Origin of the sequence: Hymenobacter perfusus (assembly GCF_003944765.1) — a bacterium.
In the GTDB taxonomy this organism is placed as follows: domain Bacteria; phylum Bacteroidota; class Bacteroidia; order Cytophagales; family Hymenobacteraceae; genus Hymenobacter; species Hymenobacter perfusus.
In genome coordinates this window covers 1,034,912-1,091,032 of sequence record NZ_RWIU01000001.1, presented here as the reverse complement: position 1 = coordinate 1,091,032, position 56,121 = coordinate 1,034,912, and the positions used below count along the sequence as shown (strand labels likewise).

Annotated in this window: 56 protein-coding genes (2 of these 56 only partly in view); 28 read left to right on the top strand and 28 right to left on the bottom strand. The window is 61.0% G+C overall.

All coding sequences use genetic code 11. The features are described from left to right. Positions 1-55: the 5' end (the start) of a WG repeat-containing protein gene (locus tag EI293_RS04710; protein ID WP_125435971.1), read on the bottom strand. Its footprint begins 740 nt before the window's first position; the window shows 55 of its 795 coding nt (coding positions 1-55); it begins with the start codon at positions 53-55; the stop codon falls past the left edge of the window. A gap of 227 nt (positions 56-282) precedes the next feature. On the opposite strand from EI293_RS04710, the gene EI293_RS04705 reads away from it, so the two are divergent. Next, positions 283-1,098 (top strand): phytanoyl-CoA dioxygenase family protein, encoded by an 816-nt coding sequence (locus tag EI293_RS04705; protein WP_125435970.1) that lies wholly within the window; start codon positions 283-285, stop codon positions 1,096-1,098. An 81-nt stretch (positions 1,099-1,179) separates the two neighbouring features. After that, complete coding sequence (locus tag EI293_RS04700) at positions 1,180-1,962, top strand: SDR family NAD(P)-dependent oxidoreductase (RefSeq protein ID WP_125435969.1); 783 nt, start codon at positions 1,180-1,182, stop codon at positions 1,960-1,962. 223 nt (positions 1,963-2,185) lie between these two features. On the opposite strand, the gene EI293_RS22040 is transcribed toward EI293_RS04700, so the two are convergent. After that, positions 2,186-2,842: a phosphatase PAP2-related protein gene (locus EI293_RS22040; RefSeq protein ID WP_170170242.1), complete on the bottom strand. Its 657-nt coding sequence runs from the start codon at positions 2,840-2,842 to the stop codon at positions 2,186-2,188. 240 nt (positions 2,843-3,082) lie between these two features. On the opposite strand from EI293_RS22040, the gene EI293_RS04690 reads away from it, so the two are divergent. Both EI293_RS04690 and EI293_RS04685 read left to right on the top strand, forming a co-directional pair. Further along, positions 3,083-4,399 (top strand): amidohydrolase, encoded by a 1,317-nt coding sequence (locus tag EI293_RS04690; RefSeq protein WP_125435968.1) that lies wholly within the window; start codon positions 3,083-3,085, stop codon positions 4,397-4,399. A 153-nt stretch (positions 4,400-4,552) separates the two neighbouring features. Then, positions 4,553-5,449 (top strand): ATP-grasp domain-containing protein, encoded by an 897-nt coding sequence (locus tag EI293_RS04685; protein WP_246010526.1) that lies wholly within the window; start codon positions 4,553-4,555, stop codon positions 5,447-5,449. Positions 5,450-5,534: 85 nt separating this feature from the next. Here EI293_RS04685 and EI293_RS04680 read toward each other — a convergent pair whose 3' ends face one another. Beyond that, positions 5,535-6,323 carry an SDR family oxidoreductase gene (locus tag EI293_RS04680; protein ID WP_125435967.1) on the bottom strand — a complete coding sequence of 263 codons (789 nt, stop codon included), beginning with the start codon at positions 6,321-6,323 and terminating at the stop codon, positions 5,535-5,537. A gap of 298 nt (positions 6,324-6,621) precedes the next feature. On the opposite strand from EI293_RS04680, the gene EI293_RS04675 reads away from it, so the two are divergent. Beyond that, on the top strand, positions 6,622-9,096 hold the full coding sequence (locus EI293_RS04675; RefSeq protein WP_125435966.1) for a M4 family metallopeptidase: 2,475 nt from the start codon (positions 6,622-6,624) through the stop codon (positions 9,094-9,096). Between the two features lie 153 nt (positions 9,097-9,249). On the opposite strand, the gene EI293_RS04670 is transcribed toward EI293_RS04675, so the two are convergent. Both EI293_RS04670 and EI293_RS04665 read right to left on the bottom strand, forming a co-directional pair. Continuing rightward, on the bottom strand, positions 9,250-10,008 hold the full coding sequence (locus tag EI293_RS04670; RefSeq protein WP_170170241.1) for an outer membrane beta-barrel protein: 759 nt from the start codon (positions 10,006-10,008) through the stop codon (positions 9,250-9,252). An 80-nt stretch (positions 10,009-10,088) separates the two neighbouring features. After that, positions 10,089-10,802 carry a tetratricopeptide repeat protein gene (locus EI293_RS04665; RefSeq protein ID WP_125435964.1) on the bottom strand — a complete coding sequence of 238 codons (714 nt, stop codon included), beginning with the start codon at positions 10,800-10,802 and terminating at the stop codon, positions 10,089-10,091. Between the two features lie 177 nt (positions 10,803-10,979). Here EI293_RS04665 and EI293_RS04660 point away from each other — a divergent pair, with 177 nt between their 5' ends. Next, the gene (locus tag EI293_RS04660; RefSeq protein ID WP_125435963.1) at positions 10,980-11,867 is read left to right on the top strand and encodes an alpha/beta hydrolase; all 888 of its coding nucleotides are present in this window, start codon (positions 10,980-10,982) and stop codon (positions 11,865-11,867) included. Positions 11,868-11,913: 46 nt separating this feature from the next. Here the strand turns inward: EI293_RS04660 and EI293_RS04655 are convergent, their stop codons facing one another. Further along, positions 11,914-12,411: a methylated-DNA--[protein]-cysteine S-methyltransferase gene (locus tag EI293_RS04655; protein ID WP_125435962.1), complete on the bottom strand. Its 498-nt coding sequence runs from the start codon at positions 12,409-12,411 to the stop codon at positions 11,914-11,916. Between the two features lie 269 nt (positions 12,412-12,680). Between EI293_RS04655 and EI293_RS04650 the strand changes: the two genes are divergently transcribed. Continuing rightward, a complete protein-coding gene (locus tag EI293_RS04650) occupies positions 12,681-14,300 on the top strand; it encodes an RICIN domain-containing protein (RefSeq protein ID WP_125435961.1) in 1,620 nt (539 codons plus the stop codon). Between the two features lie 85 nt (positions 14,301-14,385). Here the strand turns inward: EI293_RS04650 and EI293_RS04645 are convergent, their stop codons facing one another. The 3 genes from EI293_RS04645 to EI293_RS04635 form a co-directional block, all read right to left on the bottom strand. Beyond that, positions 14,386-15,093, bottom strand: a complete 708-nt coding sequence (locus EI293_RS04645; protein ID WP_125435960.1) for a phospholipase D-like domain-containing protein — start codon at positions 15,091-15,093, stop codon at positions 14,386-14,388. A 9-nt stretch (positions 15,094-15,102) separates the two neighbouring features. Beyond that, positions 15,103-16,311: a glycoside hydrolase family 1 protein gene (locus tag EI293_RS04640; protein WP_125435959.1), complete on the bottom strand. Its 1,209-nt coding sequence runs from the start codon at positions 16,309-16,311 to the stop codon at positions 15,103-15,105. Between the two features lie 119 nt (positions 16,312-16,430). Further along, a complete protein-coding gene (locus EI293_RS04635) occupies positions 16,431-17,387 on the bottom strand; it encodes a cation diffusion facilitator family transporter (RefSeq protein ID WP_125435958.1) in 957 nt (318 codons plus the stop codon). 152 nt (positions 17,388-17,539) lie between these two features. Between EI293_RS04635 and EI293_RS04630 the strand changes: the two genes are divergently transcribed. Both EI293_RS04630 and EI293_RS04625 read left to right on the top strand, forming a co-directional pair. Continuing rightward, a complete protein-coding gene (locus tag EI293_RS04630; protein WP_125435957.1) occupies positions 17,540-18,919 on the top strand; it encodes an APC family permease in 1,380 nt (459 codons plus the stop codon). A 118-nt stretch (positions 18,920-19,037) separates the two neighbouring features. Next, complete coding sequence (locus EI293_RS04625; RefSeq protein WP_170170240.1) at positions 19,038-19,703, top strand: phosphatase PAP2 family protein; 666 nt, start codon at positions 19,038-19,040, stop codon at positions 19,701-19,703. Between the two features lie 19 nt (positions 19,704-19,722). On the opposite strand, the gene EI293_RS04620 is transcribed toward EI293_RS04625, so the two are convergent. The 6 genes from EI293_RS04620 to EI293_RS04595 all read right to left on the bottom strand — a co-directional run bounded on the left by EI293_RS04620 (position 19,723) and on the right by EI293_RS04595 (position 24,456). Beyond that, the gene (locus tag EI293_RS04620) at positions 19,723-20,247 is read right to left on the bottom strand and encodes a GNAT family N-acetyltransferase (protein ID WP_125435955.1); all 525 of its coding nucleotides are present in this window, start codon (positions 20,245-20,247) and stop codon (positions 19,723-19,725) included. 213 nt (positions 20,248-20,460) lie between these two features. Continuing rightward, positions 20,461-21,453 (bottom strand): porphobilinogen synthase, encoded by a 993-nt coding sequence (gene hemB / locus EI293_RS04615; RefSeq protein WP_125435954.1) that lies wholly within the window; start codon positions 21,451-21,453, stop codon positions 20,461-20,463. 92 nt (positions 21,454-21,545) lie between these two features. Continuing rightward, positions 21,546-22,067, bottom strand: a complete 522-nt coding sequence (locus tag EI293_RS04610) for a hypothetical protein (protein ID WP_125435953.1) — start codon at positions 22,065-22,067, stop codon at positions 21,546-21,548. A 177-nt stretch (positions 22,068-22,244) separates the two neighbouring features. Continuing rightward, a complete protein-coding gene (locus EI293_RS04605; protein WP_125435952.1) occupies positions 22,245-22,463 on the bottom strand; it encodes a hypothetical protein in 219 nt (72 codons plus the stop codon). 218 nt (positions 22,464-22,681) lie between these two features. Next, positions 22,682-23,947 (bottom strand): ornithine--oxo-acid transaminase, encoded by a 1,266-nt coding sequence (gene rocD, locus EI293_RS04600; RefSeq protein WP_125436260.1) that lies wholly within the window; start codon positions 23,945-23,947, stop codon positions 22,682-22,684. 68 nt (positions 23,948-24,015) lie between these two features. Continuing rightward, a complete protein-coding gene (locus EI293_RS04595; protein ID WP_125435951.1) occupies positions 24,016-24,456 on the bottom strand; it encodes a hypothetical protein in 441 nt (146 codons plus the stop codon). A 109-nt stretch (positions 24,457-24,565) separates the two neighbouring features. Between EI293_RS04595 and EI293_RS22475 the strand changes: the two genes are divergently transcribed. From EI293_RS22475 to EI293_RS04545, 10 genes are all read left to right on the top strand, one after another. Then, positions 24,566-24,796, top strand: a complete 231-nt coding sequence (locus EI293_RS22475; protein ID WP_394343389.1) for a DUF5522 domain-containing protein — start codon at positions 24,566-24,568, stop codon at positions 24,794-24,796. Positions 24,797-24,898: 102 nt separating this feature from the next. Continuing rightward, on the top strand, positions 24,899-25,138 hold the full coding sequence (gene rpmB / locus EI293_RS04585) for a 50S ribosomal protein L28 (RefSeq protein ID WP_044003635.1): 240 nt from the start codon (positions 24,899-24,901) through the stop codon (positions 25,136-25,138). 188 nt (positions 25,139-25,326) lie between these two features. Further along, positions 25,327-26,973, top strand: coding sequence for an aminopeptidase P family protein (locus EI293_RS04580; protein WP_125435949.1), 1,647 nt, complete (start codon positions 25,327-25,329; stop codon positions 26,971-26,973). Positions 26,974-27,201: 228 nt separating this feature from the next. Next, positions 27,202-27,384 carry a 50S ribosomal protein L33 gene (gene rpmG / locus EI293_RS04575; RefSeq protein WP_022825071.1) on the top strand — a complete coding sequence of 61 codons (183 nt, stop codon included), beginning with the start codon at positions 27,202-27,204 and terminating at the stop codon, positions 27,382-27,384. 7 nt (positions 27,385-27,391) lie between these two features. Further along, entirely contained in the window at positions 27,392-27,553 is a 162-nt protein-coding gene (locus tag EI293_RS04570) for a DUF4295 domain-containing protein (protein ID WP_125435948.1), read from the top strand. Between the two features lie 177 nt (positions 27,554-27,730). After that, positions 27,731-28,708 (top strand): signal recognition particle-docking protein FtsY, encoded by a 978-nt coding sequence (ftsY, locus tag EI293_RS04565; protein ID WP_125435947.1) that lies wholly within the window; start codon positions 27,731-27,733, stop codon positions 28,706-28,708. A 290-nt stretch (positions 28,709-28,998) separates the two neighbouring features. Then, the gene (gene rimO / locus EI293_RS04560; protein ID WP_125435946.1) at positions 28,999-30,312 is read left to right on the top strand and encodes a 30S ribosomal protein S12 methylthiotransferase RimO; all 1,314 of its coding nucleotides are present in this window, start codon (positions 28,999-29,001) and stop codon (positions 30,310-30,312) included. A gap of 270 nt (positions 30,313-30,582) precedes the next feature. After that, on the top strand, positions 30,583-32,175 hold the full coding sequence (bshC, locus tag EI293_RS04555) for a bacillithiol biosynthesis cysteine-adding enzyme BshC (protein ID WP_125435945.1): 1,593 nt from the start codon (positions 30,583-30,585) through the stop codon (positions 32,173-32,175). 147 nt (positions 32,176-32,322) lie between these two features. Next, a complete protein-coding gene (locus EI293_RS04550) occupies positions 32,323-33,165 on the top strand; it encodes a carboxypeptidase-like regulatory domain-containing protein (protein ID WP_170170239.1) in 843 nt (280 codons plus the stop codon). Between the two features lie 96 nt (positions 33,166-33,261). Further along, entirely contained in the window at positions 33,262-33,834 is a 573-nt protein-coding gene (locus EI293_RS04545; RefSeq protein WP_125435943.1) for a 5-formyltetrahydrofolate cyclo-ligase, read from the top strand. On the opposite strand, the gene EI293_RS04540 is transcribed toward EI293_RS04545, so the two are convergent. Further along, on the bottom strand, positions 33,831-34,289 hold the full coding sequence (locus EI293_RS04540; RefSeq protein ID WP_125435942.1) for a hypothetical protein: 459 nt from the start codon (positions 34,287-34,289) through the stop codon (positions 33,831-33,833). The genes EI293_RS04545 and EI293_RS04540 overlap by 4 nt on opposite strands. 141 nt (positions 34,290-34,430) lie before the next feature. On the opposite strand from EI293_RS04540, the gene EI293_RS04535 reads away from it, so the two are divergent. Beyond that, positions 34,431-34,937: an ExbD/TolR family protein gene (locus tag EI293_RS04535; protein WP_125435941.1), complete on the top strand. Its 507-nt coding sequence runs from the start codon at positions 34,431-34,433 to the stop codon at positions 34,935-34,937. A gap of 321 nt (positions 34,938-35,258) precedes the next feature. Here the strand turns inward: EI293_RS04535 and EI293_RS04530 are convergent, their stop codons facing one another. From EI293_RS04530 to mnmD, 4 genes are all read right to left on the bottom strand, one after another. Next, entirely contained in the window at positions 35,259-35,822 is a 564-nt protein-coding gene (locus tag EI293_RS04530; protein ID WP_125435940.1) for a GDYXXLXY domain-containing protein, read from the bottom strand. Beyond that, entirely contained in the window at positions 35,819-37,036 is a 1,218-nt protein-coding gene (locus tag EI293_RS04525) for a DUF2157 domain-containing protein (protein ID WP_125435939.1), read from the bottom strand. The genes EI293_RS04530 and EI293_RS04525 overlap by 4 nt, the downstream gene beginning before the upstream one ends. 81 nt (positions 37,037-37,117) lie before the next feature. After that, a complete protein-coding gene (locus EI293_RS04520; RefSeq protein WP_125435938.1) occupies positions 37,118-37,708 on the bottom strand; it encodes a hypothetical protein in 591 nt (196 codons plus the stop codon). A gap of 57 nt (positions 37,709-37,765) precedes the next feature. Then, positions 37,766-38,503: a tRNA (5-methylaminomethyl-2-thiouridine)(34)-methyltransferase MnmD gene (mnmD, locus tag EI293_RS04515; protein WP_246010525.1), complete on the bottom strand. Its 738-nt coding sequence runs from the start codon at positions 38,501-38,503 to the stop codon at positions 37,766-37,768. 93 nt (positions 38,504-38,596) lie between these two features. Here mnmD and EI293_RS04510 point away from each other — a divergent pair, with 93 nt between their 5' ends. Then, positions 38,597-39,028, top strand: a complete 432-nt coding sequence (locus tag EI293_RS04510; RefSeq protein ID WP_125435937.1) for a thioesterase family protein — start codon at positions 38,597-38,599, stop codon at positions 39,026-39,028. Positions 39,029-39,134: 106 nt separating this feature from the next. Beyond that, on the top strand, positions 39,135-40,208 hold the full coding sequence (gene rlmN, locus EI293_RS04505) for a 23S rRNA (adenine(2503)-C(2))-methyltransferase RlmN (protein ID WP_170170266.1): 1,074 nt from the start codon (positions 39,135-39,137) through the stop codon (positions 40,206-40,208). A 77-nt stretch (positions 40,209-40,285) separates the two neighbouring features. On the opposite strand, the gene EI293_RS04500 is transcribed toward rlmN, so the two are convergent. Together EI293_RS04500 and EI293_RS04495 are read right to left on the bottom strand one after the other, a co-directional pair. Then, on the bottom strand, positions 40,286-40,990 hold the full coding sequence (locus EI293_RS04500; RefSeq protein WP_125435935.1) for a hypothetical protein: 705 nt from the start codon (positions 40,988-40,990) through the stop codon (positions 40,286-40,288). 133 nt (positions 40,991-41,123) lie between these two features. Next, a complete protein-coding gene (locus tag EI293_RS04495; protein ID WP_125435934.1) occupies positions 41,124-42,092 on the bottom strand; it encodes a YihY/virulence factor BrkB family protein in 969 nt (322 codons plus the stop codon). Positions 42,093-42,251: 159 nt separating this feature from the next. On the opposite strand from EI293_RS04495, the gene EI293_RS04490 reads away from it, so the two are divergent. Then, on the top strand, positions 42,252-43,046 hold the full coding sequence (locus EI293_RS04490; RefSeq protein ID WP_125435933.1) for a DUF6503 family protein: 795 nt from the start codon (positions 42,252-42,254) through the stop codon (positions 43,044-43,046). Between the two features lie 102 nt (positions 43,047-43,148). Here EI293_RS04490 and EI293_RS04485 read toward each other — a convergent pair whose 3' ends face one another. The 3 genes from EI293_RS04485 to EI293_RS04475 all read right to left on the bottom strand — a co-directional run bounded on the left by EI293_RS04485 (position 43,149) and on the right by EI293_RS04475 (position 46,720). After that, entirely contained in the window at positions 43,149-43,880 is a 732-nt protein-coding gene (locus EI293_RS04485; protein WP_125435932.1) for a DUF3891 family protein, read from the bottom strand. Positions 43,881-44,035: 155 nt separating this feature from the next. Further along, a complete protein-coding gene (locus EI293_RS04480; RefSeq protein WP_125435931.1) occupies positions 44,036-45,562 on the bottom strand; it encodes an ArnT family glycosyltransferase in 1,527 nt (508 codons plus the stop codon). 168 nt (positions 45,563-45,730) lie between these two features. Next, positions 45,731-46,720: an NAD-dependent epimerase/dehydratase family protein gene (locus tag EI293_RS04475; RefSeq protein ID WP_125435930.1), complete on the bottom strand. Its 990-nt coding sequence runs from the start codon at positions 46,718-46,720 to the stop codon at positions 45,731-45,733. A 464-nt stretch (positions 46,721-47,184) separates the two neighbouring features. Here EI293_RS04475 and EI293_RS04470 point away from each other — a divergent pair, with 464 nt between their 5' ends. Together EI293_RS04470 and kbl are read left to right on the top strand one after the other, a co-directional pair. Then, positions 47,185-48,279, top strand: coding sequence for a patatin-like phospholipase family protein (locus tag EI293_RS04470; protein WP_170170238.1), 1,095 nt, complete (start codon positions 47,185-47,187; stop codon positions 48,277-48,279). Between the two features lie 259 nt (positions 48,280-48,538). Beyond that, positions 48,539-49,735 carry a glycine C-acetyltransferase gene (gene kbl, locus EI293_RS04465; protein ID WP_125435928.1) on the top strand — a complete coding sequence of 399 codons (1,197 nt, stop codon included), beginning with the start codon at positions 48,539-48,541 and terminating at the stop codon, positions 49,733-49,735. A gap of 177 nt (positions 49,736-49,912) precedes the next feature. On the opposite strand, the gene EI293_RS04460 is transcribed toward kbl, so the two are convergent. From EI293_RS04460 to folP, 3 genes are all read right to left on the bottom strand, one after another. Beyond that, a complete protein-coding gene (locus tag EI293_RS04460) occupies positions 49,913-50,929 on the bottom strand; it encodes a hypothetical protein (RefSeq protein ID WP_125435927.1) in 1,017 nt (338 codons plus the stop codon). A 390-nt stretch (positions 50,930-51,319) separates the two neighbouring features. Continuing rightward, entirely contained in the window at positions 51,320-52,162 is an 843-nt protein-coding gene (gene cdaA, locus EI293_RS04455) for a diadenylate cyclase CdaA (protein WP_125435926.1), read from the bottom strand. Further along, positions 52,159-53,040, bottom strand: coding sequence for a dihydropteroate synthase (gene folP / locus EI293_RS04450; RefSeq protein ID WP_125435925.1), 882 nt, complete (start codon positions 53,038-53,040; stop codon positions 52,159-52,161). Before folP ends, cdaA begins: the two co-directional genes overlap by 4 nt. Positions 53,041-53,138: 98 nt before the next feature. Between folP and EI293_RS04445 the strand changes: the two genes are divergently transcribed. The 3 genes from EI293_RS04445 to EI293_RS04435 all read left to right on the top strand — a co-directional run. Beyond that, positions 53,139-53,696 carry a DUF1599 domain-containing protein gene (locus tag EI293_RS04445; RefSeq protein ID WP_125435924.1) on the top strand — a complete coding sequence of 186 codons (558 nt, stop codon included), beginning with the start codon at positions 53,139-53,141 and terminating at the stop codon, positions 53,694-53,696. A 186-nt stretch (positions 53,697-53,882) separates the two neighbouring features. Further along, entirely contained in the window at positions 53,883-54,989 is a 1,107-nt protein-coding gene (locus EI293_RS04440; RefSeq protein ID WP_125435923.1) for a BT_3928 family protein, read from the top strand. 99 nt (positions 54,990-55,088) lie between these two features. Next, positions 55,089-56,121, top strand: the 5' portion of a protein-coding gene (locus tag EI293_RS04435; RefSeq protein ID WP_125435922.1) for an ABC transporter permease. Its footprint extends 26 nt past the window's final position; 1,033 of the gene's 1,059 nt are visible here — the first part of the coding sequence; the start codon lies at positions 55,089-55,091; its stop codon lies off the right edge, out of view.

Here is a 56,121-nt window from a genome sequence, read left to right as displayed (position 1 = left end):
CGGGCGCAGCTACCACGCTCAGCAGCAGCAGCACCGGAAGCAGAAGTCGTTTCATGCGCGACGAGGGTTGGGAGAGCACCAGCTATACCCGGCGAAGGTACGCAACCCCGGCAAAACCAAACGCCCGCTTTGCGGTTTGGTTCACTCGTTCTTCACCGGCCGCCGCCCATCTTGCGGACCGGAGCCGGGCTAACCCGGGTTGGCAATTCATGCCAATCGGCCGGTTTGGCGTCGTATCTTTGCCCCTGCCTCATCAGGCGCGTTATCTGACCGCCTCTGCTTATGTCCCCTCAACAACATTATCCGCGCTTTACGCTGGGCGAAAGCCTGACTCCGGAACAGCTGGATTTCTTTCAACGCTATGGTTTTCTGCATTTCCGGGGCTTCGTTTCGCCGGATACCGTAGCCGATCTGCTGCGCGCCTCCGAAGACGTGCAGCGTCGCTGGCTGGCTGAAGACGTGAAGAAAGTCAACGGTGTCCCCATCAAATACGGCCGCGACGTGGACGGCTCGCCCATTGTGCAGCGGTTTGCCTTTGCTTCCCACCACAGCCCGGTGCTGCACGAGTTCTTGCAGGATCCGCGTTTTCGGGCGCTGTTTCCGCTGCTGGAAGCCCCGGGCGGCCGGGTGGGCGAAAACGAGAAGGACGGCCTCGTGATTAACCACTATGTGAACGTGCCGGGCTCGGAGTTCTCGCAGATGGGCTGGCACACCGACTCGCTGCGGGACGTGTTCTACGGCAAGAAAATCGGGCCGATGCTGAACGTGGGCGTCCACCTCGATGGCACGCCCGCCACCAACGGCGGCCTGCGCGTGATTCCCGGCACCCACCGCCAAAGCCTGCGCGACATCCTCTTCCGCAAGAAATACTACAAAGACGTAGGCCCCGACGACCACGAAATAGCCGTGGAAACCGAGCCCGGCGACCTGACCGTGCACGACGGCCGGATGTGGCACCGCGTGGCCCAGTCGCCGCTGGTAGGGGAGGTTTCGCGCCGCCGCGTGATGTACGTGCCCATCATTGCCGGCAAGTACGAGCCCAAGCACGAAAACAGCCCCACCCCGTTCTATCTGCGGTTTTTACACTTGGTTAAATAGTGAAATTGTGAAGGGGGAAGTTGTGAAAGTTCTGCCTTCACAACTTCCCCCTTCACAATTTTACCCTTCACAACGTCACCCTTGAAAACAGCACTTATCACCGGCGCCTCGCGCGGAATTGGGCGGGCAATGGCCCTGGAGCTGGCCCGGCGCGGCTACGATGTGCTGCTCACGGCCCGCTCGGAAGACCAGCTGGAGCAGGCTGCCACCGAGGTGCGGCAGCTAGGCCGGAAGGCGCGGGTGCTGCCGCTGGACTTAGCCGCGCCCGGCGCGGCCATTCAGCTCACCGCCTGGGCCACGGCCCAAACTACGGAGCTGGCCGTGCTGGTAAACAACGCGGGTTACGGTCTGTGGGGCCGGTTTGAAGAGCTACCGCTGGAGCAGCAGCAGAACATGCTCCGGCTGAACATGCACCTGCCCGTGGAGCTGACGTACGCGTTGCTCCCGGTGCTGCGCCGCCAGCCGAAAGCGTACATTCTGAACGTGGCCAGCACCGCCGCTTACCAGGCCGTGCCCACGCTCACGCTCTACGCGGCCAGCAAGGCGTTTCTGCTCAGCTTCAGCCGCGGCCTGCGCTATGAGCTGCGCGAAACGGGCGTCTCCGTCACCTGCCTCAGCCCCGGCGCCACCACCACCGATTTCGCCGACCGTGCCGGTATGAATGCCGATTTGCAGGCCACCGCCAACAAGGTGTCGATGACACCGGAGCAAGTAGCCCAGGCCGGCATTGCGGCCCTGCTGGCCGGCGAGTCCGAACTCATTCCCGGAGCCCTGAATAAGGTGTCAGCCGCCCTCACCAGCTTCGTGCCCAAAAGCCTGACGGAACGTATTGCCGCCGGCATCTACGAGAAGCATCTGAAGTAGTGAGGCAGGGTGACAAGAGAAATCAGAACGTCATTCTGAGCGTGGCGAAGCACAGTCGAGGAATCTCGCGTGCTGATGTTGCAATGCTAATCCAATGACCATCACTCCGTAGCCCAGGGTTTAAACCCTGGGCTATTGAGGCAACGTCAGCACGGGAGATGCTTCGACTGCGCCTCAGCCGGACGTTCTTTTTCCAACCACGTCAGTACGCGAGATTCCTCGACTACGGCTGCGTCTTCGCTCGGAATGACGTTCTCTCCACGGCCGCCCCACTAGCCCACCACGCCAACCCCACAAACAGCGGAGCGGCCAGCACATCGTACGTGTAGTGCGCGTGCTGCACCAGCACCAGCGCGCCGATGGCTACGGCACCTGCCAGTAGGACCTGCCGCCGCCAGCCGGCCGGCACGGCCAGGGCCAGCAACAGCAGCGTGGCCGTGTGGCCCGAAAAAAACAGGTCCTTGGTGATGGGAGCGGGGGCGGCGTAAATGAGTTGATCCACCAGCGGGTCGCGCAGGAGCACCAAGCCCGGCGGCGGCTCCAGCGGCAGCAGCAGCAGCGTGAGGCAGCGCAGCCCATGCAGCCCCAGGTAAGCCCACAGCGCCCGCAGCAGCCGCGCCGGCCGGGATAGCAGCGTCAGCACCCCCAGCCCGATACCCAGGTAAATGACGGCAAACGTAGCCCCCGAAACATCGTGGGCCGGCAGCCAGGCCAGTAGCGGGTCGGGCAGCACGCGGCCGGGACGGGCCTGCACCCAGGCAAAGTAGCGCGGCAACTGACTGGCCAGCAGCAGCAGCAGTGCCACTACCACTATCAGCCGTCTGCGGAAAGCGGAATGCCGCCACGCGGCCGGCCAGGTCAGGGAATCAACAGGTAACATAATAGGGCAGTCCTTCGAATGATGTTCGCTCCGGTTCGGCAGGCTGCCGCCTGTCGGGCCGGGGAGGAGGTCGCAAAGAAGCATCGGAAATTCGGGCGGGGCGCAACTTTCTGGCGGTAATGCGGGCTGTCAGCGGCTTGGAATTTCCATTCTGCCGGGTTCAGACTTACATTGCCCGGCCGGGGCGGCCCCAAGCTTCCAGCGCCGCCGGGCATTCCGCTACGTCTTGAACGCTTCCTTATGAACCACCGCTACCTATCGGCCCTGGCCGTTACTTTACTGAGTGCTGCCCCCGCTTTCGCCCAGACCAAACCCGCCTTTCCGGCCGAGCGCATTGCCAAACTGGCGGCTCAGCAGGAAGCCCAGGTAATTGCCTGGCGGCGTGATTTGCATGAGCACCCGGAGCTGGGCAACCAGGAAACCCGCACCGCCGCGCTGGTGGCCGAGCATCTGCGCAAGCTGGGCCTGGAGGTGCAGACCGGCGTGGCCCGCACCGGCGTGGTGGCATTGCTGAAAGGCGGCAAGCCCGGCCCCGTGGTGGCCCTGCGCGCCGATATGGACGGCCTGCCCGTGACGGAAAGCAACGCCCTGCCCTTCGCCTCCAAAGTCCGCACCCAGTACAACGGCCAGGAAGTGGGCGTGATGCACGCCTGTGGCCACGACACCCACGTAGCCATGCTGCTGGGCGCGGCCGAAGTACTGGTGAAAATGCGCCAGGAGCTGCCCGGCACCGTGAAGTTTATCTTCCAGCCCGCCGAGGAAGGCTCCCTGCCCGGCCAGGAAGGCGGCGCCCGTCTGATGGTGAAGGAAGGCGTACTCGATAAGCCCAAGGTGGACGCCATTTTCGGGGTGCACATTCAGGCTCAGACGGAGGTCGGCCAGCTCAGCTACCGGCCCGGGGGCGAAATGGCGTCGTCTGATGTGTTCAACATCAAGGTAAAGGGCAAATCGGCGCACGGGGCGTACCCGTGGCTGGCCGTGGACCCGGTAGTAACCGCCGCCCAGATTGTGCTGGGCCTGCAAACCATCGTCAGCCGCCAGGCCGAGCTGACGGAGGATGCGGTGGTGCTGACGGTGGGCATGGTGCACGGCGGGGTGCGCAACAACATCATCCCCGAGCAGGTGGAGCTGACCGGCACCATCCGCTGCCTCAACAAGGAAATGCAGCAGAAAGTGTGGGCCGCCGTGCGCCGCACCGCCACGGGCATTGCCGAAAGCGCCGGGGCTACCGCCGAAGTCGACATTGTAAACTACGCCCCCATCACCTACAACGACCCGCGCCTGACCGAGCAGATGGTACCCAGCCTGCAGCGCGCCGCCGGTCCGGCCAACGTGCGGGTGCAGAAAGCCGTGACCGGGGCCGAGGACTTTGCCTTCTACCAAGGGAAAGTGCCCGGCGTATTCGTGTTCGTGGGCGGCATGCCGAAGGGGAAAAACCCCGCCGAAACCGCCCCGCACCACACCGCCGGCTTCTTCATCGACGAAAGCGGCCTGACCTTGGGCGTGCGCACCCTCGTCACGCTGGCCACCGATTACCTGGCCGCCACCAAAAAGTAGCGCGCGGATTATGCGGATTCATCGGATTGCACGGATTTGGGATGTTTCACTTCAGGCCCCGCCAATGGCCACGAAGCGCAACCCGGAAGGTTCTTTGCCGTCTAGTAGCCCATGCGCGTGTTCTGCGAATCCGCCCCGAATCCGCGTAGTCCGATGAATTCGTTTAAATCCGTGATGAATATTGCCCTGGTTACCTGCGAAAGTCTGGCTCAGTACGCCGCGCCCAACGTGGATGATGAAGACAGCCTGCTCACCCGCTACCTGCGCGCGCAGGGCCACACCGTGGAGCCCCGCATCTGGAGCAACCCGGCCGTTGACTGGTTGCGCTACGACGTCGTGCTGGTGAAGTCGCCCTGGGATTATTTTGACCGGGTAACGGAGTTTTACGAGTGGCTGGACCGCATGCAGCAGCTGGGCGTGCGCATGCTCAACCCCGCCACCACCATCCGCTGGAACGCCGACAAGAAATACCTCTTGGAAATGGAACAGGCCGGCGTACGCATTGTGCCCACGCGCCTGTTGCCGCGCGGTCAGGCCGTGGAGGCAGCGGCCCTCCTTGCCGAAATGGGGCAGGAGCAGCTGGTGATTAAGCCGGCCGTGAGCGGCGGGGCCAAAAATACCTTCGTGCTCACCCGCCAAGACACGGCCGTGCGCCAGCCCTTGCTCACCGAGCTGTTGCAGCACGAGGACTTTCTGGCCCAGCCGTTTCAAGCCCGCATTCAGGAAGAAGGCGAGTGGTCATTACTCTATTACGGCGGCGAATACAGCCATTGCGTGCTGAAAACGCCTAAATCGGGCGACTTCCGGGTGCAGCACTACCTGGGCGGCGGCATCGAGCCCCGGCAGGCTCCCGCCCACCTGCGCCGCGCCGCCGACGACATTGTGCGCCGCTTTGCCGCCGGCTGCCTCTACGCCCGCGTAGATGGCCTCAACCAGGACGGTGAACTGCTGCTGATGGAGTTGGAGCTCATCGAGCCCTTCCTCTACCTGGCCTCCGACGACCAGGCCCTATCTCGCTACGAAACCGCTCTGCGGGCAATGGTGAAATAGTGAGATAGTGAAATGGTGAGTTGACGTTCTACTTGCGCCACTTGCGCGGATTGAACGTCAACTCACCATTTCACTATCTCACCTTTTAGAACCCATTTACCGTGAAACCGCCGTCCACGCTCAAGGTCTGGCCGGTGATGTAGGCGGCGGCGGGCAGACACAAAAATGCCACGGCCGCCGCTACTTCCGCCGGCTCCCCGATGCGCCGCAGCGGCGTCCGGCTGAGCACTTCCGCCAGGAAGACCTCGTTCTGAAGCACCGTGGCGGCCAGAGGCGTGCGGATGTACCACGGCGCCACGCAGTTTACCCGAATACCCTGCCCGGCCCATTCCACCGCCAGATTACGCGTAAGCTGTACCATAGCCGCCTTCGTCATGCCGTAGATGGAGCCGGTGCGCACGTGCACTAAGCCGGCTACCGAGGAGATATTCACGATGCTGCTGCTGCCGGCCGCCGCCAGCAAGGGCTGCACGCTCCGGCTCAGCTCCCAGGCCGAATCGAGGTTGGTAGCCAGCAGGTAGCGGTATTCCTCCGAAGTATATTCCACGGTGGGCTTCCGAATATTGGTGCCCACGTTATTGACCAGAATATGCAGCTGCGGCCAGCGCGCTGCTATTTCCGCCGTCACCTTCGCCCGGCCCTCCGGGGTGCTCAGGTCGGCGGTTAGGGCGTGGGCGGGCAGGCCCTGCTGCTGCCACTGCGCCACTTGCTGCTCCAGTTCCGGGGCCGTGCGGGCTACGGCTATTACCGTTGCGCCCAGGTGCAGCAATTCCTCGGCTACGGCCGCTCCAATTCCTTTGGAAGCCCCTGTTACTAAGGCCGTCTGGCCCTGAAGCGTCCAGCGTTTTTGATACTCAGAAGGTGAAGATTGCATGAAGTGCGTCTTGGAATGTTTAAAATTTTGTGGTTGCTGAGTAGACATTGGGTGAGGGTCGGGAGAGTATTCAGATTAAAAATAGCTTAATGAATTGATTGACAGATAATTCGATATACGGATCGAAACTCATGTATTTTTATAAATGTTGTATAGTAAAGCGGCTTTAACTGATAAATTTATCAATGAATAGCCTATTTGATTAAAAATAAATTAAATTAGATTTCATAAAGTCGCTTAGCTGGTTGAAAAGCTGCTCGCGCTACGGTCCAATTTCACTCCCCCACAACCACACTGTATGATCAACAAGTACTCCGCAGCCACGCTGTTGCTGCTCGGTGGCCTTACCTCCACGGCCCTCGCCCAGGATTTCTCCCGGGTTCAGACCAAAGACCTCAACGATAACGGGACCCCATACCTGGTGAAGTTCCGCGCGGCCGGCACTGCCTACAAGCTCAGCGAAGCCCGCACGGTGCTGAAGGAGCAACTGGAACTGACCTCCGACGACCAGATGGTGCAAGCCAAAACGGAAGCCGACCAGTTGGGTTTCGTGCACGAGAAATACCAACAGTACTACAAAGGCATCAAAGTAGAGCACGCCACCTACTCGGTACACGCCCGTCAGGGCAACGTGGAAAGCATCAGCGGCCAGTTTGAGCGGGTACGCGGTCTTAATATCACACCTTCCCTGGACGCCAAGGCGGCCTTGGAGCGGGCCGTGGCTTTTGTGGGCGCCAAAACCTACATGTGGCAGGACGCCCAGGAGGAGGCCGGCCTGAAGCAGCAGGAAAACAACCCCGCCGCCACCTACAAGCCCCAGGGCGAGCTGGTGGTAATGCGCAACGAGCGGAGCACGCGCCAGCTGGGTAAGCCCACGCTGGCCTGGAAGTTCAACGTGTACGCCAAAGCCCCCCTGAGCCGCGCCTATATCTACGTGGATGCCCATTCGGGCGAAATCGTAGGGCAGGATAACATCATCAAGCACGCCGGCGCTACGGCCACGTTTGCCACGGCCTACAACGGCACCCGCTCGTTTGCCACCGAAACCACCACCGGTGGCTACCGGCTGCGGGAGTACACCCGCGGCCTGGGCATTGAAACTTATAACTGCAAGAAGGGCAACAGCTACACCTCGGCTACCGACTTCATCGACGCCGACAACAACTGGACGGCCGCGGAATACAACAATGCCAACTTCGATAACATAGCCGGCGACGCCCACTTTGGTGCTCAGGCCACCTACGATTACTGGAAGCTGGTACACAACCGCAACTCCTTCGACAACGCCGGGGCCAAAATCAAGAGCTACGTGCATTTTGATGACGTGCCCGGCGGTGCCGGCTACGAAAACGCCTACTGGAACGGCTCGGTGATGACCTACGGCGACGGGGCCAGCACATTCAAGCCCCTCACGGCCATGGACGTGTGCGGCCACGAAATCGGCCATGCCGTGTGCGAGAAAACCGCTAACCTGACGTATCAGAACGAATCGGGGGCTATGAATGAAGGCTTCTCCGACATCTGGGGGGCCTGCGTGGAAGCCCGTGCCGTGAGCACTTACGGCCTTACCGGCAAAAGCACCTGGCTTATCGGCGAGGAAATCATGAAAGCCGGTGGGGCACTGCGCTCCATGAGCAACCCCAACGCCTACGGCCAGCCCGATACCTACAAAGGCACCAACTGGCGCGCCACCACTACTTCGCCTACCCAGGCCAACGACTACGGCGGAGTACACACCAACTCGGGCGTGCTCAACTTCTGGTTCTACCTGCTGAGCCAGGGCGGATCGGGTACCAACGACATCGGTAGCGCCTACTCGGTAACAGGCTCGGGCATTGATGCGGCGGCCAAAATTGCCTACCGCACCGAAAGCGTGTACCTGACGGCTTCTTCCACCTATGCTAACGCTCGTACGGCCTCCATTTCGGCGGCTACCGACCTCTACGGAGCCGGTTCGGCGCAGGTAACGGCCGTTACCAACGCCTGGTATGCCGTAGGCGTGGGTGCTGCGGCCGGTGGTGGCACTACGCCTCCTCCTACCACAGTAACTTATTGCGCTTCGAAAGGCACCAGCACCGCCTACGAGTGGATCGACTACGTGAAGCTGGGCACCATTGCCCGCACCTCGGCTGCTGACGCCGGTTACTACAACGGCACGGCTACTTCTACCTCCATTGCCGCCGGTTCTTCGCAAACCATCAGTTTCTCGGCCGGCTTCGCCTCCACGGCCTACACCGAGTACTGGGACATCTACATCGACTACAACCAGGACGGTGACTTCCTGGACGCAGGCGAAACCATCGTGACGGGCTCATCGGCCAGTGCTGGTACGCTTACGGGCACCTTCACGGTACCCACCACGGCCAAGTCGGGAGCTACCCGCCTGCGCGTGGTGCTGAGCGACGCTTCGGCTACTGCCAGCTGCAACAGCTACAGCTACGGCGAAACTGAAGACTACACCGTCAACATCACGGGCGGCGCGGCCTTGGCTCCGGCCGGTGTGGCCAGCCTCACGGGCGGCTCCTCGCTCAGCAACTCGATTGAGAAAGCTATTACGGTGTTCCCAAACCCTGCGGCTGATGTGCTGAACATTGCTTTGGCCAGCAAGGCTCCGGTGGTATCGGCTACGGTAACTGATCTGCGCGGTGCCCGCGTGAGCAACGCCCGCTTCGAGAACGGCCAGCTCCACGTTGCCGGCCTCGCCAAAGGCATCTACCTGCTGACCGTGAGCGACGGCCAGAAATCCTTCCACGAGAAGTTCGTGAAAGAATAGTCGGACCTGTTGCCGAAACCATACCAAAAGGGCCCGCCAACTGGCGGGCCCTTTTGTGTTTTTCCGTTGGTGTAGGAAGGTCTGATCTTGGTTAACCTGTTTACAAAAAAAGCCTGCCGGTTGGCAGGCTTTTTCGGTCAGAATACGGCGGTATTATCGGCCCCAAGGCGCATATTCCAGCTTCAGCTCCAGTTGGCCGAAGCCATCGTTCAGGGAAGATGCTGAGCGCCCCGAAACAGTACTGATGTCGTCGAGTTGGTCGGTGGTAGTGAAGGAGTAGGTGCCTTCCAGCGAGGCGCCGAGCTTGGGCGTGAGGCGCACTGTGAAGCCCACACCTACGGGCAACGTAAGGGCCAGGGCCGGGTAATCATTCCGCTCCGCCGACAGGTAATTGGTGCTGGCATTTCCGTTGGGCCGCTCAGTGCCCCGAAAGGCCTTGGGGCTGTACAGTACCAGTCCGCCGCCCGCTTTCAGGTAGGGTTTGATGATGGATGCCGGCTTACGTGGCGCGGCGTAGGCACCTTCATCGTGCAGCGGTTCCCAGCGTACGAAGGCAATACCCGCCACATTATGGCCCTGAAACGCCAGGCCCCGATCCAGCAGATAGTCCTTCGCCCCCAGCCGGATGTAGGAAACCTCGCCGCCCACCTGCCAGTGCGGATGCGTCTGATACTGAATGCCACCCGTGAAGCTGGGCCCGATGAACTGGTCGCCGAGGCTGCTGGTCAGGTCGCCGTTGTAGTAGCCTACGCCGCCACCCACCGTAAACCGCACCGGCCCTCGGTAAAAGGCCCGGGCCTGGCCGTCGTAGTGGCGGCGGCGGCGTTCGGGGCCGGCATCCTGCGCCTGCGCAGAATGGGCCGCGGCCACGGAAAGCAATAGGAAGGCAGGCAGGAGAGGACGAAAATTCACGCAGTAGAAGCAATAGGTGGTGAAGCCCCGACATACGCGGCCGCGCCTCAGGGTGTTGCCCGGCAGATCGGGAGTCCGCCTTATTTGAAGGTTCCCTGCGGATCCGGCAGCTTGGCTTTCAGGTCACTGATCAGCTCGAAATCGAGAGAAGCCAGGTTGCTGGTCTGGCCTTTATGCACGGCTTCCCAAGCTTGCGGATATTTCTCCTGGTAGTAATAGGCGCGGGCCAACTGCTGCCAGCCGGCGGCGTTGGTGGCATCCTGGGCGGTGGCTTTTTCCAGCAGCTCGGTGCCCGTAGTCAGGTCTTTTTTCTTCTTGGTTTGCTGGTACCGGATCAGATAGGTAGCGCCCAGGTCGCTGAGCAGGGCCGAGTTGGCAGGCGTCAGCGTCAGACCCTTGGTCAGCAGGTCAATGGACTGGTCCGGGGTAGCGGCACTGCTGGCCACGATGCCCAGGCCGTGGTAGGCGTCGGCGTTGTTAGAGTCGAGTACCCAGGCCAAGTTGAAGCGGTAGGCTGCCGTATCAGTCTGGCTTTCCGACAGGTATTCGTAGCCTTTGGTGCTGAAGAAGCGGCTGGCTTCGGCCCGCGAGGCAAAGCTGTTGCTCAGCTTGGTGACGAAGGGAGCCCCGAGCAACTCCTCCGCCTGGGTCGGGGTGAGACCTCCGAACAGTGGTTGCAGCCGCCGGGTAGCCAGGGGTATTTCGGTGGCGGTATTCTTGGCTTTGCGCTGGGCCTGGGCCGGAGCCGCGCCCCACAGGAGTAGGGCCGCCGCCAGCAGAAAAGTGGATTTCATACAATCGTAACGAACAAAGAGGGCAAAAATTGACAGGGTGTCAATTGTCAAAGATAAAAAGGCTGCCGCAACCTGCCTGCTGGCCGGCCATTGCAGAGGCCCTAACCCGCCAAATGCCGCAATCCATTAGTAAAATGGGGCCGTACCTTCCGTTTTCTCGCCTTCTTTCTCTCCCTGATGCGTTTTTTGTTCTGGCGGCTACTGCCCGCGCTGCTGATCGGCCTGTTGCTGCTGGCAGGTGCTACCGAGTACGCTGTAGCCCGTCCCAGCCGCCGTACGGCCGATATCCGGTACGTACCCGCCACCGATTCTGCCTACCACCCCAAGCGGCACCAGCTGGATGTATACGCCCCGAAAGAAGCCGCTCCGGCTTTGCGGCCGGTGGTGGTTTTCATTCACGGCGGCAACTGGGATAGTGGCAGCAAAGAGTTTTATTCCTTCATCGGTCGCCGTTTGGCCAAGCAGGGCGTGGTGGCCGTTATCCTCAACTACCGCTTGGCGCCGCAGGTGCAGGTGCCGCAAATGGCCGATGACTGCGCCCGGGCCGTTATCTGGACCACCGAGCACATTCGGGAGTTTGGCGGCGACCCGCAGCGGATATTCGTGATGGGCCACTCAGCCGGGGGCGGGCTGGCGGCGCTGCTGGCGGCCGATGATGCCCTGTTTCAGCGCCGCGGCCTGGCCCGGAATCCGGTGCGCGGTGCTGTGCTCGACGACCCTGCCGGACTGGATATGTACGACTACCTGCGACGGATGCAGTACCCCAACGATGCGCAGTATCTGGTGCCTTTCGGCAAAGATCCGGCCGGCTGGCAGCAGACTTCTGCCCTGTATCACCTCACGGCGCATACTCCGCCCATGGTAATGCTTATTGGGGGTGAAACGTACCCGTCCATCAGCAGCAGTAGTGCCCGGTTCCGGCAGCGGCTGACAGCGTTGGGCCACTCGCCGCGCTACACCGTGCTGCCCGGCAAAAAGCACATTCCGATGGTGCTGCAGCTGTACTGGCAACACAACATCGTGTACCAGCAATTGCTGGTTCTGGTGGGCCAACGAGCCGAATAACAGCTTAACGGTGGTGCCAGCCCACAACCCGGCGCGCTAAAACGAGCTAGAAAAGGCTGGTCTGCAAACTGGGCCGCTCGAAATCTAGTAGCCACCGCTTGCGCGAGAGGCCCCCCGCGTAGCCGGTCAGCTGCCCGTTGGCCCCGATAATGCGGTGGCAGGGCCAGATGATAGCCAGCGGATTCTGCCCGTTGGCCGCACCCACGGCCCGCACCGCGCCCGGGTTATCAAGCTGCCGGGCAATATCAAGATAGGAAGCCGTGCGGCCGTAGGCTACCGCCGGCAGCGTGGCCCACACCAGCTGCTGGAAACCCGTACCCGTTACCACATCGGTAGTCACTGAAAATTCCCGCAGCTCCCGCTCGAAATAGGCCTGCAGTTGCCGGTACGCTTCCTGCAGGCAGCCCGGCACCTGATGCGCGGGCGTCGCCGTTACGACCGGGACCGGCGTGCTCATAAACTGCACGGCCCGTAACCCATCGTCGGTGCCCCGCAGGGCCAGCAGACCCAGGGGAGAGGCTAGAAAGGCACTGGCTTCGGTCATGGCAGTAAGGAGACGGGGAGGGAACCCAAAAATATGAAATAAGGGCAGGAGAAGCCGGCAGGAAGGCGTAAATTTGTAGTATTCAGTGCTCCGGGGGCTTGCCTCCGGAAGCTGAAGTGTACCAAACACGCTGAAAAAAAGGCGTATATTGGTCAGAGTGGAATCAGGAAAATATAACTCTGAGTCTACTTTTTTGTGCGGTTCTCATTTGCCTGCTACGGGCTCTGTTTTCATCACTCAAAGCCTTTCATACTGTGCGATATTTACTTTTGTGCTCCGTTCTGGGGCTGAGCCTGACCGGCGAGTTGCAAGCCACCGGGGTTTCGGCGGCAGCCACGGAGCTGTTTCCGGCGCGACCCGTAGCCAGCTTGCCGGTGCAGGGCTGGGGAATGGGCCTCACGGCTTCCTACTTCAATAATGGCTCGCTGGCCGGGGCGCCCGTACTGAAGCGGCAGGATGCCGTGGTGGATTTCCGCTGGGGCGCGGCGGCACCCGCGCCGGAACTGCCCGTCGATAACTTTTCGGTGCGCTGGGAAGGCCTGCTGGCCGCGCCCGGCACCGGCCGCTACCGCTTCGTGGCGGCCACAACCGATGAAGTGCGCCTGTGGGTAAACGGCAAAAAAGTGCTCGACACCTGGGACGGCCGCAAGCCCACCAACGTGGACGACCCCACGGTGACGCTGGCGGCCGGCGAGAAAGTTACCATCAAGCTGGAGTATAACGATGCCGAGGGTAACGCCGGTATTCAGCTGCAGTGGGCCGGCCCCGGCCAGTCGCCGCAGCTTATTCCCACGGGCAACCTCTACCCGCTGGGCTCCCCGCTCACGCGCGACCCCGCCGGCCCGCCACCGGTAGCCAAGGCCAAAGCCGTTCCGACGCCCACGGCGGCTGGTATAGCTGCTAAATCGGCCGCCACTACGGCTGCCAAGCCCGCTGCCGCCGCTAAGCCAGTGGCCAAGCCGGCGGCAGTGCCGGCCAAACCTGCGCCTAAAGCGGTGGCGCAGGCCGCGCCCAAAGCTGCCGAGAAAGTAGTGAAGGCTCCCAAGCCCCCGAAGCCGGTTAAAGAAGCTGAGCCCGAACCCACACCCCCCGCCGATTTATCGGGTTTGTATACCCTCTCGGTGCGCTCTACGGGCCAGCCGTTGAAGGTAGAGCAGAGCCGCCCCGCTACCCGCGCCGAGCAACTGGCCGCCGAGGCTGCCGGCCAGAAGGATGTTGCTCCCCAATGGCGCATCGAGCCGGCCGGAGAAGGGTTGTACCGATTGGTACTACCTGGTAGCAATAAGGTGCTGGAGGTATTGGGCAGCTCCACCTCCAACGGTGCTCCGCTCAGCGTGTGGACCTACTACAGCGGGTACAATCAGCGGTGGAAAATTGAGGAAGCCGACAAAGGATACTACAAGCTCACGCCGCACCACGTCCGTAAAAAGGTGCTGACTTATGGCGACACGCTGGACGGCGGCCTGCAGCAGCAGCGCTACACCGGCGAGCCGAACCAGCAGTGGAAGCTGGTTGCAGTAAAGGAAGTTGAAGAAAAAATGCCGGCCGCTGCGGCTAACGCTCCCAGCGTGGGCGACAACAAGATGAGCGTGTACCCTAACCCATCCAACGGGGTGCTCCAGATGGCCTACACGCTGCCGGAAGCCAAGCCATTGGGCTGGGTGCTCTATAACCAGAACGGCGTGGCCGTGCGCGTGTCCGACTACCGTAAGCAGCCCGCCGGGGCCCATCACCAGACACTGGATTTCACGGCTCTGCCAGCCGGCGACTATTACCTCAGCCTCACGGTAGGCATCACCAATACCCGCCAGCTGATTTCCATCCGCCGGCCGGGGCCTGATGCGCCGGCTCCCTCGCCTTCAGTAGGTACTACTACCCCCGGTAAGTAACCGCTACGGCTGAAAAAGACTACGGCCCGGCCGGCACCTGCTCAGCAGGCGTCGGCCGGGCCGCTACGTTGGGAGCCGTGTGAATCTAGCCTGCGAAAGGCCGCAACTGCTCCCAAAGCTGGGCAAACTCGCCGGCGTACCGCTGCACAATGGCCGGATCGGGGGTGATGAGCAGGTTTTCGAGGTTGTACTCAGCGGCTGAGCGGGTCCAGTTGTAGCTGCCGGTCAGGACGGCGCGGTTATCGGCCACGGCAAACTTGTGGTGCATGTGGTTGCTGGATTGGTCAGTGCGCACGGGCACGCCGGCCGCGTGCAGCTGCTCTACGTCAGAGCCCCGGTCCAGGAGCTTCTCGTCATCGGTGAGCAGGCGTACCCGCACGCCCCGGCGGTGCGCGGTCAGTAAGGCGTCGGTCAGGCGGTCATCGGCCACGGTGAACACGCACACATCCAGCGTGCGGGTAGCCTGCCCGATGAAGCGCCGGATGGCGGCCACGCACTCCTCGCCAGGGCTGAAAAATACTTCGGCCGGATGGACTGCCGCCGGGGTTGCCGGTGCGGCGGGCAGCAAAGCACTGGCCGCTTCCAGCCACTCGATGACGGCTTTGTCCTTGAAGGTGTTGAACCGCTCCTTGGCCAGCTCAAACAGCTGGTGCCGCAGCTCCTCCACGTTGCCGTGCCGGCGGTGGAAAGCCGTCAGCTGCTCGCGGAGGTGGCGGGCTTCCGTGGGCGAGAGGTTGCCATCGGCAAATGCCTGGCGAAACTGGTGCAGCAACTCAGCGGCGGAGGACGACATAAAACGGCATCAGGAGGTGTAGAGAAGCAGGTCGACGGGCTGGGGCAGCAAGCCAGCTACGAGCTGTTGCGCCTCGGCCAGGGCCTCGGCTGAGGGCGCATGCAGCAGGCGGGTGAGGCCGGGCGCGGTGTCGGTGTCGGTGTCGTCGGCATCCCAAAGGCCGGCGCGGTGCCAGGGCGTGAGGTGGTCCCAGTCGGGCCGGTCAATGATGGGGTAGAGGCACACGCCCAGCAGCGGTACGCCCGCCTGCAACGTCCGCGCGGCTTCGTGGGCTATCATGCGCAGCCAATGGGGGCGGTCCTGGCCCGGGTGGCTGGTTTCGGTGAGGACCACGGGCCGGCCGTAGCGGCGGTAGGCGCGTTCCAGCAGCGCACTCAGCGGCCGGAAACGCGGGTCCTGGAAGTCGTTGGCCCAGGGTAGCGTCTGGTGCGGCTCCTGCTGCCACTGGTTGTCGTAATAATAATTGAAACCCAGCAGGTCCAGAAACTCAGGCCGGCCGCCCAACTCGGGGCACAGCCGGCCGCATAGCATATCCACGCTCTGGAACTGGTTGAGGTCGAATTCCCGGGCGCGGCGCACTTCGGCGGGGCCGGCTCCCGGCCGGGGTACAATGTTAATGAGCGGTTCGGTGGTCAGAATCCGGATGCCGGGGTCGGCTTCGCGCAGAGCGGCTACGCCTTCGATGTAGGCCCGCATCAGGCCGCGTTTTACTTCCCAGCCCTGACCCACGCAGTAGGGCGAGGTGCCGCGCACGTCGCCGCCCAGCCAACTCATGAAGCTCACCTCGTTGATGGGCGTCACGATGAGCACGTCATCGGGGCGCTGGCTGCGGTAGAACTCCACGAAGGCCCGGCACAGGTGGGCGAAGCGGCGGGCAAACATCGGGTGCAGGGGCGTCAGGTCGTCGGGGTAGCCGAAGTGGCACAGGTCCCAGACCTGTTGCACGCCGTGGCGGCGGCCCGCCTCCAGCAGCGTCTGCACGGTGCTCCAGTCGTAGTGGTAGGGAGTGCGCTCCACCTGGCTCCAGCGGATGCCTTCCCGCGCCGTGCCTAAGCCAACGTGCTGAATGGCCTGGTAATCCTCGTCCAGCAGTTGCAAATGGCCCGTCAGCGTCAGGAAGTCAACGCGGTTACCGAACGTATTCTGCTGGTCAGTACACTCGAATCCCGCCATCCAAAAGGACTGAAAAGGCGAGGAAGATAGGAAATCGTGCAGCATAGGCGTTGTGGGTTTTTGGTTGCCGGTTGTGGTTTTTGGTGTCGGGTACCAGGCTACTGGCGGCCATTTCGCCGGAAGCAACTGGCCGCTAGAAACCACAACCAACCAAACAGAAACAACTATATCTGGGGAGAAGGGGAATCGGTGGGGGAGGGGTGGCGCTGTTTGCCGGTGAGGCCTTTGGCTTCGATGAAAATGCGCTTAAACTCCGGGTGCTTGGCCCGGATAACGTTCTGCAACTGATCTACGGCCGTCTCTACCTCGTGAGCCGAGAGGTGGTCGTGAAACTCCACGTCGAGGGCCAGCACTACGTCCGTCGGGCCCATATACATGGTAAGCGGCCGGCGTACGGCTTCCACGCCGCGCTGGGCGCGGGCCAGCGCTTCGAGGCTGTCGAGAATTTCGTCGTCGACGCCTTCGCCTACCAGCAGGCCCTTGGTTTTGTAGATCAGGAAGATGGCCACCGACACCAGCAAAATGCCGATGCAGATGGATGCCCCGCCGTCAAAATATGGGTTGTTGAGCGCGTGCCCGAAGTACACGCCGGCCAACGCAATGGTCAAACCCAGCAGCGCGGCCAGATCTTCCATCAGGATGGCGAATACCGAGGGGTCCTTGCTGCGGCTCAGCGTGGCCCAGAACCCGGCGTCGCCGCGGTCCTTGTTGAATTCACGGAACGCCAGGAAGCAGGAAATGCCCTCGAACAGCATCGAAAGGCCCAGCACCCAGTAGTTCCAGGTGGGGTCGGTGATGGGAGCGGGGTGCTTGAGGTGCTCGATACCCTCGTAGAACGACATGCCGCCGCCCACCGAAAACACCAGCACGGCCACAATCAACGCCCAGAAATACAGCTCCTTGCTGCGCCCAAACGGGTGGCGGGCGTCGGCCGGTTTCTCCGACTGCTTCACGCCGTAGAGAATCAGCAGGCCGTTGCCGCTGTCGACCAACGAGTGAATTCCCTCGGACAGCATGGCTGAGCTACCCGTGAAGAAGGCCGCCACAAACTTGCTGATAGCAATGGCGACGTTGGCCCCGATGGCCCCGTAAATGGCAATTTTAGATGAACCAGCAGACATACGTAGGAGTGCGTGTGCCTGCTGGTACGCGCCGGGTTAGGTTGAGGTTGGAAATGCCGGGCCTTGTCGCGCCGCCGTCATCCGAAGGGCGTAGAATACGGGCCGTTGAACATTCCGGGTTTCTGCGACTTTTACAGCTTCTCTCCTCCCGTATGCCCGACCTCGACTCCCCTGTTGCCCCGTCTGAAGCCACTGCCCCGTTGCGCCGCCGCCTGGGGCTGGTGCAGGCCACGGCCCTGAACATGATTGACATGGTGGGCATCGGGCCCTTCGTGACGCTGCCGCTGGTGATGGGCTTCATGGGGCCGAACTTCCTGCTGGCCTGGCTGGTAGGCGCGGGCCTGAGCGTGGTGGATGGCCTGATCTGGAGCGAACTGGGCGCGGCCTACCCCGAGGCCGGCGGCTCCTACCGCTTCCTCAAGCTGGCCTACGGCGAGCAGAAGTGGGGCCGGCTGTTCTCGTTTCTCTACGTGTGGCAGACGCTGGTGCAGGCCCCGCTGGTGGTGGCCTCGGGCGCCATCGGCTTCGCGCAGTATTTCGGCTATTTGGTGCCACTGACGGAGTGGTGGCAGCCCAAACTGGTATCGGGCGTGGTGGTTTTGCTGCTGATTGCGCTGCTCTACCGCCGCATCGAGGACATCGGCAAGCTGGGCGTGATGCTCTGGATGGGCGTGCTGGGCCTCATGGGCTGGCTGATTTTCGGGGGCGTTACGCACGCTACGGTGCCGGTGGCGTGGCTGCCCGAGGGCGGCCTCTCGGCGCTGCCGGGCGTGCTGCTCTCGGCCGCCATGGGGCAGGCCACCGTCAAGACCATCTACAGCTACCTCGGCTACTACAACGTGTGCCACCTGGGCGGCGAAATCAAGGAGCCCCAGCGCGTGATTCCGCGCAGCATCTTCCTGAGCATCCTCGGCATCATGGCGCTGTACCTGCTGCTGAACTGGAGCGTGGGCTCCGTGATTCCGTGGCAGGAGGCCCAGCACTCCGAGTTCATCGTGAGCAGCTTCGTGGAGAAGATCTACGGGCCGCTGGCGGCGCAGGTGGCCACGGCGCTGGTGCTGTGGGTGGCGTTTGCCTCCTTGTTTGCGGTGCTGCTGGGCTACTCGCGCATCCCCTACGCGGCGGCCGCCGACGGCGAGTTTCTGCACATCTTCGCCAAAACCCACCCCACCAAGCACTTCCCGCACGTCTCGCTGCTGATTCTGGGCGGTGTGGGCTTCGTGTTCAGTTTGCTGTTCCGGCTAGGCGAGGTCATTTCGGCTATCCTGGCCATGCGGATTCTGGTGCAGTTCGTGGGCCAGGCCGTGGGCCTCGTGCTGCTGCGCCGCCGCAACGGCACGGCGCATTTACCGTTCCGGATGCCGTTGTACCCACTGCCGGTGGTGCTGGCGGTGGCCGTGTGGCTGTGGGTGTTCTGGAGCACCGGGCCGCAGTTCATGCTTTCCGGGCTGGCCGTTACCGGGGCCGGGGTGGGGGCGTTTCTGCTCTGGAGCCGCCGGCTGGGTCGGTGGCCGTTTCAGGAAAAGCATTAGGCGTGCATTAATGGCAGATTAAATTTTGATTAATTATTAAAATTTATATATTTATTTGAATTTTATCCTTGAATACAGCGCCATGATACCCGCCATTGATCAGCGTATTTTAGAAGGCATGAATGAATTCATGCACAAGTCGCCGGCCTTCGATGAAATGGTGGCCTTTTTGAGTTACAACAGTCTTTGCAAAGGTGCTGTGTTTACCATGGTGCTGTGGTGGCGCTGGTTTCAGTGCCGTGATACCGCTCTCGGCAATGGGTGCCGACAGGTAGTGCTGGGCGTCCTGGCGGGCTGTCTGCTAGGCATCGGAGTAACCCGGGTGCTAACGCACGTTTTTCCGGAGCGCCCACGGCCCTTGCACAATAAGGAGCTGCATCTGATAGCAGTGGAAAAAGACCTGCTATCTGACTCTGCCGATACCAGTTCGTTTCCCAGCGACCATGCTACCGTATTTTTTGCGCTATCCACGGGCTTCTTCTTTCTCTCGCGGCGACTAGGAATTGCTGCTACAGTCTACGTTATCGTCTTTATCTGCCTGCCCCGGCTATACCTGGGGCTGCATTACCCTACCGACTTGCTGGCGGGCGCGGTAGTGGGCGTCGCCACCGCCCTGGCCGCCAACCTGCCAGCCGTACGCCAGATATTCTATGCGCCTCTCGTCCGATGGCAATACGTGCATCCCAGCCCATTCTACGTGGGTTTGTTTTTGATGAGCTACCAGCTAGACGAAATGTTCGGCGGGGTCAGGCATCTTCTCAGCTTTCTGGCTTCCCGGTTCTAGTGCTGAGAACGGCAGTAATTCAATTGCCAGCCTGCTTGCTTAATTCCAGCCACTTCTCGTAGCAGAAAAACCGCAGCCCCGGCCGGAACGCCAGCGTGATTTCGCCGACGTAGCGGTAGCCCAGCTTCGGGAAAAGCCGCTGGGTGGCCTGGTTTTCGGAGTTGGTATCCACGCGTAGCACCCGCAGGCTTTGCTGCCGGGCCAGCACTTCGGCCTGCGTGAGTAGCGCGGCAGCCAATCCGTGGCCCTGGGCCTGCGGGTGCACGGCCAGCCGGTGCGTGACGAGGGCCGGCTCGGCGGCATCCCAGTCGGCCTGGGCGTATTCGGCGTCCTGGTCGTTGTGGGTGAGGGCGGCCACGGCAGCTACCTGGCCATCCAGCTCGGCTACCCAAAGATGGCCCTGCGCAATATCCCGCCGGAAAACCTCTTCGTTCGGGTACTCCGCCGTCCATTGCCAGTTGCCGGCCGCATTCATCAGCGGCACCACCTGCCGGATGAGGTCGAGAACGGCGGGCAGGTCGGCGGCGGTGGCGAGGCGGGGCATTGGGTGAAGTCAAAGGGGAAAAGCAGTTAAGCAAAGAACGTCATGCAGAGGCGCAGCCGAAGCATCTCGCGTGCTGACGTTGCCAAATCGTTGAACGGCAACCGCTCCGTAGCCCAGGGTTTAAACCCTGGGCTAGTAAAGCAACATCAGCACGCGAGATGCTTCGGCTGCGCCTCGGCATGACGTTGCTTTTTTTTTGCCTCGTCGCTTGGGCTACCCGCGCCGCAGCACTTCGGCGGCTTCCTTGGCGAAGTAGGTGAGGATGGCGTCGGCGCCGGCGCGCTTGATGCTGGTGAGGACTTCCATCATGGTTTTCTCGCCGTCGAGCCAGCCGTTTTGGGCGGCGGCCTTCACCATGGCGTACTCGCCCGACACGTTGTAGGCCGTCACGGGCAGGTGGGTGTTGTCGCGCACTTCCCGAATCACGTCGAGGTAGCTCAGGGCCGGCTTGATCATCACCATGTCGGCGCCTTCCGCTTCGTCGAGGGCCAGCTCGCGCAGGGCCTCGCGGCGGTTGGCGGGGTTCATCTGGTAGCTTTTCTTGTCGCCTTTCTTGGGGGCCGAGTCCAGCGCGTCGCGGAACGGGCCGTAGAAAGCCGAGGCGTACTTGGCCGTGTAGCTCATGATGCTCACGTGGCTGAAGGCGTTGCTATCCAGCACCTCCCGAATCCAGGCCACGCGGCCGTCCATCATATCCGAAGGCCCGATGATGTCGGCGCCGGCGCGGGCCTGGGCCAACGCCATCTGGCCGAGCACCTCCAAAGTGGCATCGTTGAGAATCTCGCCCGATTCGGCGTCCACCACGCCGTCGTGGCCGTCGGAGGAGTAGGGGTCCATGGCCACGTCGGTCATCAGCACCACGTCCGGAAACTGCCGCTTGATGTCGGCTATGGTCTTGAGGTAGAGCCCCTCCGGGTTGGCCGATTCACGGGCCAGCCGGTCCTTAAGGCCGTCGTTGATGCTCGGAAATGGCGCGAAGCTCTGGATGCCCAGCTCCACGCAGCGGCCTACTTCGTCGATGATTTTGTCGGCCGAAAATCGGAAAATGCCCGGCATGGAGTGGATTTCCACTTGCTGGCTGTGGCCTTCAATCAGGAAAAGCGGGAAGATAAAGTCGTGCGTCGTGAGGCGGGTTTCCTGCACCATGTCGCGGATAATCTGCGACTTGCGGTTGCGGCGCGGGCGGTGCGTGGGGAGCTGGGGCATACGAAAACTTCAGTTGGTAAGATGAGATAGAACAACCGGTGCGAAGGTAAGGTTGCCGGGCGGGCCATTGGTAGCCTGGCCGTGGTTGGCCGTTACATGTTGAAAAACTCCTGGAATATCTCCAGCCAGGCGTGCTTGCCCCCGATGCCCAGCACCACAAAATAGTAGCCAAGCAGCACCACCACGGCCCCCACGCCCAGACCCAGCCAGCCGCCCAGCGCCAGGCCCGCCACCACGCCGCCCACCACCAGCAACGCCCCCAGCACCACATGCAACGCATCGTGCCGACGTGGGGCCTGGGGCCGGGCTACGGCAGTGGTTTCGGGGTGCTGCCGTAGCACCGGCCGTTGCAGGAAAGCCGGGGCCAGGCGTGGCCGTAGGACTCGGCCCGTAACCGGCCGGGGCATCTGCCGGGCCGCCACCGGCCGCGTAGCCGGCTCGGGTGTTACGGATAATGTAGTAGCTGCGGCGCTGGCTGCTTCGGTCACGGGCTGGGCCACTGGGGTGCTGGTAGCCGCCGGAGCGGGGCGAAAGGAGAAGGCGGCCTGCTCGCTGCGGCAACTGCTCAGGAGCAGCACCGCCACCCACCAGCGGAACCGGATAGTTGTTTGCATAGCCCGAAGGTAGAGACAAACGATGTGCGCTTTTAACCGCCCGGCAGAATGGAGGACTGATTCACGCACAAGAAACCGCCGTGCGGCACCCCAAAAGGGCATCGGCACGGCGGCAGAGAGTAGTCAGGAGGGGAGTGGCAAAACGGAATTAACGCCCTGCAAAAGGGCTGGCAGCAGCTATTGCTGGCGGAAGGAGGCCGCTTCGGTAGTCGTCATCACCACGCGGGTGGCTTGCGGCCCCTGTGAATCGTGCAGTAGCAGCACCGTGCTGGCCGAGTCGGAAGGGAAGGACGTTACGGCTCCGAAGGTACGGGTTACAAACGTAGGGCGGCTGGTCTGGCAGCTGGCCAGTACGCTGATAACGCCACAGAATAGAATCACCCGAAGAGTACGCATAACGGTAAGGTTTTGAGGAAGTAATGCGTCAAAGGTACCGTGGGTGGCCGGCCCTCTGCCTGCTTCTTCGGTCAACCGGCTACGGTCGGCGGCCAGTGCGCCGGTTTTGTCGGCGGGGTATGACAGGAGCCGGTGAACGGTGGCCTATTCACGCCGAACGACCTGCCGGGCGGGCAGGTCGTTCGGTTATCAAAAGCAGATCAGAATAGCGGAAACGCCTAAAACTCCCGGATTACCTGCTCAATAATGTCACAAGCTTCGTGCAGCTGTTCTTCGGTAATGACCAGCGGCGGGGCAAAGCGGATAATGTCGCCGTGGGTAGGTTTGGCCAGCAGGCCGCGCTCCATCAGCGTCACGCACACGTCCCAGGCCGTGCGGCCATCAGCGGTAGGTTTGATAACTACCGCGTTGAGCAGGCCCTTACCACGCACCAGCTCAATTACCTCGGGGCGCTGCTGCTGCACGCGGCGCATCCGCTCCCGGAAAACCTCGCCCAGTGCTTTCGCATTGGCGGGTAGTTTTTCATCGAGCAGCACATCCAGGGCCGCGCGCAGCACCACCGAGGCCAGCGGGTTGCCGCCGAAGGTAGAGCCGTGCTGTCCGGGCTGAATGGTGAGCATGATTTCGTTGCGGGCCAGTACCGCCGATACCGGCAGCACGCCGCCGCTCAGCGCCTTGCCCAGAATCAGGATATCGGCATGTACTCCCTCGTAGCACACGGCCAGCAGTTCACCGGTACGGCCCAGGCCGGTCTGGATTTCATCGGCAATGAATAGCACGTTGCGCGCCTTACATAGCGCCGCCGCCTTGGCCAGATACCCTTCAGCGGGTACCATCACGCCGGCTTCCCCCTGGATGGGTTCCACCAGAAAGCCACACACGTGCGGGTCTTGCAGGGCTTCTTCCAGCGCCGCCAGGTCGTCGTAGGGCACTACCTGATAGCCGGGCATGTACGGGCCGAAGCCGCCGGTCGAGTCGCCGTCGGTGCTGAAGGAGATGATGCCGGTGGTGCGGCCGTGGAAGTTGTGCTCGGCTACTAGAATGCGGGCCTGGTTGGGCGCAATGCCTTTCTCCTGATACCCCCACTTGCGGGCCAGCTTGAGGGCCGTTTCCACGGCCTCCGCTCCGGAGTTCATCAGCAGGGCCTTGTCGTAATTGAACAGCTCGCACAGCTGCTTTTCGGCCGCGCCCAACTGGTCGTTAAAAAAGGCCCGGCTGGTGAGCGTGAGCTTTTGGGCTTGCTCCGTTAGGGCCCCGATAATGCGCGGGTGGCAGTGACCCTGGTTGACGGCCGAGTAGGCCGAAAGAAAGTCGAAGTAATGTTTGCCCTCTACATCCCAGAGGTGAACGCCTTCGCCCCGGCTCAGCACCACGGGCAGCGGATGGTAGTTGTGGGCACCGTACTGGTCCTCCAGGGCCATCAGCTCCTGGCTGCGGCTGGCGGTGGCGGTGTCGGAAACGGCGGGGTGGGACGACGACGACATAAGTGGGCAGAAATTGAGGTTGGAGGTGTTCAAAGCTACGGAAAACCGGAGCGGCTAGTGGCGGTGGGCTACTCGGGGCGGGCGGCCAGCTTTTCTTCCAGGTCCCAGTATTTGCCCAGGTAGTTACCTTCTTCCCGGCCATCGGCGTGTAGCAGTAGCCAGTCCTGCACGGCGGCTTCCGAGAATTCTACCGGGACTAACTGAGCGGCGCCGGCACGCAGAATATGGCCCCGCAGCTGCCGGCCCTGCCAGGTTTCTAGGGCTACTATCACCAGCTCGGGCGTAGCGGCTTCGTTTAGCACGCGGGCCGTGAGATAGAGGCGGGTGTCGGGCGGGAGGCCCTGCTGAAACCGTTGCCGGGCCGTGCCCAAAGTGCGCTGGGCTTCCCGCAACGGCAGTACCGGCAGAGGCCCAGCCGACGATTGAGCCACCTGTGTCACCAGCCAGACCAGCTGAGCGGGTAGTGCCTGCTGGGCTATTCCTGCAAACGACGACAGGACAAGGAGCAAAAGGAAAAGCCGGATAAGGTGCATACGATGCGGAGAGCCGGCGGCCGGAACAGGAGCCGCCGCTGTTGGTATAGGTAAGATACAAACAACGCCCGGCTTCGGTTACCGCGTGGCTGTCGGCCCCCTGCGTATCTTGCCGCTTCATCTGATTCTGCGTTTCGTGCCTTCAGCCGCTCCCCAGCCTCTTCAGCCCGGCGACTTCTATCTCACCCCGGAAGGATACATGGTATTCACCGAACAGTACCATCGGCGGCGCGGCTCCTGCTGCGGCAACGGCTGTCGGCACTGCCCGTGGCAGGCGGCGCGCGACAAAAAGAAGGCGAATTCGGGCCCGAAATAGGGCTAACCCGCTATTTTCCAGCCTTTGGGTTTGCTTCTATCGAAATACTTCGGATATTTGCGTCCCTTTTTCTAGCATTGAAACCTCTAAGCTCCTAATATCATGGCCCGAGTTTGTGATCTGACCGGCAAGCGTACCCGCGTAGGCAACAACGTTTCGCACGCCAACAACAAGACGAAGCGTAAGTTCTATCCGAACCTGCAGAAGAAGCGCTTCTACATCCCCGAGCAGGACGCCTGGGTTACGCTGAAAGTTGCCACCAGCACCATCCGCACCATCAACAAGAACGGCATCATGTCGGTCCTGAAGAAGGCGAAGGAGCAGGGCTTCATCGTATACTAGTCTTCTCCTTCCGGAGAAACCAGTTGGTTTTTTTGCGCGAAGCTTCCGCGGCCCGTGTGTTCTTTCCGGAACGCGCAGGCGGCGGAAGCTTCGCGTTGTTGTAGGTGGGGTAGCGTTGCGTTACTTTCGTGGCAGAGACCAAGTCTGAGCGCGCAACGTGTGCGGCGTGGGCTGGTCTTTGCCCTGCTATGCGCTACTCCCTTCTCGCTTCTCCCCTCCTGCTGCTGCTGCTGGCCGGTCTGCTGGCCGTTACCGCACCCGCTGTTCAGGCCCAACGGGCCGCCGGCCCCAACCGGCCGGCCGATTTCCTGGACCCCGGTTTCCATAAGCAGCGGCGGGAATTGTTGCGCCAGGCTTTGCCGGCGCGCTCGGTGGCCGTGCTGTTTGCCGCCCCCGTGCGCAACCGTGCCAACGATGTTGATTTCGTCTACCATCAAAGCCCTGACTTCTACTACCTCACCGGCTACGAGGAGCCCGAGGCTGTGCTGGTGCTGTTCAAAGAACCGCAGACCATTCAGGGCCAGACGGGCGTAACGGAGGCCCTGTTCGTGCAGCCGCGCGACCCGAAAGCCGAGCAGTGGACCGGGCGTCGTCTGGGTACCGAAGGCACGAAGCGGGAGCTGCAGGTGCAGTTTGTAGCTGATAACAAGGAGTTTGCCACGGCCGGCATCAAATGGGCTGACTTTACTACCGTACATTTCCTGGAACTCCCCACGGATGTGCGCGACGATTCCCGCAACCCGGCCGACCTGTTCAACCTGGTAGCCACGTTCCGGCAGCAGGCCGCCGTACCGGCCGATTTCAACCCGCGTCAGGCGGAACTGTACGCCAGTATACAACGCTATGGGGTGGCCAACGCCACCAATCTGAAGCCCTACCTAGAGAACCTGAGCAAACAGATTCCGGCGCTGGCCCAAGACGAATACGTGCAGAACTACCTCAAAGCCACGACCGATGCTGAGCGTCAGAAAGCTGTGGCCGCCCGCCCTGTCACCCGTTTTGATATGGGTACGCTTGATGACGCGCTGGACCGGCTACGGGGCGTGAAAACCCCTCCCGAGCTGGCTCTGCTCCGCCGAGCAGTGCGCATTAGCGCAGTAGGCCAGCAGGAAGTGATGAAAGCCACCCGGCCCGACATGGGCGAAATAGAATTGCAGGGCCTGCACGAGTACGTATACAAAAAATATGGGGCCGAATTCGAAGGCTACCCCAGTATTGTGGGGGCCGGGGCCAATGGCTGCGTGCTACACTACATTGCCAACGATAAGCCCAAAGTGCAGAACGAGTTGCTGCTGATGGACTGCGGCGCGGAGTACCACGGCTACACCGCCGATGTTACCCGTACCATCCCGCCCAGCGGCAAGTTCAGCCCTGCCCAGCGGCAGATTTATGAGCTGGTGCTGGCCGCTCAGGAAGCTGGGTTTGCAGCCTGTAAGCCCGGTGCCGACTTCCAAGCCCCCGACAAAGCCGCCCGCCAGGTAATAACCGACGGACTGCTGAAACTGGGCCTCATCAGCAAGCCCGAGGAAGCCCGCCGCTACTTCCCGCACGGTACCAGTCACCACCTGGGTCTTGATGTGCATGATCGGGGTGGTAACGGTCCGTTGCAGGCCGGTCACGTCATCACCGTGGAGCCGGGCATCTACATTCCTGAAGGCAGCCCCTGCGACAAAAAGTGGTGGAATATCGGTGTGCGTATCGAAGACGATGTGCTGATTACCGAAAAAGGCTACGAAAACCTCTCGCGGGAAGCCCCGCGCACCGTGGCCGAAGTGGAAGCCATGATGGCCAAACCCAGTGCCCTCGACGATTTTAAGTTGCCGGAATTACGCTAAGCCAAAAGAAAGAATAACGTCTGGATACGTTGATTTTCAGCGTTTAGCTGCGGTGGAAAACAGCATAAAAAGCGTCTGACGGGCTGCTTTGGCCTTTCGACGGACTTAGCTAAACCAGAAGAGCCGGCGTGGTCTGGCTAACAGCTTAGAGCTAATCCCTTTATTCTGTTTGACTTTTCCGAAAGTCCTTGTACCTTTGCAGTCCTTAATCCCAAAACCCCCGTCGAGATGGCTAAGAAAGGCAACCGGGTGCAGGTAATCCTTGAATGCACTGAGCATAAGAACTCGGGGCAGCCGGGCACCTCGCGCTACATCACCACCAAGAACCGTAAGAACACGCCTGAGCGTATTGAGTTGAAGAAATTCAACAATGTGCTCAAGAAGATGACTGTTCACAAGGAAATCAAGTAACTGAGCAATGGCTAAGAAAGTAGTAGCAACCCTGAAAACCGCTACCGGCAAAGACTGGGCAAAGGTTATTCGTGCCGTGAAATCGGAAAAGACTGGTGCCTATACTTTCCGCGAGGAAATGGTGCCCGTTGAAAAAGTGCAGGACTATATCGCCACCGGCGTTAAGTAAGCACTGGCCTTTGTGGCAGTTCTGAATAAGTGAAGAAGTCCCGCCAGCGTGGGACTTTTTTGCGTGTTAGGGACTTAGTGATTAGGGCTTAGGTCTTAGTTGCGTGCGTCCTCGGCTTCTTCGTTGGCTTAGTATTGCCGAGCTAAGTCCAAAGACCTAACCCCTAAGACCTACAATATGGGCCTTTTCGATTTTTTCAAGAAGGACAAGGAAAGCAAGGAGCAACAGCAGGCCCTCGATGAGGGGTTGCAGAAAACCAAGACCAGCTTCTTCGACCAGCTCAGCAAAGCCGTGGTGGGCAAAGCCACCGTCGACGAGGCCGTGCTTGATGACCTGGAAACCATGCTGGTACACGCCGATGTGGGCATCGACACCACGGTGAAGGTGATTGACCGCATCGAGAAGCGCGTGGCCCGCGACAAGTACGTGAGCACCTCCGAGCTGGACCGCATCCTGCGCGAGGAAATCGTGGAGCTGCTCGATGCCAACAGCGGTGCCACCGGCTCCCGCGCCATCCTAGACCGGCCCGACAGCCCCGGCTCGCCCTTCGTGATAATGGTGGTGGGCGTGAACGGCGTGGGCAAAACCACTACCATCGGCAAGCTGGCCCACCGTTTCCACTCGGCTGGTAAGAAAGTGGTACTCGGTGCCGCCGATACGTTCCGGGCTGCGGCCGTGGATCAGCTTATCATCTGGGGGCAGCGGGTGGGCGTGCCGGTTATTTCGCACGGCATGAACACCGATCCGGCTTCTGTGGCCTACGACGCGGTGCAGAAAGGTGTGGAAATGGGCGCCGATGTGGTGATTATCGATACGGCCGGCCGCCTGCACAACAAGGTGAACCTGATGAACGAGCTGAGCAAAATCAAGCGCGTGATGCAGAAGGTGATTCCCGACGCGCCCCACGAGGTGCTGTTGGTGCTCGATGGCAGCACCGGCCAGAACGCCTTCCTGCAGGCCAAGGAGTTCACCAAAGCCACTGAAGTATCGGCCCTGGCCATCACCAAGCTCGACGGCACGGCCAAGGGCGGCGTGGTCATCGGCATTTCCGACCAGCTCCAAGTGCCCGTGCGCTACATCGGCGTGGGTGAGAAGATGACCGATCTGCAGCTGTTTGACCGGACGACGTTCGTGAATTCGCTGTTTAAGAAATAGATAGAAAACAACAAACGCCTGTCATCCTGAGCAGAGCGAAGGACCTTATCACGTCAGCACGAGTCGTCGTTTCGGTTGTCGTTCCAGCGTAATAAGGTCCTTCGCTCTGCTCAGGATGACAGGCGTTTTTGTTGCTGCCTGCCGGTGCCGCGGCTGCACAAAGAAACTTCCTCAGTAGGAAAAAGCGTTGCCGCCTGCGTACCTTTGCGGTCCGATTTTCGTCGCGGGCTGTAGCGGGCAACTTTCTCACTGATAAGAAATTGCCCGGCCGCCCGCCTACCCAATCCAGCATGAAAGTAAGAAGCCAGCAGGCCAATAAAGTCAACGTCATCACCCTCGGCTGCTCCAAGAACATCGTGGACTCGGAGGTGCTCATGGGCCAGCTTCGCGCCAACCAGTTTGAGGTGACGCACGAAGCCGAGAAGAGCGACGCCAACATCGTCATCATCAACACCTGCGGCTTTATCGACAACGCCAAGCAGGAAAGCATCGACACCATTCTGCGCTACGCCGACGAGAAGGAAGCCGGCAAGCTGGACAAACTCTATGTGACAGGCTGCCTCTCGCAGCGCTATAAGGACGACCTGGAGGTGGAAATCCCACAGGTGGATGCCTTTTTCGGGACCCTGGAGCTGCCGCAGCTGATGAAAACGCTGGAGGCCGACTACATGCACGAGCTGGTGGGCGAGCGGCTGCTGACCACGCCCAAGCACTACGCCTACTTCAAGATTGCCGAGGGCTGCAACCGGCCCTGCTCGTTCTGCGCCATTCCGCTGATGCGCGGCAAGCATATGGACCGCCCCATCGAGGACTTGGTGAAGGAAGCCAGCCGCCTCGCCTCCATGGGCACAAAGGAGCTGATTCTCATTGCCCAGGATCTGACCTACTACGGCCTGCAGCACTACGGTGAGCGGAAGCTGGCCGACCTGCTCCGCAACCTGTCTGACGTGAACGGCATCGATTGGATCCGGCTGCAATATGCCTACCCTTCACAGTTCCCGATGGACGCGTTGGACGTAATGGCCGAGCGGGAAAACATCTGCAAGTACCTGGATATGCCCCTGCAGCATATTTCAGATAACATGCTGAAAACCATGCGCCGCGGTATCAGCAAGCGCCGCACGGTGGAGCTGGTGGATACCATCCGCCAGCGAGTGCCGGGCATTGCGCTGCGCACCACGCTCATTGCCGGCCACCCCGGCGAAACCCAGCAGGACTTCGAGGACCTCTACAACTTCGTGGAGGAAACCCGCTTCGACCGTCTGGGCATTTTCACCTACTCGCACGAGGACAATACGCATTCCTACACCCTGGAAGACGACGTGCCGGCCGAAGTAAAGCAGGACCGCGCCGACCAGATTATGGAGCTGCAGCAGGGCATTTCGATGGAGCTGAACGAGGAGCGCGTGGGCCAGACCCACAAGGTGCTCTTCGACCGCAAGGAAAGCGGCTACTTCGTGGGCCGCACCCAGTACGACTCGCCCGAAGTGGACAACGAAGTACTGGTGCCCGCCACCAAAGACACCTACGTCCGCCTCGGCGACTTCGCCCAGGTGCAGATTACCGAGGCCTCCGACTTCGATTTGTACGGCAAGCTGGTGTAAGCCGGCTTTCCTGATTTCCCAGGGCTGAAGCCCTGGGCTATGCAGCGTTCCGGTTGGCACGCTTCGTAGCTCAGGGCTTCGGCCCTGGGTTGTTTTTGGGCGGGTTGATGGCTGATTAATACCCTGTTCCGCCCGGTACGCTGCGTAGCCCAGGGCTTCAGCCCTGGGACAGTTGGGGCCGCGTTTGAAGACGACTCTGGGACCATCCCAAAAAATACCCAGTTACTTTGTGGCCGCTGGCCGGTTATAGCCCGATTATCCTCCTCTCGTATGTCCGTCACGACTCTTGCGTACGCCGAAACCGGCGCGTTTTCCTCTTTGCTCACCGATTATCTGGCCCAGGCGGAAGCGTTGCAGCCGTTTTATCACCGCTTCCCCACGCTGGCCGCTTTTGAAGAGCAGATCCGGGAGAAGCAGGCCCAGTACACGCCCGAGGCCCGGCAGCGGCTGACTGAGGAACTGCGCCGGCAGTACGCCACCCTGCCTACAGTGAACCCGGCCGTGCAGGCTAATCTGGAGCTGCTGGATAAGGACACGACGTTCACCATCACCACTGGCCACCAGCTCAATCTGCTGACGGGGCCGCTGTACTTCATCTACAAGATTGTAACGGCCGTGAAGCTGGCCCGCCAGCTGAAGCAGCAGTACCCGCAGTACGATTTCGTGCCGGTGTACTGGATGGCCACGGAGGACCACGATTTCGCCGAAATCAACCACCTGAACCTGTTCGGCAAAAAGTACGAGTGGAACGCCGCCGACCAGGGCGGCCCCGTAGGCCGGCTACCGCTAGGTGGCCTGAAAGAGGAGCTGCTCGACCAGCTGCCCGCCGATGTGCCGGCGCTGTTCCGGGAGGCCTATGAGCAGTCGGGCACGCTAGCCGAGGCCACCCGCCGCCTTACGCACGACCTGTTTGGCGAGTATGGACTGGTGAGTCTGGATGCCGACGCATCGGCGCTGAAGCAGGCACTGGTGCCGGTGCTGGAGCAGGAAATCCAGTCCCAGGCCTCCAACAACGCGGTGCAGGCGGCCAATGCCCGCCTCGAAGCCGCCGGCTACAAGCCCCAGGTGTACTCGCGCGCCCTCAACCTGTTCTTCCTCACCGACGGCGGCAAGCGGGAGCGGCTGGAGTACGACGCGGCCCAGGACTGTGTGCAGATTACGGTGCGCAACACCGGCCACTGCCACACCCAGGCCGAGCTGCTGGCGCTGGCCCAGGAGCACCCCGAGCAGTTCAGCCCCAACGTGGTGCTGCGGCCGCTGTATCAGGAGCTGCTGCTGCCTAACCTATGCTACATCGGCGGCGGGGCCGAGGTGGCCTACTGGTTCCAGCTCAAAGGCGTGTTCGACCAGAACCAGGTGCCGTTTCCGGTGCTGCTGCCGCGCAACTCGGCGCAGTTCATCAGCAAGGCCAACGCCGGCAAGCTGCGCAAGCTCAGCCTGACGTCGCTGGATATTTTCCGGCCGCTGCCGGAGCTGAAGAAGCAGGTGGGCGCTATGCTGGGGCAGGAAGAAGTGAGCCTGCAGGAGCAACAACAGCAGCTGGCCGCCGCCTTCCGGCAGGTAACCGAACTGGCCCAGCGCCTCGACCCGACATTGGTAAAAACCGTGGCCGCCGAGCAGCAGAAGGTATCCGGCATTGTAGCAGGCTTGGAAAAGCGCCTCAGCAAAGCCGCCGAAGCCAAGCACGAAACTGCTTACACCCAGCTCACGGCCCTCAAGGATAAGCTGATGCCCAACGGCCACCTGCAGGAGCGGGAGGATAACGTACTCAGCATTCTCATCAACAACCCCGGCTTTATCAACCAGCTGCTGGATGCCTTCGACCCGCTGGCGCTGGAGTTTACGGTGCTGGAGGAGGAGTAGGAAACATTAGCTGACAACCATCGGCCATTGGCAGGACTCTGGGGGAGAGTTGTTCTACTCTTCTCCAACTCCTTATTCCCGATGGTGGCTATCCGACTTCTTCGTTTTTCTGGTTCCTGGCTGCGGACAGCAGTTGGTAGCCTATTGGTGGCGCTATTGCCTATGGTGGCCATTGGCCAGACGTTGACCGGCTCCATTACCGCCGGCCCCGCGGCCGGCCCGGTGCCGTATGCTAACCTGGGTATTCCGGGCAAAAGCGTGGGCACCGTAACCGACGAACATGGCCGCTACCAGTTGGCCTACTCGTCGGCTAATCTAACGGATACCGTGTATGTTTCCAGCCTGGGCTACCGGCCGCAGCGGGTAGTGTTGCGGGAGCTGGTGGCGCAGCCCAACCGCACGCTGGTGCCCGTGGCCGTTCCGCTGGCCGATGTGCGGGTGCAGGGAGCGGGGCTATACAAACGCCGCCGGACGCTGGGCTGCACCAGCACCTCGCATTCCATCATCTCCAAGCTCAAAGCTGAGCACCTGGGAGCCGAGATAGGCATGGTCGTCTGCCTCAAACACCAGCCCTCCAAGCTGCTGACCGCTCATTTTAACGTGCTCTACGATCAGCCCGACACCTTGCGGTTTCGCGTAAACCTGTACCGGCTGCTGCCCGATGGGCGGCCGTCGGGGGAGAAGCTGCTCACCCGCAACCTGCTGGTGAGCACGGCTGACCGAACCGGCCCCAGCGCCCCGCTGACCGTGGACCTGACCACCGATCAGCTGATAATGGACGAGGATTTCCTGCTGACGCTGGAGTGGATTAGCGGCGGGGAGGTGGAGCAGGTAAGTAAAAGTCTGGCCTTTTCCAGCGCTCTGGGTTACGGCAAAGGCGACCTGTACTTCCGCAAAACCAGCCAGGATTCCTGGGAAAAACCTTCCCTCGGAGCCAGGCTGGCTGGTATGCAGCCAAAAGTGGGCTTCTACGTGACGGCGCTGGATTAGCAGTTTCAGTTAAAAGAAACCAGCCGAAAAGCGTGCCCTGCTGTTTGGATTAGGTGACGAAAAAATTAGCGTAATCCGTTTAATCCGCGAAAATCTGTGACCAAAGCCGACCTCCGCCGCGAAGCCCTGGCCCGCCGCCGCGCCCTGTCCGAAGCCGAAGTGGCGCACCGCAGTACCGCGCTGTGGCAGCAGCTACGGGCTGGGTTTCCGGTGGCGGAGTGGCAGTGGCTGCACCTGTTTCTGCCTATTCCGCAGCAGCATGAGCCCGATACCTGGCTGCTGATCCGGCAGCTGTGGGCGAAGCAGCCGCACCTGCAGCTGGCCGTGCCGGTAGTACAGGCCGACGGCCACACGCTGCGCCACTTCCATCTCACGTCCGAAACCCAGCTCATGAACAACAAGTGGGCCATTCCGGAGCCGGTGAGGGCCGCCGAAGTAGCGCCTTTGCAGCTGGATGCCGTGCTGGTTCCGTTGCTGGCCTTCGACGAAGCCGGCCACCGCGTGGGCTACGGTAAGGGTTTCTACGACCGGTTTCTAACGGAATGCCGGCCCGATGCGCTGCGGATTGGCGTGAGCCTGGAGCCACCGGTTGCGCGCATTACCGATGCCTGGGCCGGTGACGTGCCGCTGCACGCCTGCCTCACGCCGGAGCGGGTGTGGCGGTTTTAGGCGGAGGGCGGCCGGCGTGTAAGCAGTAGCAGCCGAACACTTGCCCACAGAACAACCAACAGCAAAAAGCCCTGTAGCCCCCAGAATATCCATCGCACATTGGCTAAAGGGTCAACGGATGTAGCTGGGCCGGGGGAAAGGGGCGGATAGACGGTAAAGCCAGTATCCATGAATGAGTTGAGCAGCAATACTTCCAGCAGCAAACCGCTTCCGGCCAGCAGCCCGAGCAGCAGCTTACTTTCTCTGGCCCGCTGCTTCAGGCTATTGGCGGCCAGCACCAGCAGTACCACAAGGACCAGCAGCCAGAGTTGCCCGGCATAACTCCCCACCACCACGAAGGTGTTGTGCAGCTGAATATCGAGGGTGGCCTGTAGCGCCATCTTCCCCAGGAGCAGCCCGAGCAGCAAAGCCCACACCAGCAGGCTGAGACAAAGAAGCGAAAGGAGTTTGCGCATAAAAGCCGGAAGATGGGACTGCGGGCCGGGATGAAACAGGAAACGAGTGCAAGAATACCTGGCGGTTCGGTAGATACAATACCCAACCACGGTATAGCGTTGCCTGAATACAACCGTACTCACCTAACCCCCAGCACCGTTATGGCCAACCTTCAGACTGCTGCTCCCGCCGCGAAAGGCTCCAAGCCCCGCGCCAAAAAACACGCTTTCCACCTCGACATGACGCCGATGGTGGATCTGGCGTTTCTGCTGCTCACCTTTTTCATGCTGACGACCACCTTCAGCAAGCCCACGGTAATGGAAGTGGCCCTGCCGGCCAAGGGCTCCGAAACCTCGGACGTGCCGGCCTCCAAGGCCCTGACGCTGCTGCTGGGCAAGGACAGCCGGATTCAGTACTTCTTCGGCGAAAACCCGGGCCGGAATATGGCGGCGGTACACACCACCACGTTCGGGGCCGAGGGGCTGCGTAAGCTGCTGCTGCAGTTCCGGCAGAAGGCGGGCGGCATGGTCATCATCAAGCCCACCGACGAAGCCTCTTACCAGAGCATGGTGGATGCTTTGGACGAAATGAACATCACCGACACCAAAAAATACGCGCTGGTTGATCTGGATCAGGCCGACCGAAACCTGCTGGCCAGCAACCGCTAAGCTGCCGGCTGCAAGCAAAACCGCCCGCTCCGGAGAATATTCGGGGCGGGCGGTTTATTATTTCTGGGGTGAACTGGCAGCGTCCGTATGACCGAGGGTCTGCGCGGAGCGAGCTTTTGCCGTTTTGCTATGAACGGTGGTTGGCTGAGTGGCTCGCCGCTGGGCGGCCAGTACCTCGCCAATAGAGGCTAGATTGGCTTTCTTCATGAAGCAGGGAAATAAAAGGATAAGACAACATGCAATAGGTAGGGTAGCGGCAAACGGAGCAAAACTTGCCAGCCAAGATAATGGAAATCGGTAAAATAAGGCGCAGCTTTTTGGTTAGCGGGCGGTGGTGTCCACGCGGGTAATGCGCGCCTGCCCCCAGGGCGCCAGGCTGACCTGCACGCGCAGGCTGCGCCGCTGGTGCAGGCTGCGGCTCATGGTTTCGGGCACGTAATACCGCTCCAGGCCGTAGCGCAGGCGCAGGCCGCGCCGCCATACATCCTGTACCGAGCCGCGCAGCACGGCTTGCCGGCCCGTGGTGGCGGGCCGCTCGGGATATACACCCACGGCCTCGTAGGTGCTATCGGGGTGGGGGCTGAGCAGCACGTAGGCGGCCTGCTTGCGACGAGGCGGCCGCGGGCCGCGCCACAGGCTGCCCGGCACCTCGCCAATCTGGTAGCGCAGGTTCAGGTAGTCACCGTAAAGCAGGTCGCGCGGGTCCACGGGCTGGGTCCGGAGCCAGATGCGCTGGCCCAGGGCCTCGGTGGCATAGCCGGCCGCCGCCACGCCCAGCACGAACAGCACCTGGGCCAGCACCAGCCATTGCAGCCAGCGGCGCCGCCGGGGCTCCGGCAAATCGGGCAAAGGAGCGGTGGGAACGGGAGGTAGCGGTACGCTCATGACTTGGGGGTAGAGGAAGCGAAGGTGCGGGCAGCCCGGCGGCGCAACAGCCAGCTCAGGCCAAACAGCAGCAAGCCGCCCAGCAGAAAAAACACCGACTTATCCATGAATCCCCAGGTCAGCTTGAAGTAGGCCACGGCCGTAGTCAGCACGAACAGCACGGTACCCAGCGTTACCCGATCCTGGTTTTGCTCCTGGTGCGCCCGCCATAATACGCTGCCCGAGTAGGCGTACAGCACCACCAGCGTAGCCACCGCCAGCAGCAAGCCGCCGGTAAAGTAGAAGCCCGGCAGCAGCAGCAGCCAGTCGGTGGTGCTGCCGAGGCGGCCCCGCCGTTGTTTGCCCCAGAGTGAGAGGGCCAGTACCGCCGCCAGCGCCGCCAGATACGGCACCAGCGGTGCCCGCAGCTGCCCGGCGTAAAAGTCCGACTCCCCAAACAGGGCCAGCCCCAGTGTAAACAGGAACGCCGCTACCAGCGGCGGCCCCTGCAGCGCGCGCCCCGCCGGGCGGTCGGGCTGCCAGTCACCGAAGGCGTAGACCAACATGGCCGGAATGAAAAACCAGGTGATTTTAACGTGCAAGTGGTTGATGAGCAGCGCCGACTGCCAGAGCAGGCCCGTGGCCAGCACCCCGCCCAGCAGCGCATCGGGCCGCCGCCACCAATAGTAGCCCAGTCCTAGCGCCGTGCCTACGGCCGTGAGGTAGCTGAAGGCGCCCATCTGCCCGGTGTTGTAGCCCTGCACGATGCCACTGATAACGGCCGTCATCAGAAACAGCAGGCGGCTGCGGTAGAGCCACGTCAGGCCCATGCCCGCTACGGCCCAGGCCAGCAGACCGGTCAGGTCGTAGCCGATAAGCTGGTAGAGCTGGCTGGTGAGCACAATACTGGCCCCGAACAGCAGGAGGCCCAGCGCAATCAGGCCCATGCCTAAGTTGAGGTTGCCGCGCCGCCGGAAATACTCGCCGCCCGCGTAGGCTCCGCACAAAGCGCCCAGCAGCAGCCCCAGCCGCACCAGCTCGGGCAGGCCCTGCCAGTTGGCTGCCACCACGCTCAGCGCGCTTAGGCCCACCAATAGGCTGCCCAGCAGCGGCAACAGGCCCACGGCAGCAGTATCGGTGGGATAGAGGGCCAGTAGCTGCCCCCGTTGTGTCTCCGTGATAATGCCCCGCTGCACCCAGTCCGGCCCCTCGGTTTCCAGTAGCTTCCTGCTCATAATGGGAGCAACTTACGCAGGAACCAAGGAAGTAAATATTCTATTATTCCGTGCAATACAGGTCTATTATCAAGTATTTGCTTAAGAGTCAATGTTCAATGTCAAAATTATACTGTCTTTATCCGTTCTATATACAGCGGCGTCTGTTAAAGATAAATCCTCAATATCATGCCCCCATATACCGTGTTTGCCATTTGTGTGATTTCTATTCAATAAAGTAGTTCTCTTTTTTAAAGGTGTAACCGGAATAGTAGTGCTGGCGGCTTCTTCGTCGTAAATTTTAAAATACAATGTACTGATGCTCTTAAGCAGTTCGGCTCTGGTAAAACCGTCTTTCGATGATATGATATAAGTTGAGGGAGTGGTAAGTGGATAATCTATAACCACGGATACCGTGCTGCTAGACAAAACAACCTCATTAGGATTGATAAGAAGCTTCAAAGTGCTATCAGGAGTTGCAATATCTGCCCATGGAACCACACCGTTTTTAAAGTCAATAGTGTCGCCATTCGTAGTAAACTGTATTTCTCCTATTGGTGTGCCATAATTTACCCTATTTTCAGCGTAATAATTTTCGATGTCAGGTATTGTTCCTTTATCAATGAGGTTTTCAGGAATAACCGATAAATCGTGTTGAGTGCTCTGGCAATTAGAGAGTAGAATGATGCCCAACAGTAGGAAAAGGAAGTGTTTGTAAGTTGAAAACATTGCTCCACATATGATGTAATACTACCCCAACTTCCAAGCGCGGGTCATTTCGCGCTTACCGGGTGGGCCGGGAATCTTTTCTACCTGCCAGCTAGCCGCCAGCAGGCTGCGCTTGAACGAACCCTTGGCGCAGTAGCTCACCAGGCAGCCGCCCGGGGCGGTGGCGTCATAAAGCTGTTGAAACACTTCGTCGGTCCACATATCGGGCTGCTTTTCGGGGGCGAAGGCGTCGAAGTAGATAACGTGGTAGGTATTGCCGGCTAACGGGGTCGTCTGTAGCTCACCGGCCATTTTCAGGAGCACAAACTGCGGCGTGAGGGCCACCGGCCGGCCCCAGGTAGAGGCGTGCAGCTGCTGTTGATAATCGAGCAGCTCGGGTTGGTGCAGGTAATTCTCGGTGCCCAGCTGCCCGATTACCTCCCAGGGCAGCGGAAACTTCTCGATGGTGTCATAGAAGATAGGACAGGGCGCGGTGAGGCTGCGCTCCAGCGTGAGCAATGCGTTCAGGCCGGTGCCAAAACCAATTTCCAGCACCCACACCGGCTCGGTAGCCGCTGCCAGCGCGTGTTCCAGACCGGCAGCCAGATAGACGTGACGGGCCTCCTGCAGCGCGCCGTGGGTACTGTGGTAATGCTCGTTGAGAGCAGGCACGAAAAGCGTACTGGAACCATCGGCAGTAGTACGCACTTCGACGTGGGGCATCGGAATCATAAACGGAAATAAAAGAGCCGTAACCAACAGCCCGGTGCCAGGCAGCATATCGGACACTGTAGCCCAATATACGCGTTTATGGGCGCAAAACCCGCGCGTGCCGCTGCCCCGGGACCGGACGTGTACGTATCTTGCCACCCTATGGCCCGCATCCGCATCGAGTTACCCGCGCACTACCTGCTCACCGTGGAGCTGCCCGTGCGCATCACCGACCTCAACTACGGCAACCACCTTGGCAACCACGCGCTGCTGGGGTTGCTGCACGAAGCCCGGGTGCAGCTGCTGCTGCACCTGGGCCACCCCGAATTCGACCCCGCTACCGGCCTGGGCCATATTATGGCCGATGTGGCCATCGAATACAAGAGCGAAGGATTTTACGGCGACACGCTCCGGATTCAGCTGGGTGCCACCGACCTGAGCAAGTACGGGTTCGATGTGGTGTATTGGGTGCACAACCAGGAAGGCCGCGAAATTGCCCGCGCCAAAACCGGCATGCTCTGCTTCGACTACAACACCCGTAAACTCCGGACCCTGCCGGAGGAATATGCCGCCCGCCTGCGGGGTGGTGAATAAAGCATTAGGTCAGTCAGCGGCACTTTTTTCATTCTCAGCGGGTTGAGGCACGTTCCCGGCCAGAAGCGTAGGGCTTCGGCGGCCGGTGTCGTATCTTTGCCCCATGATGATTGACTTGCCCGTAGTTTCCAAGCGCGATATTCGCAAACTCAGCCCCGACGAGCTCAAGGCCTTTATGGTGGAGCACGGCGAAAAGCCCTTCCGTGCCAAGCAGGTGAGCGAGTGGCTGTGGAAGAATACGGCCGGTACGTTTGAGGAAATGAACAACATCAGTCTTGCTACCCGCGAGCTGCTGGCGCGGCATTTCGTCATCAACGGCGTGACGGTGCAGAACCACCAGCTCAGCAACGACGGCACCATCAAATCGGCGTTCCGCCTGTACGATGGCAACATTGTGGAGGGTGTACTCATCCCGCACGATACGCGCATGACGGCCTGCATTTCGTCGCAGGTGGGTTGCTCCCTGACGTGCAAGTTCTGCGCTACCGGCTACATGGACCGTAAGCGCAACCTGGATGCCGCCGAAATCTACGACCAGGTGGTGCGCATCCGGGAGCAGTGCGAAAGCCAGTACGGCACGCCGCTCACCAACATCGTGTACATGGGCATGGGCGAGCCGCTGCTCAACTACGCCAACGTGGTGAAAAGCATTGAGCGCATCACCGCCCCCGACGGCCTGAACATGGCCCCGCGCCGCATCACCGTGAGCACCGCCGGCATTGCCAAGATGATCAAGAAGCTAGCCGACGACGGCGTGAAGGCCAACCTAGCCCTGAGCCTGCACGCGCCCAACGACACGAAGCGCAACGAAATCATGCCCATCAACGAGGCTAATTCGCTGGCTTCGCTCAAGGAAGCGCTCCAACATTATCACCAGGTGACGGGCCGCAAGGTGACCTATGAGTACATCGTGTTCGAGAGCTTCAACGACACGCTCCAGGACGCCGAGGAGCTGTTCCAGATTTCGAAGTGGATTCCCTGCAAGGTGAACCTCATCGAGTATAACCCCATCGAAAACGCCGACTACATCAACACGGCCGACGACAAGCTCACCGCTTTCCACAAGTACCTGGCCGACCGGGGCGTGCAAACTAACATCCGCCGCTCCAGGGGCAAGGACATTGATGCCGCCTGCGGGCAGTTGGCTGTAAAGCAGAAGCCCGAAGAAACCGCCGCGTAAGTACGCTGGCATAAAAGGAAAAAAGCCCCCGCAATGTCAGTTGTGGGGGCTTTTCTGTGGGTAGGCAAACAGACAGGTTACTTGCCTTTCAGATACTCATCAAGGCTGAACTGGAGCAGGTATACGGGGCATTCGTCCAGCATCAGCAGCACGATTTTCTGACCTGCCTGCTCCATGGTTTTGTTGTTCTGCAGTTCCTTGAAGCCGTAAAAATTGGCCACGGCTTCCATGTTGGCCAGAATGCTGCCCTGCATGGCAGTAGAAAAAGCCTCCTTGCGCTCAGCAGCCGGCCGAGCCGCCAACGGGCTTTTGGCATTTTCCGTGTCGAGGCGGTGGCAGATATCACGCGTTATGACTTGCAGCACGGGCTTCTCGGCTTCGGTCACCGCCAGCTTGCTACCCAGCCCGTCGCGCACGGCGCCCACCATCAGCTGCTGGCCGGCCGGGCACTGGCTGACCAAGGCCGTCACTACCTCCGTGCCCAGCTGCTCGCCGACTTTGCGCGTGTTGCCGCCTTTGCCGGTCGTCAGCAGCGCGTTCATTTCCTCCGCATGGGCCAGCAGCGACGTCTGCATCAACGACACCAGCAATGATTTGGCATCGGCGGCGGAAATATTGGTGAACGGCTTACGCTGCTGCTCCGCCTGCAGCCGCTCACAGAGGTCATTGGTCACCAATTGCACAAATTTTTGCTGCCCGCGTACGGAGTCGGCGAGGGTAGTGGCCCGGCCTGTGGTACACAAGGCCAGACAGGCAAATAGCAGAAGGATAGTGTGTTTCATATTGCTGCAAAACTACCGCAAAATCCTCAGCCCCGGCACGCTCTGAAAAGGAAAATACGGTGGCCGTTTATCAAAAAAACGCCCGGCTTTCCTGTGGGAGGAATGCCGGGCGTTATCAGTATCAGATGGCACCTTACGCCCGCCAGCGCCCTTCGGCGCGGGGGCGGCCGGTGGTAATTTCTTCCTTGCTTTCCCCCTCGGGCACTTCGCGGGTTTCAATGCGCACGGCGTGGGCTTTGGGCTGTACTTTCTGGCCGAAGGCATCGGCGAATTCCTGGGTAAACTCGGCCCCGAAGAAGATGATGAGGGCCGAATAGTTGACCCATACCAGCAGAATGATAGCCGAGCCCGCCGCCCCAAATGTGGAGCCGGGATTGGCCTGGGCAATGTAAAATGCAATCAGGTATTTGCCCAGCATGAACAGCAGGGCCGTGATGAAGGCCCCCACGCCTACGTCGCGCCACCGGATAATGGCATCGGGCAGGAAGCGGTAAATCAGGGCAAACAGCAGGGAGGTGATGAACAGCGAGAGACTGAAATCAATGAGCTTGAGCAGAACCACCGTAATTTCCGGCATCAGGCGCTGCAGATAATCGGTGAAGAAGGAGAGGGTGGCACTAATCACAAAGGAAATAAGCAGCAGCAGGGCCACGCTCAGAATCAGGCCGAACGAGAGGAGCCGGTCACGCACAAACTGCCAGATGCCGTTGCGGGGCTTCACCTTCAGGTTCCAGATGTCGTTGATGCTTTCCTGGAGGGTCACGAAAAAGGTGGTAGCCGCAAATATCAGCGTGCCAACGCCGATGACGGCCGCAAAGCCGCTACGCTCCTGCTTGTTGAATTCGTTGATGCTATCCTGCATGAATTTGGCCGCGTCGGGTCCTACCAGGCCCTTCATCTGGGCATATACTTGGCCGGTAATAGCTTCGGTGCCGAATATAGTGCTGGCCGTTGTGATAACGATAATCAGGAGTGGCGGCAGCGAGAAAATGGTGTAGTACGACAACGCCGCCGCGTGGCGCAGCGAGTTATTGACCATAAACTCGCTGGCCGTCAGCTTGAGGATGTTCACGATGTCGGAAAGCTTGTAATGGGTAGCCATAGGCGCGAGGGTCGGGGAAGGAAACGTTGCTGCTAGTACGGGCCGGGCGCGGGTGTCGTTCGGGGAAGTGAGCCAATTCCCGTTGCTTTGCGTAGAGGAACCCGTCCGTTGGCGGTTAGTACCGCACAGTCGGATTTCTGTTTTTTAGCTCCCATTTGTATGCGTTTTCTTCTTGTAGCCGCGCTGGCGGCTTTGCCCCTGGCCGGTTTCGGTCAAGCCTCCACTACCAAATCAGCCACCGTCAAAAAGGGCAGCTACCCGGCGGCTCAGGGCTTCGATGCGGCTGGTTCCGACGCCCGCGCCACGCAGCTGGCCGACAAGGTGATGCTGGCCATGGGCGGCTACCCGGCCTGGCAGCAAACTCGCCTGCTGGGCTGGGACTTTCTGGATGGCTCCTACCAGCTCTGGGATAAGCAAACCGGTGACTTCCGCTGGCAAAAAGACAGCACCGTGGCTGTGTACAACCTGCAAACCAAGCAGGGCAAAGCCTTCCGTAACGGCCGCGACATTTCCGCCACGCCCGACGGCGAGAAGCTGCTCAGCCGCATGTATCCCATCTGGGTGAACAACTCGTGGTGGCTGCTGATGCCGTTCAAGCTGAAGGATTCCGGCGTGACGCTGACCTACAAGGGTGCGGGTAAGTTCATGAACGGGCAGCCGGCCGAGGTGCTCAACATGACCTTCAAGAACGTAGGCGTGACGCCCGACAACAAATACGAGGTGCTCATCAACCCCAAAACCAACCTGCTGGAAGAATGGGCCTACTTCCCCAAAGCCACCGACGCCCAGCCCGCCTTCCGCCGCCGCTGGGTAGGCTACCAGCGGTACAACGGCATCATGCTGGCCACTGACCGCACCGATGGCAAAGACGGCCGCGGCCTGGGTCACATTTCAGCCTTCAGCAACGTGCCCGCCGGCGTGATGCAAAATCCCAAGCCGATAGCGAAGCTGTAGGCACTTCGGGTAACAGAACGTCATGCTGAGCGGAGCGAAGCATGACGTTCTGTTTTCAACAACCTCAGCACCCAGATTCTGCGCTCCGCCCGGAATGACAGCTTACCCTTTCGCCAGCTCCCAACGCAGGGTTTCGATGGGGGCTTCCCGCAAAGCGGCGGCCAGCTCGGCGTCATGCTTGAACTGGAGCTGGCGCAGTATCGAGGCCTCTACGCTCACAGCGACCTGCGGCTCGCGAAAGGGCCATGGCTGCACCTGCACGGGGCCGTCTTCGGTGGGGCGGCGTACCTCATGGCGGTGGCCGTCGGGACCGGTGTAGATTTCTAAGGCGCGGCCCATTTCGGGTAGCTCCTGGCGGCATAGAATCAGGCTCAGCCGGTCGCACCAATGCAACAGGGTGTAGGCTTGGTCGGCGTGGGCTTTGGTGAGGTGCAGAGCGCGCCGCCAGGTTTTCTGGCTGGCCAGTTGCTCATCCAGAAACGCATCAATTTCCGCTTTCTGGCCCCGCAGACACTCGTAGAGCGTACTTAGGTGCATGCTGGTGAGCAGGCTGCGCCAGCGCCCCTGGAACCGCGCCGCGCCCATCAGTCGGGTAGCCTGCTCCAGCGAAAATTCCTTCATGGTAAAGTTGGCCGGAGCCCCGGCGGGCGTAAGGCCATAGTGACCGGTCCAGTCGGCCTGCTCGTCGTCGTGCTGGGCGGCGGCGGCCAGCAGGCCCACCCACTGGTCGGTGGGTAGGAACGCGGGCCACTGGTGCAGCAGCTGGGCCGCCAGCAAGGCATGGGCCTGCTGGTAGATAATCTGCCAGCCGGCGGGCGTGTGGTTGACAATCATGGGGCTGAAAACGGAGCGGAGGTAACCTTCAGCCTACACAACGAGCCGCCGCGCCGCGGAGTTGAGCAAAACGCAGCGCTCCGCCTGAAACTACCGGCCGGGCGGGGCGCTGAAATAGTACCACCGACACGGTGCCCCGGCCCCGTTTGCGAATACTAGCGGGCTACGGCCGGAAACTCTACCACCCGGAAGCGGCCGGTTTTCTGTACTACCCGGCCGTTGTACTGCCGCAGACGCGGGTCGGTTACCAGTACGGAGTCATCGGTGTAAAGGAAGCGGGCCCCACGCTGCAGGCAGCGGCGCAGGTAAGGCTGGCCGGTAGAATCGGGGGCGAACAGCTCGTTGCGGTCAGAGAAGCCGAAGCCTTTTTTGTGCAGAAAATAGAAGTAGATGCAGCCGGACTCGTCGGGGCCAACCACGCACAGGGCCGAGTCGGGGGCGGCGGTTCGTAGCTGGTGGCGGGAGGCTTCGTAGTAAAACTCCGGGGCAATGTCGCGGGGGCCGCGCATCCAGCGCGGCGGGGCAATGCGCACGAAAGCCAGCACCGGCTGGGCCAGCAGCAACAGGGCCAGCAGAGGCCCCGCCCAGCGCCCGGGCTGCCGGTACAGCCAGCCCGCACCTACTACCGCCAGCAGCAGCAGAACCGGTACGTGGGGCAGCATGTAGTACTGGTGATAATCCATCTGGCGCAGCTCCAGCAGGTGGTACGCCACCAGAGCCAGCACCCACACCAGCACCGGCAGAAACCAGAAGTTGCGCCACTTCCGCTCTCGTACCAGCGCCACCAGACCTAGTAAAAGCAGCCCGAAGGAAGCAAAGTTGAGCAGCAGCTCCGGCGTATCCGACACCACGTTGTCCTTGAGAATATCCAGCGCCGTGGCCAAAGAAGTAGCCGAGCGCACTTCCAGCCCGAAATCAGTCAGGCCCGATGCCTTGATCAGGTGCAGCGCATACGCGTACCAGGCTACCGGCACGCCGACGGCTACCACGGCAAACACGGCTAGCCACCCCAGCCGCTTCAGGGCCAGCTGCCGCTGCACCAGGTCGCGAATGACCAGCACCGCAATGGGCACCCCCACAACCAAGTATTGCAGCTTGGTGAGGCCGCCCAGCATGGTAGCTAGTAAACTGATGGTAAAGTACATCGGCCGGGGCTCCCGGTACCATTTCAGGAAATACCACAGGCCCCAGAGCGACGCGCTGAGCGCCAGCACATCGGGCAGGGCATTAAGCGAATGATAGAACAACTCCGGGGACCAGGTCAGGCCCCAGGCGCCCACGGCGGCCAGCCACCGAGACCCCGTCAGTAGCTGCACCAAGCCGTGGAAAGCCACCATCCCCGCCATAAAAATCAGCCAGTTTACTACCCGGGGAATGGTTTCGTGGAAGCCGAAGGCCTTGTAGTTGAGGGCCACTACCCATTCGTAGGAAGGGAATTGCATGCCGGTCACGCCGTCGGAGTCGTTGCGTCGGTCTACGCGGGGGCGCAGGATGTTCATGTCCTCCTCGGCGAAATTGCGGGCCACGGCCATGGTGTTGCTCTGCCGCCACAGATGGACGCTGTTGGGCGGCTGCTGAAAAAACGGCAGGTGCAACACCAGATTCAATCCGATGAGCAACGGCCAGAACCAGCGGGGCTGCGCAAGGCGCAGCAGAGTAGTGTGCAGGCGGGTAGTGGGCATAGCAGGCAGCGGGCGGATAACGTAAGGGAGTAATGAGGTGCAGAAAAGCCCCGCCGTGGGGCGAGGCTTTCCGGGCAGCGAAGGTACGCAGCCTGAGTTCAGACGGAGGCAACAGGAGCAGGTAAGCGCCTTCTTCGCGTCATACCCTGCCCACGCGCAGCACCTGGGCTATTTCAGCACCACTGCTTCCTTCAGGTGCAGCAGCATGTCGTCGGTCATTTTATCGAGGGTGAACTGGGGCTGCCAGTTCCAGTCCTGGCGGGCCTGGGTATCGTCGATGCTGGCGGGCCAGGAGTCGGCAATCTGCTGGCGCTGGTCGGGCTTGTAGGTCACCTGGAAATCGGGGTAGTGGCGCTGGATGCTGGCCGTAATTTCCTTCGGGCTAAAGCTCATGGCACCCAGGTTGTAGCTGCTGCGCACTTTGATATTATCGGCGGGGGCGTGCATCAGGTCCAGGGTGGCCTTCAGCGCGTCGGGCATGTACATCATGGGGAGGTAGGTATCCTCGCTCAGGAAGCACTCGAAGTTCTCGCCGGCCACGGCCTTGTGGTAGATGTCCACGGCGTAGTCGGTGGTGCCGCCACCGGGCAGGCTCTTGTAGCCGATGAGGCCGGGGTAGCGCAGGCTGCGCACGTCCAGGCCGTGCTTGCGGAAGTACCACTCGCACCACTGCTCGCCGGCCAGCTTGCTGATGCCGTACACCGTGTTGGGGTTCATGATGGTAAGCTGGGGCGTGTTCTCCCGGGGCGTATCGGGGCCGAACACGGCAATGCTGCTGGGCCAGTACACCTGCTGCACGCCCAGGTCCACGGCCGCATCCAGCACATGAAACAGGCCATCCATGTTCAGCTGCCAGCCGAACTTGGGGTTCTTCTCGGCCGTGGCCGAGAGCAGCGCGGCCAAGTGGTACACCTGTTTGGGCTTGTATTGCCGCATCACGGCTTCCAGCCGGTTTTTATCCAGCACATCCAGCAGCTCAAAGGGGCCGGCCTGCTGCGTCTCGGCGTCCTGGGGGGCGCGTACGTCGGCGGCTACTACGTTGGAGGCGCCATACATCTGGCGCAGCTCGTGGGTCAGCTCCAGGCCCAGCTGGCCGCCGGCGCCGATAACGAGGATGGTGTCGCCGGGGGTGGCGGCGGGAGTGCTGGATGTTGCCATTCGGGGGGTGGAGGTGGGGAAATGGGTGGTAATAAGCTGTAAAGATACGGGCTGGCCGGGGTTTCGGAAGGAGGGAGTTTGGGGTAGCTGCTCCGGCCGGCGCGCTAGCCGGCCGTCGGCCAGGGTGGACTGCTGGCCCGCGCCTGCCCGCTACGGTCCGGTATCCGGCAGGAATACCATTCGTTGCTTCTGCGACGAGGGAAAGTGCTATCCACGTCCCAAAAATGGACGCGCTGACGTTCCGGAGGCTCGTGCTGACCTGGCAAAAGCTCGCGCTAAACTTCCGGAGGCCCGCGCCAACCTGGCAAACAGCCGCGCTGAGCTGGCAAAGGCCCGCGCCCACGTTCCGAAGGCTCGCGCCGGGCTGGCAAAGGCTCGCGCCGGGGTTTCGCAGGGAAAAGAGGTGGTCCTCTACGGCCCTGCGGTGGGCCGGCTGCAACTTCCCCGGTATCTTCGGGCTCCTGATGGCTACGTACTTCCCTACTTCGTTTATGCGCTACCTGTTCCTTTTATCCTGGCTGCTCGGCAGCCTGCCCGCGCTGGCCCAGCCGGCGGCCCGGCCCGTGTACCGCAACCTGGTGATGGAGGGCGGCGGCATCCGGGGCGTGGCCTACGGCGGGGCGCTGCTGGAGCTGGAGCGGCAGGGTGTGCTGGCGGGGCTGCAACGGGTGGGCGGCACCTCGGCCGGGGCCATTCAGGCGGCGCTGCTGGCCGTGGGCTACTCGCCCCAAGAGATAGTGGAGGTGGTCAACAACACACCCATTCAGCGCTTCAACGACGGCCGGTTTCTGTTTTTCGGGGGTAGCCACCGTCTCACCCGGCAGTTCGGCTGGTACCGGGGCGACGCTCTCACCGCGCACATCATGCAGCTGGTGGCCCGCAAAACCGGCAACCCTAACCTCACGCTTCAGGAGCTGCACCAGCTGGCCCAGCAGCAGCCCGGCCGCTACCTCGACCTCTACACCACCGGCACCAACCTCACCCAGCAGCGCGTGCAGGTGTTCAGCCACGAAACCAATCCCACCCTGCGCGTGGCCGATGCCGTACGCATCAGCATGAGCATTCCGCTCTACTTCCGGGCCGTGCTGCTCGATGCCCGCGGCAATGTCATTCAGGGCAAACCGCAGAAGGGCCAGCCCGTGCAGGTGCTGGTAGATGGCGGCCTGCTGGCCAACTACCCCGTGGAGCTGTTCGATTACCCGCGCTACCTGCCCACCCAGCTTTCCGCCTCCACCGCCCCCGACGCCGCCGGCCGCGTGTTCAACCCCGAAACCCTGGGCCTGCGCCTGGACCGGGCCGAGCAGATTGCCTGCGACACGCTGCCTACCGGCCGCCAGGAACTGGCCCCGTATGATATCAACGGCTTCGGCAGCTACATAGCGGCCCTCTACAACCTCACCGAGGAAACCCTCAACCCCACCCGCGCCCAGGATTGGAGCCGCACCGTCAGCATCAACACCGAAGGCTTCGCCCCCAAAATCAAGCGTATGCCCGACGCCGACAAGCAGCGCCTGATGGCCAGCGGCCGGCGTGGGGTGCAGGCGTTTTTCGGGCGGTGAGTTAGAAAGGTTTTTCTGAGAAGCTGTTTAAGTTGGAATAAGACGGTGTAGAGACGCAATATTTTGCGTCTCGTCGTTGCTGAATTTGCTAGTCTTGGCGCAAGCAGTTCAACGATGAGACGCAAAACATTGCGTCTCTACACCGTACTTGTACCTCAACCAGCTTACCTAAGTAAGGCCCCTCGCTCCGCTCAGGACGATGCGTGGTATCTTTGCCCAACCTCCCACTCACCAAGTCACTAACTCACCATTTCACCGCATGTACACCACCCTCCAGCCCGATCTTCAGCAGCAGCTTCAGGAAATCAAAGACGCCGGCCTCTACAAAAAGGAGCGGGTGATTACCTCGCCCCAGGGCGCCGAAATTGAAACCGCCGAGGCGGGCGAGGTGCTGAATTTTTGCGCCAACAACTACCTGGGCCTCTCCTCGCACCCCGAAGTCATCAAGGCTGCCAAAGAGGCCATCGACTCGCATGGCTACGGTTTGTCGTCGGTGCGCTTCATCTGCGGCACCCAGGATATCCACAAGCAGCTCGAAGCCAAGCTGGCCGAGTTTCTGGGCACCGAGGATACCATTCTGTACGCGGCAGCTTTTGATGCCAACGGCGGTGTGTTCGAGCCCTTGTTCAACGAGCAGGACGCCATCATCTCCGACGCCCTCAACCACGCTTCCATCATTGATGGGGTGCGTTTGTGCAAGGCCCAGCGCTACCGCTACGCCCACAACGACATGGAGGACCTGGAAAAGCAGCTCCAGGACGCCCACGCCAAAGGCAGCCGCCACCGCATCATCGTCACCGACGGCTCGTTCTCGATGGACGGCACCATCGCCCGCCTCGACGCCATCTGCGACTTGGCCGACAAGTACCAGGCCCTGGTGATGGTGGACGAGTGCCACAGCACCGGCTTCTTGGGCAAAACCGGCCGCGGCACCCACGAAATGCGGGGCGTCATGGGCCGCGTCGATATCATCACGGGCACGCTGGGCAAGGCGCTGGGCGGGGCCATGGGCGGCTTCACCACCGGCCGTAAGGAAATCATCGACATGCTGCGCCAGCGCAGCCGGCCGTACCTGTTCAGCAACACCCTCGCGCCCGCCATTGTGGGCGCCAGCCTGCGCGTGCTGGAGCTGCTCACCGAAAGCACCCAGCTCCGCGACCAGCTTGAGGAAAACACCACTTACTTCCGCGAGAAGATGACGGCCGCCGGCTTCGACATCAAGCCCGGGGAGCACCCCATCGTACCGGTCATGCTCTACGATGCCCGTCTGGCCCAGGAGTTTGCGGCCCAGATGCTGGAAAAAGGGATTTACGTGGTGGGTTTCTACTTCCCGGTAGTACCCAAGGGCCAGGCCCGCATCCGGGTGCAGCTGAGCGCCGCCCACACCCGCGCCCAGCTTGACAAAGCCATTGCCGCCTTCATCGAGGTAGGTACCGCGCTGGAAGTGCTGAAATAACTGCCAGAATAAGCAGCCCGAAGCTAGGCAGGTAGTGACAAAAACGCCGTGCCTGAAAAGGCCCACAAGAGAAAAGGCCCGCTCAGTAGCGGGCCTTTTCTCTTGTGGGCACCGGCGTACAGGTAGCCATCCGGATTCGGATGTGGCGCAAGTCACGGGCCTATGGTTACTGCCTGCTCAGGTTTGTTTTAGCTTATGCAGGTTGAATTTAAGGTCGCCGTACGCGGTGTCGGAAAGCAGTTGAATACGTTCCGCCAGTTGGGTGTGGTGGGGTTCCTGCTGGGCCAGCCATTTTACCTGCGCAAGTAAGTTGACTTTAAACAGGTCATACTCGCGGGTGATGGCCGTGTCCGTCAGGAACTCGAGCGTGTTTTCGAGAAAGGCATATATTCCTTGTTCGGCGTACGAAGCCTTCGCGTACATCCAGTTATAAATTACGGTTCTGTTGTACGTTTCGGCTTCCATCTCCAGCAGTAACTGCCGGAAGAAAAACGCGTGATAAAAGGCGTCTCCGTAACGGTCGTGGCTCATGTGCCGCATATTCTGCAGCGCGAGTTGACCAAACAGCTGGTTTAGGCAATTCTCCTGTAAGACGGGTACACTGTCAATGGGCACCCCGTTCCAGTCTTCGGTCAGCAGATCAGTGGCCTGGCCGGAATGCACGAAAATCAGGGCGTTTTTCAGGAGCCGATAGCCTGCCTCATACTCCTGGCTCCTGAATAGCACCGTCACGATGTTAAACAAGTGACCAATGCGCCAGTACAAAAAGGCCGGACATCCCTGGCGTTCAACTTCTGCGCTCAGCACGAACCCCTGACGAAGCACCTCAATGGCCTGTTCTCCCTCCTGGGCTTTGTAGTAATAATTGCTCCACGCCCCGTTGCGGGTTAGTGTTGCCAAGGCTTTGGCCGCCGCCGGGAGGTGCGCAAGTTGTGTATCGCAGTGCTGCAAATGGGTATAGGCCAACGGCAGCTGGCTGGCCCGGCATAGCTCCACCCCCTTAAAATAGTCGCGGCTCACCTGGCTCACCTGTTCCAGGCCTTCTGGTCCCGCATGGGTCTGCATTTGGTTGTTGATCAACGCAGCGTACAGCGTCTCCGGCTTCACAAAGGAGTCCCTGACGGCCATTGCGAGCTCTGTTGCGTGTAACTGATCGACAAAATCTGATAAGCAGGTATCGAGAATGTTGTTCATACTATGCGAGTTGTGAGACCAGGAATAACTATGCTGCCCGCTACCTTACCAGCAGCGTCATAAAACGAAACACCAGATTTATTTGCTTGCTGCCGCATTAATTCGACCAATTACCCCAGTGCATTTCGACTAAGTTGCGTCGGCTGTAGATGTATGAAAAGCCGGTACGTCATTTCCTTCAGCGTGTAGTCCAACTCCCGGAGGCACTCAGGATGGCTTGCTGGGTATGGGCTGTCATTGCGAGCGAAGCAGTTCTTGCTCAACATCCCGCATGAAGCGTTGACCTATTCAAAAGCCCTTACGCCATGGTGGCATAAGGGCTTTCTGCGTCTCGGGATGCTGTACTGCGGGTAGGATGGATTGCTTCGTTCCGCTCGCAATGACACGTTCTTACGCCGCCACTTCTGCTGCTGTAGCACCGGCGGCAGCGGCCGGTTTGGGCGCCGCGTCAAACAGGAACTCGTTGAGGCGGGCGCGCAGGTCGGCGGGGGCCAGGTTGCGGAAGACTTCACCGCCGCGCACCAGTGAAATCTGGCCGGTTTCCTCGCTCACCACCAATACCACGGCGTCCGTCACTTCCGTCAGGCCGATGGCGGCGCGGTGGCGCAGGCCCAGGGCCGCCGGCACGTCGGGGTTTTCGCTCACGGGCAGAATGCAGCGCGCGGCCTTGATGCGGCCGTTGGTGATGATAACCGCGCCGTCGTGCAAAGGACTGGTTTTGTTGAAGATGCTCAGCAGGAGCCGCTTGCTGACGGCCGCGTCGATCAGGTCGCCGGAGTCGGCAAAGAACTTGAGGTCGGAGGCCATGCTGAAGGCAATGAGCGCGCCGGTCTGCTTGCCCGCCAGGCTTTTGGCAGCCTCAATGAAGGGCGTGACGTTCATGCGCTCCTGCTCCTGCTCGCGCCGCCACGGAAACATGCGCATCCGGCTGCCGAAGGAAGTGGCCTTGCCCACGTTCAGCAAGAACCGCCGGATTTCCTGCTGAAACAGGATGATACCCGCCAGCACGCCTACGCTCATAAACTGGCCCAGAATGCTGGTGAGCAACTCCATACCGGCCGCTTTCACCACCAGGTAAAACAGGTATAAGGACATGAAGCCCAGAAACACCTTCAGCGCCACGCTGCCCGTCAGCAGCTTATACAGCTGATAAAACAGGGCCGTGACCAGTAGCACGTCCACGACGTCTATCCAGCCAATGCGCAGGAAGCCGATGGTGAAGGAGCCAATCACGGGGAAAGCGGGGAATAGGTGTTCGATACGAGCTGAATGGTTTGCACGGCCTCGGCCACGTCGTGTACGCGCAGCAGCCGCGCCCCGTTGAGCACGGCCAGCGTGTTCACGCTGATGGTGCCCGGCAGCGCGGCCTCAGGGGTGAGCCCCAGGTGTTTATATACCATGCTTTTGCGCGAGAGCCCCGCCAGCACCGGCAGGCCCAATATGTGCAGCTCCCGCAGCCGCCGCAGCAGCTCGTGGCCCTGGGCCGGGGTTTTGGCAAACCCGAAGCCAGGGTCCAGCACCACGTCGGTGACGCCGTGGCGGCGCAGCTCCGCGAGCTTCTCGCGGAAGTAGCGCACCAGCTCCAGCACCAAGTCGCCTTCGTAGTGGGTGAGCTGGGTCATGGTTTGGGGGGTGCCGCGCATGTGCATCAGAATGTAGGGCACGCCCAGCCGGCCGGCAGTGGGCAGCATTTCGGCATCGAGCTGGCCCCCGCTGATGTCGTTCAGGATATCGGCGCCGGCGGCTACGGCTTCGGCCGCCACCTCGGCCCGGAAGGTATCCACGGAAATAAAGGCCTCCGGAAAGGCCCGGCGTACGGCTGCCACGGCCGGCAGCAGCCGCTGCATTTCCTCCTCCGCCGAAATATGCTCGGCCCCGGGCCGGGAGGAGTAGCCGCCCAGGTCGAGCACGGCGGCCCCGGCCCGCAGCATCTGCTCGGCGCGACGCAGCAGGTCGTCTGCGGCGGCCACGCGGCTGCCCTGGTAGAACGAATCGGGGGTCAGATTCAGAATGCCCATCACCTGCGGACGGCGCAGATCCAGCACCCGGCCGCCGGGGCAGCGCAGCGTCAGCCTCGGGGAAAAGCACGTATCTTGCGGGGCCTGGAACATGGGAGTAAATAGTAGGAAAGGCGGTCATGTTTCGACTTCGCTCCGCTGCGCGAAGCATGGCGAAAAAAGGCGAACAGCAACAAAATAGCCCCAAAAACTTGGAGAATCAAACCCAGCTTGAGTACGACCGGGTAATTACACGGTGCCGGACGCTGTTTCTGGCCAAAACCCACGACTACGGTACGGCTTGGCGCATCCTGCGTCTGCCCAGCGTAACGGACCAGATTTACATCAAGGCCCAGCGTATCCGCAGCATTCAGGAGAAGGGCACTCAGCTGGTGGCCGACGGGGTAGAGGAGGAGTTCGTGGCCATCATCAACTACTGCATTATTGCCCTCATGCAGCTGCAGCTGCCCGCCGATGCGCCCCAGGATCTGGAGCCCGCCGCCGTGGCCGCCGCCTACGACGCGCAGGTGGATGCCAACCGTCAGCTGCTGTTCGCCAAAAACCACGACTACGGCGAGGCGTGGCGGCAGATGCGTATCGAGAGCATCACCGACATCATCCTGATGAAGCTGCACCGCACCAAGCAGATTGAGGACCTGCACGGCCTGACCCGCGTGTCGGAAGGCGTGGACGCCAACTACCGCGACATGCTCAACTACGCCGTGTTCGTGCTGATTAAAATGGGCTTTGGGGAGAGAGTAGCGGAGTAGTTGAGTAGCGGTTTAGTTGTTCCCGTTGGGGCGCGTGCGGTATCCGGTAGCACCCGGATAGTAACGCAAGCACCTTCCGACGCTACATTTGCGTACTTGCTTCAACTCACCCTTTCCCCGTATGTTCTTCCGGTAGCGCGGCACATCTGAACGATTACTCCGCTACTCCGTTACTCTTCCCCGTTCATGAAACAAGTTACCCGAATCTGCTGGCTGCTGCTGGGCGTGGTGTTCATCTTCTCCGGCCTTGTGAAGCTGAACGACCCCATCGGGACGGCGCTCAAGCTGGAGGAATATTTCGAGGTATTCTCGAAGGATTTTGGTTCGTTTTTCAGCGTATTTATTCCCCATGCCCGCGTTCTGAGCATTTTCCTCAGCTCCCTGGAAGTGGTGTTGGGCGTGGCCGTGCTGCTGCGCTGGATGCTGCGCCAGACGCTGTGGGTGCTGCTGGGCCTGCTGGTGTTCTTCGGGTTCCTCACGTTCTACTCGGCCGCCTTCAACAAAGTCACGGACTGCGGTTGCTTCGGCGACTTCATCAAGCTCACGCCCTGGACGTCGTTTGCCAAGGATATGGTGCTGCTGGGCTTGTGGGCCGTGGTATTCAGCAACCAACGCTACCTGCGCCGGGTGTTTGCCAAAGGCACGCTGGGCGTGATGTACATCACCATTGCCTCGGCCGTGGCCATTGGCATTGGGGTGCGGGCGTTGGGCCACCTGCCCTACTTCGATTTCCTGCCCTACAAAGTGGGTAACAACATTCCGCAGTTGATGAAGCCCCTGGAGCAGGCCCGCTACCAGTATGTAATGGAGCGCAACGGCGAGTCGAAAACCTTTGCCGAATACCCCACCGACTCCACCTGGAAGTACAAGAGCATGGAGGTGCTGAACCCGGAGAAGTCCAAGCCGCTCATCACCGACTTCTCCATTTTCGACGCCGATGGCAAGGACCACACGGCGGAGGTGCTGCAAGGAAACAAGCTGCTGCTCATCGTGCAGGGCGCGGCCGAGGCCGACCGGGACCGATTCAAAAATATCGGGGAGCTGATGGCGGCCACGGCCAAGTCGCGCAAGCAGATTCAGCCGCTCATCATCACCAGCAGCAGCCCTCAGGAATTCGACGCCTTCCGTCACGATGTAAACCTGGCCGGTACCTACTACTTCGCCGATGCCACCGTGCTCAAATCCATGATCCGCTCCAACCCGGGCTTTATTCTGCTGCAGAACGGCGTAGTGAAGGGTAAATTCCACTACCACGACATCCCTGACACCAGCAAGCTGGAAGAACTGCTGTAAGGGGAAATTATGAATGCTGAGTTATGAGGGATGAGTTATGCATTGGCCGTGTCGTCCTTTATTCCATAACTCATCTCTCATAATTCATAACTCCTCAAAATGATTAGCTTTATCCTGACCCGCTTATGGCAGGGGGCGCTGGTGTTGGTGGGCGTGGCCCTGACGGTGTTCTTCCTGTTTCAGGTGCTGCCCGGCGACCCGGTGGCCCTGCTGGCCGGCCAACGCTCCGACGCCTCCACCCGCGCCGCCATTGCCGCCGACCTGGGCCTCGACCAGCCGCTACCGGCCCAGCTGCTCGGCTACCTCAATGATGTGTCGCCACTCGGTGTTCACCCGCGCGACTCGGCGGGCGTAGCCAAGTACGGCGGGGTGCAGCTGCTGCCGCTGGGTTCCGAAACCGGGCTGGTGCTGAAAACGCCCTACCTGCGCCGCTCTTTTCAGAGTAATAAGGAAGTGCTCAGCATCCTGCTCGACCACTTCACGGGCACGCTCTGGCTGGCCGTGGCCGCTATGCTGCTGGCGGCGGTGCTGGGTATCACGCTGGGCGTGGTAGCGGCCCTGCGGCCCCACTCCTGGCTTGATAGGCTGCTGGTATCCACCTCGGTGCTGGGCATTTCGGTGCCCTCGTTCGTGGCCGCCATCCTCATTGCCATGACGTTCGGGTTCTACTGGAGCCGCTGGACGGGCCTCAACCTCACCGGCCAGCTTTTCGAAACCGACCCCTTCACGGGCCGCCATCTGGTGCTGAAGAACCTGCTGCTGCCGGCCTTTGCGCTGGGCATCCGGCCACTGGCGGTTATCGTGCAGCTCACCCGCTCCTCCATGCTTGATGTCATGAGTCAGGACTACATCCGCACGGCGCGGGCCAAAGGCCTTTCGGGCTACCGCACCGTAGTGGGCCACGCCCTCAAAAACGCGCTGAATCCGGTTATTACGGCCGTTTCGGGCTGGCTGGCTTCGCTTATGGCGGGGGCGTTCTTCATCGAGTACATCTTCAATTGGAAAGGACTGGGTACCGTCACGCTCCGTGCCGTGGAAAACCTCGATTTTCCGGTTGTCATGGGGGCCACCATCTTCATTGCCGCCTTGTTCGTGGTTGTGAACATCGTGGTGGACGTTTTCTACGCCGTCC

Bases quoted from the DNA above. Each gene is read 5' to 3' on its own strand.
- EI293_RS04635 (WP_125435958.1), bottom strand. From the start codon at position 17,387: ATGTCTGCTGGTTCATCTAAAATTGCCATTTACGGGGCCATCGGGGCC.
- EI293_RS04540 (WP_125435942.1), bottom strand. From the start codon at position 34,289: ATGCGCAAACTCCTTTCGCTTCTTTGTCTCAGCCTGCTGGTGTGGGCT.
- EI293_RS04605 (WP_125435952.1), bottom strand. From the start codon at position 22,463: ATGCGTACTCTTCGGGTGATTCTATTCTGTGGCGTTATCAGCGTACTG.
- EI293_RS22040 (WP_170170242.1), bottom strand. From the start codon at position 2,842: ATGTTACCTGTTGATTCCCTGACCTGGCCGGCCGCGTGGCGGCATTCC.
- ftsY (WP_125435947.1), top strand. From the start codon at position 27,731: ATGGGCCTTTTCGATTTTTTCAAGAAGGACAAGGAAAGCAAGGAGCAA.
- rpmB (WP_044003635.1), top strand. From the start codon at position 24,899: ATGGCCCGAGTTTGTGATCTGACCGGCAAGCGTACCCGCGTAGGCAAC.
- EI293_RS04620 (WP_125435955.1), bottom strand. From the start codon at position 20,247: ATGCCCCGCCTCGCCACCGCCGCCGACCTGCCCGCCGTTCTCGACCTC.
- EI293_RS04640 (WP_125435959.1), bottom strand. From the start codon at position 16,311: ATGCTGCACGATTTCCTATCTTCCTCGCCTTTTCAGTCCTTTTGGATG.
- mnmD (WP_246010525.1), bottom strand. From the start codon at position 38,503: ATGCTGCCTGGCACCGGGCTGTTGGTTACGGCTCTTTTATTTCCGTTT.
- EI293_RS04440 (WP_125435923.1), top strand. From the start codon at position 53,883: ATGAAACAAGTTACCCGAATCTGCTGGCTGCTGCTGGGCGTGGTGTTC.
- EI293_RS04675 (WP_125435966.1), top strand. From the start codon at position 6,622: ATGATCAACAAGTACTCCGCAGCCACGCTGTTGCTGCTCGGTGGCCTT.
- EI293_RS04570 (WP_125435948.1), top strand. From the start codon at position 27,392: ATGGCTAAGAAAGTAGTAGCAACCCTGAAAACCGCTACCGGCAAAGAC.
- EI293_RS04525 (WP_125435939.1), bottom strand. From the start codon at position 37,036: ATGAGCAGGAAGCTACTGGAAACCGAGGGGCCGGACTGGGTGCAGCGG.
- folP (WP_125435925.1), bottom strand. From the start codon at position 53,040: ATGTTCCAGGCCCCGCAAGATACGTGCTTTTCCCCGAGGCTGACGCTG.
- EI293_RS04470 (WP_170170238.1), top strand. From the start codon at position 47,185: ATGGCTACGTACTTCCCTACTTCGTTTATGCGCTACCTGTTCCTTTTA.
- rocD (WP_125436260.1), bottom strand. From the start codon at position 23,947: ATGTCGTCGTCGTCCCACCCCGCCGTTTCCGACACCGCCACCGCCAGC.
- EI293_RS04630 (WP_125435957.1), top strand. From the start codon at position 17,540: ATGCCCGACCTCGACTCCCCTGTTGCCCCGTCTGAAGCCACTGCCCCG.
- EI293_RS04495 (WP_125435934.1), bottom strand. From the start codon at position 42,092: ATGGCTACCCATTACAAGCTTTCCGACATCGTGAACATCCTCAAGCTG.
- EI293_RS04580 (WP_125435949.1), top strand. From the start codon at position 25,327: ATGCGCTACTCCCTTCTCGCTTCTCCCCTCCTGCTGCTGCTGCTGGCC.
- EI293_RS04690 (WP_125435968.1), top strand. From the start codon at position 3,083: ATGAACCACCGCTACCTATCGGCCCTGGCCGTTACTTTACTGAGTGCT.
- EI293_RS04510 (WP_125435937.1), top strand. From the start codon at position 38,597: ATGGCCCGCATCCGCATCGAGTTACCCGCGCACTACCTGCTCACCGTG.
- rimO (WP_125435946.1), top strand. From the start codon at position 28,999: ATGAAAGTAAGAAGCCAGCAGGCCAATAAAGTCAACGTCATCACCCTC.
- rlmN (WP_170170266.1), top strand. From the start codon at position 39,135: ATGATTGACTTGCCCGTAGTTTCCAAGCGCGATATTCGCAAACTCAGC.
- EI293_RS04485 (WP_125435932.1), bottom strand. From the start codon at position 43,880: ATGATTGTCAACCACACGCCCGCCGGCTGGCAGATTATCTACCAGCAG.
- EI293_RS04705 (WP_125435970.1), top strand. From the start codon at position 283: ATGTCCCCTCAACAACATTATCCGCGCTTTACGCTGGGCGAAAGCCTG.
- EI293_RS04460 (WP_125435927.1), bottom strand. From the start codon at position 50,929: ATGAACAACATTCTCGATACCTGCTTATCAGATTTTGTCGATCAGTTA.
- EI293_RS04645 (WP_125435960.1), bottom strand. From the start codon at position 15,093: ATGTCGTCCTCCGCCGCTGAGTTGCTGCACCAGTTTCGCCAGGCATTT.
- bshC (WP_125435945.1), top strand. From the start codon at position 30,583: ATGTCCGTCACGACTCTTGCGTACGCCGAAACCGGCGCGTTTTCCTCT.
- EI293_RS04680 (WP_125435967.1), bottom strand. From the start codon at position 6,323: ATGCAATCTTCACCTTCTGAGTATCAAAAACGCTGGACGCTTCAGGGC.
- EI293_RS04685 (WP_246010526.1), top strand. From the start codon at position 4,553: ATGAATTCGTTTAAATCCGTGATGAATATTGCCCTGGTTACCTGCGAA.
- EI293_RS04660 (WP_125435963.1), top strand. From the start codon at position 10,980: ATGCGTTTTTTGTTCTGGCGGCTACTGCCCGCGCTGCTGATCGGCCTG.
- EI293_RS04530 (WP_125435940.1), bottom strand. From the start codon at position 35,822: ATGAGCGTACCGCTACCTCCCGTTCCCACCGCTCCTTTGCCCGATTTG.
- EI293_RS04500 (WP_125435935.1), bottom strand. From the start codon at position 40,990: ATGAAACACACTATCCTTCTGCTATTTGCCTGTCTGGCCTTGTGTACC.
- kbl (WP_125435928.1), top strand. From the start codon at position 48,539: ATGTACACCACCCTCCAGCCCGATCTTCAGCAGCAGCTTCAGGAAATC.
- EI293_RS04610 (WP_125435953.1), bottom strand. From the start codon at position 22,067: ATGCAAACAACTATCCGGTTCCGCTGGTGGGTGGCGGTGCTGCTCCTG.
- rpmG (WP_022825071.1), top strand. From the start codon at position 27,202: ATGGCTAAGAAAGGCAACCGGGTGCAGGTAATCCTTGAATGCACTGAG.
- EI293_RS04535 (WP_125435941.1), top strand. From the start codon at position 34,431: ATGGCCAACCTTCAGACTGCTGCTCCCGCCGCGAAAGGCTCCAAGCCC.
- EI293_RS04490 (WP_125435933.1), top strand. From the start codon at position 42,252: ATGCGTTTTCTTCTTGTAGCCGCGCTGGCGGCTTTGCCCCTGGCCGGT.
- EI293_RS04655 (WP_125435962.1), bottom strand. From the start codon at position 12,411: ATGACCGAAGCCAGTGCCTTTCTAGCCTCTCCCCTGGGTCTGCTGGCC.
- EI293_RS04625 (WP_170170240.1), top strand. From the start codon at position 19,038: ATGAATGAATTCATGCACAAGTCGCCGGCCTTCGATGAAATGGTGGCC.
- hemB (WP_125435954.1), bottom strand. From the start codon at position 21,453: ATGCCCCAGCTCCCCACGCACCGCCCGCGCCGCAACCGCAAGTCGCAG.
- EI293_RS04480 (WP_125435931.1), bottom strand. From the start codon at position 45,562: ATGCCCACTACCCGCCTGCACACTACTCTGCTGCGCCTTGCGCAGCCC.
- EI293_RS04475 (WP_125435930.1), bottom strand. From the start codon at position 46,720: ATGGCAACATCCAGCACTCCCGCCGCCACCCCCGGCGACACCATCCTC.
- EI293_RS04665 (WP_125435964.1), bottom strand. From the start codon at position 10,802: ATGAAATCCACTTTTCTGCTGGCGGCGGCCCTACTCCTGTGGGGCGCG.